This window comes from Streptomyces sp. R818 (assembly GCF_056172735.1).
In genome coordinates, this window is the sequence record NZ_JAOCNE010000003.1 from 1,299,510 (window position 1) to 1,356,133 (window position 56,624).

A 56,624-nucleotide genomic window follows, 5' to 3' on the forward strand; every position below is an offset into this window, starting at 1 on the left:
GCATCAGCTACGCCCGCCTGAAGCAGGGCGAGGCGTTGCACTGGCCGTGCCCGGAGACGGACCACCCGGGCACCCCCCGCCTCTTCGAGAACACCTTCGCGACAGAGGACGGGCGAGCCCGCTTCACCCCGGTGACGCACCGCCCGTCGGCGGAGGAGCCGGACACGGACTACCCCCTCTACCTCACGACGGGCAGGGTGGTGGCGCAGTACCAGTCCGGAGCACAGACACGCCGCGTGCCGGAGCTGAACAAGGCGGCTCCCTCCCCGTACGTGGAACTGCACCCCCGCCTGGCAGCACGCCTGGGCATCACGGAAGGCGCCGAGGTCACGGTCGTCTCCCGCCGGGGCGAGGCGCGAGCACCGGCCCGCATCTCCTCGACCATCCGTCCGGACACGGTCTTCATGCCGTTCCACTGGCCGGGCAAGGGCAGGGCGAACACCCTCACCAACCCGGCGCTGGACCCGACGTCACGGATGCCGGAGTTCAAGGTGTGCGCGGTGCGCCTGACAAGGGGCGACTGAAGCCACCACCGGCGATCAGAAACGTACGAGACGGGAGGGGCCGACCGGGGTATGTCCGCGCGCAGCACCCTCGCACGCGGTAGCGGCGACCGACGCAACCGGCGATGCCCTCAAGATGGCGAGCACGGACATACCCCGGGCGGCCCCGTACCCGTGGACGCACCTGTCGGATCGCATCGGAAAGCCGCTGACGGATCCTCAGACGGCCACCCTCCATTCAGGCGTACCCAGCATGCGAAGGTGACGCCCTGCCACTTACCTCGTCCTTGCAGGGGCGCACCCGACGCCCACGAAGGAGCGAGGACGATGCGCACAGGCCGACCCCTGGCAGCCGCCGCGTTCGCCATGACGGCAGCCGCGTTCACGGCAGCACCCGCCACCGCGTCGCCGGGCGGCCTGGAGGTGTACCCGGCGACGGCGGCCCCCGGCACCACGGTCACCGTCGGCACGACAGCGTGCGGCGCACAGGGCACGGCGGCCGCGGACGCGGGTGCGGTGGGCCCGGGCCCGTTCACGCTGGCCCCGGACAGGACGGCGGGCCGGGCGACGGCACGGTTCGAGGTGCCGGCGTCGGCGCAGCCGGGCACGTACGAGATCACGGCCCGCTGCTCGGGCGGCACGGAGGTGACCGGGGACCTGATCGTGTCGATAGCGCAACAGGCGGCGGCAGCGGAAGCACAGATGCCCCGAGGCCACGTGCCGACGGGCGTGGGCGGCGCGCTGGGCCCCGACCCGGTGCAGACGACCGCGGGCGTGGCGGCGCTGGCCGTGGCGGCGGCGGGCGGTACGTGGCTGCTGCACCGCAGGACGAGGGACGGCAGGCTCTGAGACCAGTGCGGTTCAAGCCGGTCAACACGGCGAACGCGGCCGTGGGGGTGGTGACGCTGCTGGCCCTGGCCACGGGCGCATGGCTCCTGGCAGGCGGCGCGACGGGCCACCCGCCACCCCAGCCGGCCCCGGATCAGGCGGGCGCGACAGCACCCGGGACCGAGCATGCCGCGGAGGCGAGACCGATCCGGAGGTCACCCCCGGCCCGCATCCGCATCGGCTCCCTGGACGTGGACGCCCCGTTGATGCCGCTGGGCCTGTCCCCGAGCGGCAGCCTGGAGGTCCCGCCCCCGCAGAGGAAGAACGTGGCGGGCTGGTACGAGGCGGGCACGACCCCGGGCGAGCGGGGCACGGCGGTGGTGGCGGGCCATGTGGACAACGCGGAGGGCCCGGCGGTCTTCTACGGCCTGGGCGCGCTGAAGCGCGGCAGGACGGTGGAGATCGACCGGCGGGACGGTTCGGTGGCGGTGTTCAGGGTGGACGCGGTGCGGATGTACGCGGCGAAGGACTTCCCGGACGAGAAGGTGTACGGCCCGGCGGACCGCGCGGAGCTACGGGTGATCACGTGCGGAGGCCCGTATTCGCCGCGTACGGGCTACGTGGGCAACGTCGTGGTGTTCGCGCACCTGACGGGCGACCGCTGACCCGCCGGGTTCAGGCGACCCACTGCTCGTAGGCCATTTTGACGACCAGCGCGCACACGACGCTGAGCAGGACGACGCGCACGAACCCGGCGCCCCGCTTCAGCGCGGTCCGGGCCCCGATCATCCCCCCGGCCAGGTTGAAGACGGCCATGAGCCCGGCGAGCTGCCAGAAGACAGTGCCCTTGTAGGCGAACATGGCCAGCGCGCCCCCGTTCGTGCACACATTGACGATCTTGGCGGTGGCGGAGGCCACGACAAGGTCCAGGTGGAGCAGTGCCGTCAGGGCAAGAACGAGAAAAGTCCCGGTCCCGGGCCCGATGAGCCCGTCGTAGAACCCGATCCCGAGCCCGGCGAACCCGATGGCGGCGAGGACCCGCCGGGCGGGCAGCGGCTCGGCGGAGGGTGCGGTGCCGAAGGAGGGCCGGAAGAGGACGAAGGCACCGACGCACACGAGGACGACCATGACGACGGGCTTGAGGACGTCGGTGCTGAGCCCGGCGGCGAGCAGCGCGCCCAGGGTGGACCCGGCGAGGGCGGCGACGCCGATACGGGCGGCGAGGCGCAGGTCGACGGGGGCTTTACGGGCGTATGTGATGGCGGCGCCGGTGGTGCCGACGATGGAGACGGCTTTGTTGGTGCCGAGGGCGTAGGGCCCGGCGCCCGCGGTGTTGGGAAGGCCGAGCAGGAGAGCGGGAAGCAGAAGAAGTCCACCGCCCCCCACCACGGCGTCGACCCACCCGGCCGCGAGGGCGGCGAGGCAGAGGACGACGAGAGTGGCCAGGGATATGTCAGGCATGCACATGACCCTACGAGCACAGAAGACACACCTGACACGGCACACCCTCACACCGCCCGCGGCCCTTCGCTGAGCCCACCGTTCCCCCAGGGAAACGGACGGGACGCCACGGAGAAACACCGGCCCCGCAGGCTGTGAGGCATGAAGCGCGTCGTGGTCATAGGCACCGGCCTGGCCGGCATCCGAGTCGCCGCCCGTCTGGGCGAGGACGCGGTGCTGATCGGGGAGGAGCCGCACGCCCCGTACAACAGGGTGCTGCTCGCGGAGGTCCTGGCGGGCAGCTACGGCCCGGAGGTCATCGAGCTGCCGGCGCCCCCGGGAAAGAGGCTCCGCACGAGAGCGATGCGCGTGGACCGGGAGGCCCGCGTGGTGCAGTGCGAGAACGGCGCGGAGGTGCCGTACGACGGCCTGGTCCTGGCGACGGGCGCGAACCCGGTGCTGCCCCCGCTCCGCGGCCTGTTCGAGCCGGGCGCGACGGAGCTGCCCGGCGGGGTGCACGCGTTCCGCACGATGGACGACTGCGTGGAGCTGTCGGAGGCGGTACGGGAGGGCACGAGGGCGGTGGTGATCGGCGGCGGCCTGCTGGGCGTGTCGGCGGCGAGGTCACTGGCGCGCAGAGGAGCCCAAGTGGTCCTCGTGCAACAGGCGGAACGCCTGATGGAACGCCACCTGGACCCGAAGTCGTCCGCGCTGGTCGCACGCCACCTGACCTCGCTCGGCGTGGAGATCCACACGGAGTGCAGGGTCAAGGCGGTACGAACGACGAGCGGCATGGTGACCCACGTAGAACTGCACGACGGCTACGTAATGGCCACGGACGTCACGGTCCTGGCCTGCGGCGCCCGCCCCAGAACGGGTCTGGCGCGAGCGGCGGGCCTGGAGGTGCGCCGCGGCGTGGTCGTGGACGACGAGCTGCGCACGAGTGACCCGCGCATCCACGCCGTGGGCGACTGCGCGGAGCACGCGCACAAGGTCTACGGCCTGGCGACCCCGGCGCTGGAACAGGCCGACGCGCTGGCGAACGCGCTGACCGGGACCGGCACCCCGAGAACGTACACAGGCACCCGAACCCTGACCCGCCTGACGCTCCCGCACGCGGCGGACCCCCTGGACCTGGCCGCGTTCGGCGAGACGGAACCGCTGCCCGGCGACGACGTGGTGCAGCTGACGGACGCGACGCGGGGCACGTACCGCAGGGTCGTCGTCCGCGGCGACCGCCTGGTCGGCGGGGTCCTGGTCGGGGCGCTCGGCGGCGTGGGCGCACTGGCGCACGCCTGGGAATCGAACGAAGCGCTGCCCGCCGACGACGGCGCGCCGCTGCTGCACCTGCTCACCAACGACGGAGGCCTCTGACATGACGACGTCAAAGCCCGCGCCCACGCCCGAGGCCAAGGCCACGCCCACGCTGGTCCTGATCGGCCACGGCATGGTGGGCCAGCGCTTCCTGGAGGCGGCGGCGGAGCGCGGCCTGACGAGGACGCACCGGGTGGTCGTCCTGTGCGAGGAGCCGCGACCGGCCTACGACCGGGTCCATCTGACCTCGTACTTCTCGGGAACGACGCCCGAGGAACTGTCGATGACGGACCCGGAGTTCATCGAGAAGAACGCCATCGAACTGCACGTGGGCGACCCGGCGCTGACGGTGGACAGGACGACGCGCACGGTGACGGCCCGCTCGGGCCTGACGGTGCGGTACGACACACTCGTCCTGGCGACGGGCTCGTACCCCTTCGTCCCCCCGGTCCCGGGCAAGGACGCGACGGGCTGCTTCGTCTACCGCACGATCGAGGACCTGTACGCGATCGAGGAGTACGCGAAGAACCACGCGACGGTCGGCGCGGTGGTGGGCGGCGGCCTGCTCGGCCTGGAGGCGGCGGGCGCGCTCCAGGGCCTGGGACTGACGACGCACATCGTGGAGTTCGCGCCGCGTCTGATGCCGGTGCAGGTGGACGAGGGCGGCGGCGCGGCGCTGCTGCGCACGATCACGGACATGGGTCTGACGGTGCACACGGGAGTGGGCACGCAGGAGATCCTGTCGGACGGAGCACGTGCGGACGGAGCACCCGCGGACGGCGCCCCCGCGGGCGGCGCCGTACGAGCGATGAAACTGTCGGACGGCGCGGAACTGGAGACAGACCTGGTCGTCTTCTCGGCAGGCGTCCGCCCTCGCGACCAACTGGCCCGCGACATGGCCCTGGAGGTCGGCGAGCGCGGCGGCATCAAGGTGGACGAGGAGTGCCGCACGAGCGACCCGGCGGTGTTCGCGATCGGCGAGTGCGCGCTGGCGTCGGACGGCAGGGTCTACGGCCTTGTGGCGCCGGGCTACGAGATGGCGCTGACGGCGGCGGCGGCGATAGCCCGCGCGGGAACGGATGACGACGCGGCCCCGACGACGTTCACCGGCGCGGACCTCTCCACGAAGCTGAAGCTGCTCGGCGTGGACGTGGCGTCGTTCGGCGACGCGCACGGCGCGACCGAGGGCTGCCTGGACGTCGTCTACTCGGATTCGCGTTCGGGCACGTACAAGAAGCTGGTGATGGGCGCGGAGGGCGAGCTGCTCGGCGGCGTCCTCGTGGGCGACGCGGAGGCGTACGGGACGCTGCGCGCGCTGACCGGCACGGTGCCGCCGCTGCCGCCGGAGCAACTGGTTTTGCCGGCGGGCGCGGGCGCCCCGGCACAGCTCGGCCCGGAGGCGCTGCCCGCCGAGGCCGTCATCTGCTCGTGCCACAACGTGACGAAGGGCGAGATCTGCGAGCACACGACGCTGCCGGAGGTGAAGAAGTGCACGAAGGCGGGAACGGGCTGCGGAAGCTGCGTCAAGCTGATCACGCAACTCCTCCCGAAGTCCGGTGACACGGGCCTGTGCGGCTGCTTCGGGCACACGCGCCAGGAGCTGTACGAGATCGTGCGCGTGAAGCGCATCACCACCTTCACCAGGCTCCTGGACGAGCACGGACGTGCGGAGGCGCGCGGCGGCGAGGGCTGCGAGGTGTGCAAGCCGACAGTGGGTTCGATCATCGCCTCCCTCGCCCCGTCGATCGGCGCGGACGGCTACGTCCTGGAGGGCGAGCAGTCGGCGCTGCAGGACACGAACGACCACTTCCTCGCCAACCTGCAGAAGAACGGCTCGTACTCGGTGGTGCCGCGCATCCCGGGTGGCGAGATCACCCCGGAGAAGCTCATCGTCATAGGTGAGGTGGCCCGCGACTTCCACCTGTACACGAAGATCACGGGCGGCCAGCGCATCGACCTCTTCGGCGCGCGGGTGGACCAACTCCCGTCGATCTGGGCCCGGTTGGTGGACGCGGGCTTCGAGTCGGGCCACGCGTACGGCAAGTCGCTGCGCACGGTGAAGTCGTGCGTGGGACAGACGTGGTGCAGGTACGGCGTGCAGGACTCGGTGCGGATGGCGATCGACCTGGAGCTGCGCTACCGCGGTCTGCGGGCGCCGCACAAGCTGAAGTCGGCGGTGTCGGGGTGCGCCCGCGAGTGCGCGGAGGCCCAGTCGAAGGACTTCGGCGTCATCGCCACGGCCAACGGCTGGAACCTGTACGTGGGCGGCAACGGCGGCATGACCCCGCGCCACGCCGACCTCCTCGCACAGGACCTGAGCGACGCGGAGCTGGTCCGCCTGATCGACCGCTTCCTGATGTTCTACATCCGCACCGGCGACCGTCTGGAGCGGACGGCGGCGTGGCTGGACCGCATCGACGGCGGCCTGGACCACGTACGGGACGTCGTCGTGCACGACTCGCTCGGTATCTGCGACGAGCTGGAGGCGCTGATGGCCGCGCATGTGGCGCACTACCGCGACGAGTGGTCGGAGACGATCGAGGACCCGGAGCGCCTGGCCCGGTTCGTGTCGTTCGTGAACGCGCCCGGCACCCCCGACCCGACGGTCCGCTTCGTGCCGGAGCGCGACCAGATCAAGCCCGAACTGCCCCTGATCCCGATGCCCTCCCTGGAAGGACTGGCCGTCCGATGACGACATTCGCCCCGGAGCAGACCACGCTGCTCGTCCAGCTCGACGTATGCGACGGCTGGTTCACGGTCTGCGCCCTGGACCGCCTGACCCCCGGCCGAGGCGTCGCCGCCCTGCTCCCGGACGGCACCCAGGCCGCCGTCTTCCTGGACCGCGCGGGCCGGGTGTACGCGGTGGACAACACGGACCCGTTCACGGGGGCGGCGGTGCTGTCGCGCGGGCTGCTCGGCTCGGCGCAGGGCCGCCCGTTCGTGGCGTCGCCGCTGCTGAAGCAGCGCTTCGACCTGGAGACGGGCCGCTGCCTCGACGACGAGACGGTGACGCTCCGGACGCACACCGTACGCACCGCCTGACGCGGGCCCGTCACCCCTGACGCGGGCCCGTCACCCCTGACGCGGGCCCGTCACCCCTGGCGCGGGCCCGTCACGCCTGCCCCGGGCCCCGTCACCCCTGGAGGGCGCCGAACCGCACCCCGGTCAGCTGCTCGGACGCGGCCCACAACCGCTCCCCCGCCACGTCGTGCCGCGTCCACGACGCCCGCCACGACGGGGCGGGCGCCCCGCGCCACATGAGGACGCGCGGCCCGTAGAAGTCGTCGGGGCGGACGCCGGGCGCGGTCGCCGCGTACAGCGTGGGCAGCGCTCCCGCCGCGGCGGACTGCCCGAAGAACCGGTTGCCGATCTCGTAGAACCGCTGGACGCCTTTGCGGCCCCGCAGGAGCGCGCCGCGCGTCGTCAGGGAGGTGGTGGCGTACCCGGGGTGCGCGGCGGCGGCGACGAGGGGGACGCCCGTGGCGGCGGCGCGCCGGGCCAGTTCGTGGACGAAGAGCAGGTTGGCGGTCTTGGAGCGGGCGTAGGCCACCCAGGGCCGGTAGCGCCGTTCGTTGTTGAGGTCGACGATGTCGATGTTGGCGAGGGTGTGCGCCATGCTGGCGACGGTCACGACGCGGGCGGCGGGCGCGGCGAGCAGGCTCGGCAGGAGCAGCCCGGTCAGCGCGAAGTGGCCGAGGTGGTTGACCCCGAACTGGGTCTCGAACCCGTCGGCGGTGCGGTCGAAGGGCAGCGCCATGATCCCGGCGTTGTTGACGAGGAGATCGAGGGGCACCCCCTGCCATCCGGCGGCGAACTCACGCACGGAGCCGAGGCTGCCGAGATCGAGCGAGGCGAACTCGACCACGGCATGCGGCAGTTCGGCCCGTATGCGGTCGAGAGCGGCGGCGGCCCGTCCCGCGTCACGGCAGGCGAGCACGGTACGGGCGCCGGCGCGGGCCAGTTCGAGGGCGGTGGCGTAGCCGATGCCGCTGTTGGCACCGGTGACGACGGCGGTGCGGCCGCGCAGATCGGGTATGTCGCCGACGCTCCAGCCGCTCATGGTGGCTCCCCTTGATCGCGCGGGCATGTGGCTGTCACAGCTTGGACCAGCCCGCGTCGCACCGAAAGAGCGGCACCCCCCGCACAGGGGTGCCGCTCTCTCGTCTCGCGCCGGAGCCGCCGCCGATCGGTGAGGGTCGGGGACCGACGACGGCTCCGGGGTACCGGGGTGTGCTACGGCATGGGTGTCAGCGGTGATCGCTCCCCGCGGAGCTGGACGCCGCGCGCCCCGCCTCGAGCCGGGCCACCGGAATCCGGAACGGCGAGCAGGACACGTAGTCGAGCCCCACCTCGTGGAAGAAGTGCACGGACTCCGGGTCACCGCCGTGCTCACCGCAGACGCCGAGCTTGAGGTCGGGCCGTGTGGCCCGCCCCGCCTCGGCGGCGCTGCGCACCAGCGAGCCGACGCCGTCCTTGTCGATCGTCTCGAACGGCGACACCCCGAAGATGCCCTTCTCCAGGTACGCGGTGAAGAAGGAGGCCTCGACGTCGTCGCGGCTGAAGCCCCACACGGTCTGGGTGAGGTCGTTCGTGCCGAAGGAGAAGAACTGCGCGGCCTCGGCGATCTGCCCGGCGGTGAGGGCGGCGCGGGGCAGCTCGATCATGGTGCCGATGGCGAGCTTGAGCCGGACGCCGCTCTGCGCCTCCACCTCGGCGATGACGCGGTCGGCCTCCTCGCGGACGATCTCCAGCTCCTGGACGGTGCCGACGAGCGGGATCATGACCTCGGCGCGCGGGTCGCCCTTGGCGGCCTTGCGGGCGGCGGCGGCCTCGGCGATGGCCCGTACCTGCATGGCGAAGAGACCGGGGATGACGAGCCCGAGCCGCACACCACGCAGACCCAGCATCGGGTTCTGCTCGTGCAGCCGGTGCACGGCCTGGAGCAGCCGCAGATCGTTCTCGTTGTTGTCCTGGCGGGACTCGGCGAGGGCGACGCGCACCGACAGCTCGGTGATGTCGGGCAGGAACTCGTGCAGCGGCGGGTCGAGGAGGCGGATGGTGACGGGGAGCCCGTCCATCGCCTCGAACAGCTCGACGAAGTCCTGCTTCTGGAGCGGCAGGAGCTGCTTGAGGGACTCCTCGCGCTCGGTGTCCGTGTCGGCGAGGATCAGCTTCTCGACCATCTCGCGCCGCTCACCGAGGAACATGTGCTCGGTGCGGCACAGGCCGATGCCCTGGGCACCGAACCGGCGGGCGCGCAGCGCGTCCTCGGCGTTGTCGGCGTTGGCGCGTACGCGCAGGCGGCGTACGCGGTCGGCGTAGGCCATGACGCGGTGCACGGCGCCGACCAGCTCGTCGGCGTCGTCGGCACCGGCGTGCATACGCCCCTCGAAGTACTCCACGACGGGAGACGGGACGACGGGCACCTCACCGAGGTACACCTTGCCGGTGGAGCCGTCGATGGAGACGACGTCACCCTCCTCGACGACGACGTTCCCGGCGGTGAGCCGCCGCCGCTTGGTGTCGACCTCCAGATCCTCGGCGCCGCAGACACAGGTCTTGCCCATGCCGCGCGCGACGACGGCCGCGTGCGAGGTCTTGCCGCCGCGCGAGGTGAGGATGCCCTCGGCGGCGATCATGCCGTCGAGGTCGTCGGGGTTGGTCTCGCGGCGGATCAGGATGACCTTCTCGCCGGAGCGCGACCACTTGATGGCGGTGTACGAGTCGAAGACGGCCTTGCCGACAGCGGCTCCCGGCGACGCGGCGATGCCGCGCCCGAGCTGCTCGGCCTTGGCCTCCTCGTCGAAGCGGGGAAACATCAACTGGGCGAGCTGGGCGCCCGTGACGCGCTGCAGGGCCTCGGCCTCGTCGATGAGCCCCTGGTCGACGAGCTGGGTCGCGATCCGGAAGGCCGCGCCCGCCGTCCGCTTGCCGACCCGGGTCTGCAGCATCCACAACTGCCCGCGCTCGATGGTGAACTCGATGTCGCAGAGATCCTTGTAGTGGTTCTCCAGGGTCTCCATGATCTGCATGAGCTGGTCGTAGGACTTCTTGTCGATCTGCTCAAGATCGGCGAGCGGCACCGTGTTGCGGATACCGGCGACGACGTCCTCGCCCTGCGCGTTCTGCAGGTAGTCGCCGTAGACGCCCTGGTGGCCCGAGGCGGGGTCGCGGGTGAAGGCGACGCCGGTGCCGGAGTCGGGGCCGAGGTTGCCGAAGACCATGGAGCAGACGTTGACGGCGGTGCCGAGGTCGCCGGGGATGCGCTCCTGGCGGCGGTAGAGCTTGGCGCGGTCGGTGTTCCACGAGTCGAAGACCGCGTGGATCGCGAGGTCCATCTGCTCGCGCGGGTCCTGCGGGAAGTCGCGCCCGGCCTCAGCTTTGACGATCTTCTTGAAGCGAGTGACCAGCTTCTTCAGATCGGCGGCGTCGAGATCGGTGTCGACCGCGACCTTCTTCGCGCGCTTGGCCTTCTCGAGCTCCTCCTCGAACAGCTCGCCGTCGACGTCGAGGACGGTCTTGCCGAACATCTGGATGAGGCGGCGGTAGGAGTCCCAGGCGAAGCGCTCGTCGCCGGCCTGCTTGGCGAGGCCCTGCACGGACTTGTCGGAGAGACCGATGTTGAGGACGGTGTCCATCATGCCGGGCATGGAGAACTTGGCGCCCGAACGGACCGAGACGAGCAGGGGGTCGTCGGCCTGCCCGAGCTTCTTCCCCATCCTCTGTTCGAGCGCGCCGAGGTGAGCCCCGACCTCGTCACGGAGTGCCACCGGCTCGGCGCCGCTCTCGAGGTAGACCTTGCAGGCCTCGGTGGTGATCGTGAAGCCCGGCGGGACGGGAAGTCCCAGGTTGGTCATCTCGGCGAGGTTGGCACCCTTGCCGCCGAGAAGGTCCTTGAGGTCCTTGTTCCCCTCGGTGAAGTCGTAGACGAACTTCACGCCTTGCGCGGTGCCCTGATCGGTTACCTGAGGATCTTTGTTTTCCGACACGGGTCTCGACTCCTCGAGGCTCGGTGGCTGCCCTGACGGCGAGGAACATACCCAGATCCAAGGCACCTGGGTACGTCCACTTTGCCGTCATGGGGCCGTAACCACCCGTCCGCCAGGAGATCGAAAGTGACTGGACGGTACGGGGATGAGGGCGACCGCGTTCAACTCATGAAGCGAGTTCGTCTAGGACTGGCAAAATATGCTCACATGAGCGGGCGGTGCTCTCATGTGCGTTCAATGCGTGAATGATCGAGCGATGGCACTGAGTGCCACGTCTTGAGAAGGTGCAACCGCGCTGGCCGCGCTCGTTTGAGCGTCAGGGTGATCAGAGGTGGCGAGAATCACGCGCTGGTTCGGGGCGATTGGGCGGGCGGGTGTCACCATGCGGACACCCTCCGGGGGTGGGGCGGGGTTTCGGGGACGCCGCGTCTGCGTGGTCCGGTGTCCGTGCGACCGCGAGCACGTCGTGGCTGATCGCGCCGTTCCCCGCGCCCCTGGCGGGGTAGCGGCTGCCCCTCTTGTGCGTTGCCGGGTGCGGCCGCCGTCGTGGTTGCTCGCGCCGTTCCCCGCGCCCCTGCGATGCGCACTTCGTGCGCTATCTCCGGGGCACGACGCCGGGAAAGGCGCGGCGTAGCCGCATGCCTTCAGGGGCGCGGGGAACGGCGCGACCAGCCACAACGAAGGGCGCACCCGGCGACGAGACCCACCGGGGCAGACGCTCGGTCGTAGGGGCGCGGGCGGCTCGCCGGGGCGCGCTCGGTTAAGGAGGGGGTCAGCCGCCGGAGGTGTCGAGTTCCGCGTCCTCGGAGAGGCCCGCGCAGTCGTACGGGTCGCGGAGCCACCCGTCCGGAAGGACAACCCGGTTGTTGCCGGACGTGCGCCCCCGGGGCCCATCCGCCCCCGCCGGCCAGTCCTGCTCCAGGTCGAGCTCATCAAGCCCGGCACGGAGTTCCGCCAACGACGACGTGACAGCCAACCGCTTCCGCATCTCGGACCCGACCGAGAACCCCTTCAGATACCAGGCAACATGCTTGCGGAAGTCGATGACCCCGCGCGCCTCGTCCCCGATCCACTCCCCGAGCAGGGTCGCGTGCCGCACCATCGCATCGGCGACGACCCGCAGCGTCGGCCGCACCCGCTCGTCCCGCCCCTCGAACGCCGCCACGAGATCGGCGAAGAGCCAGGGCCGCCCGAGACAGCCCCGCCCGACGACCACCCCGTCGCACCCGGTCTCGCGCACCATGCGCAACGCGTCGTCCGCCGACCAGATGTCCCCGTTGCCGAGAACGGGGATCTCGGGGACGTGCTCCTTGAGCCGCGCGATGGCGTCCCAGTCGGCGGTGCCGCCGTAGTGCTGGGCGGCGGTGCGCCCGTGCAGGGCGATCGCCGTCACACCCTCCTCGACGGCGATACGGCCCGCGTCGAGAAACGTGATGTGGTCGTCGTCGATGCCCTTGCGCATCTTCATGGTGACGGGGAGGTCGCCCGCCCCGGTCACGGCCTCGCGCAGGATCGCGCGCAACAGCGGCCGCTTGTACGGAAGGGCGGAGCCGCCGCCCTTGCGCGTCACCTTCGGGACGGGGCAGCCGAAGTTGAGGTCGATGTGGTCGGCGAGGTCCTCCTCCGCGATCATGCGGACGGCCTTGCCGACGGTGGCCGGGTCGACCCCGTACAGCTGGATCGAGCGGGGCTTCTCGCTCGCGTCGAAGTGGATCAGCTGCATGGTCTTCTCGTTGCGCTCGACCAGCGCCCGAGTCGTGATCATCTCGCTGACGAACAGGCCCTTGCCGCCGGAGAACTCCCTGCACAGGGTGCGGAAGGGTGCGTTCGTGATCCCGGCCATGGGCGCGAGCACCACGGGCGGGACGACGGTGTGCGGTCCGATGGCGAGGGGGGTGGTCGTAGCGGTCATGCCCCCTATTGTCGCGTACGCCGAACGGGGCTCCGCACGGATTACCCTGCGCCCATGACCGCCGACACACCCGCCGCGCAGCCCGCCCCGGACCAGGAGAGCGCCCAGGAGGGCACCCGCACGCTGGACACCCGCAGCCTGCGCGCGCTCGCCCACCCGCTCCGCATCAAGATCATGGATTCGCTGCGCGGCGACGGCCCGGCGACCTCGGCGGTGCTCGCCGCCCGCTTCGGCGAGAGCACGGGCACCCTGAGCTGGCATCTGCGCCACCTCGCGGAGAACGGGTTCATCGAGGAGGACGAGGGGCGCGGTACGCGGCGCGAGCGCTGGTGGAAGGCGGTGCACAAGACGCATGTGCTGCCGACGTCGAAGCTGCGCAAGGACCCGGAGGCCCGCGCCTCGCTGGACGTCTACCTGGGGCAGATGGTCCAGGACATGGCGGACCAGGTCTCCATGTATCTCTCCGAGGACTGGGGAGAGGAGTGGGAGGGCGCCTCGCTGCTCGGCAACTGGAACGACCTGCGCCTGACGCCCGCCGCCCTCACCTCCCTGCGCGAGGAGCTGATGGCGCTGGTCGCCCGCTATGCCGAGACGCCGGACGAGCCGGGCGCCCTGCCGGTGACGGCCCAGATCCAGGTCTTCCCGCGCCGCGAGCGCGACTGAGCACACCGAGGCCCAAGGCAGAGAACTCTCTGCAGAGAACAGTTGGCAGAGAACTGTTGGCAGAGAGTTCTCTGCAAGCTACGCTCGTTCACATGCCCGCCCTGCTGCGCCGCCACCCCGACTTCCGCCGCCTCTGGATCGCCTCCACCACCGGCCGCACCGGCGCCTCCGTCTCCTCGGTGGCGCTGCCGCTGACCGCGCTCACGCTGCTCGACGCCTCCGCGTTCCGGGTGTCGCTGCTGACGGCCGCCGCCTGGCTGCCGTGGCTGGTGGTCGGGCTCGTCGCGGGCGCGTGGGTGGACCGGCTGCCGCGCCGGCCGCTGATGCTGGTGTGCGACGCGCTGTCCTTCACCGCGATCGCCGCGATCCCCGCAGCGGCCTGGCTCGGCGTCCTCACGTACGCGCAACTGCTGGTCACCGCGCTGGTCACCGGTACGGCCACCGTCTTCTTCCAGACCTCGTACGAGGTGCTGCTCCCCCGGCTCGTCGACGGCGCGGACCGTGCCGAGGCCAACTCCACGCTGCACGCCGGCGAGCAGGCCGGGCAGCTCGCCGGGTACAGCGGCGGCGGCGCGCTCGTCACGCTGCTCGGTGCGGCGGGCGCGATGTGCGCGCAGGCGGCGGCGTTCGTGGTCTCGTTCCTCGCGGTGCTCGGCCTGCGCCACCGCGAGCGGCCCGCCGCGCGGCCGGTGACCGGGGACCCGAACCTGTACCGGGAGATCCGGGAGGGGCTGTCGTTCACCTTCCGCGACGGCTACATCCGGGCGTTCGTGCTGTGCGGCGCCGCCGCCAACCTCTCGCTGATGGCCTACCAGTCGATCCTGGTCGCCTTCCTGGTCCGCGAGGTCCATCTCACCGGGGGCACCATCGGTCTCCTCCTCGGCGTGAGCGGACTCGGCGGCATCGCGGGCGCGTTCGCCGCGCGGCGGCTCGGGACGCGTTTCGGCACGGCCCGTTCGGTGTACGCGCTGACGCTCGGCACCCCCTGCCTGGCACTGCTGATGCCGCTCGCCTCGCACTCGCCGCTCGGGATCGTCCTGTTCGCCGCCGGCCACATCACCGTCGTCTTCTCCGTCGTCGCCGAGAACACGCTGACCGCGACGTTCCAGCAGGACTACACCCCGGCCGCGCTCTACGGCCGCTCCCGTACCGCGTCCTCGTTCGTCAACTACGGCACGATCCCGCTCGGCGCGCTGCTCGGCGGCGTCCTCGCCGAGACCCTCGGGCTGCGCCCCGCGATGTGGGCGGCCGTCGCGCTGCTCCCGCTGTGCGGCCTGATCCTGCTGACGTCACCGATGCGCCACCACCGCGACCTGCCGACGACAACGGCCCCTGTCACCGTCACGGCCGACCCCTCCCGCCCCGTCGAGTCAGCGCGTCACTGACGCGGCGGCCAGGCGCTCCAGACGCTCCTCCGTCGCGTCGTCCGCCGGGACGTACGCGACGACGCGGTGGGCGTCCGCGTCCGGGGCCAGCCACATGTGCCGGTGCTCCAGGCTGAGCAGGCCGATCGCGGGGTCCACGTGCTCGTAGCGCTTGACGTGGGAGACCATCGGGGCGACGTCCCGCCGCTCCCACAGTGCGCGGAACTCCGGTGAGACGGCGAGGAGTTCGTCGACGGGCGCCTTCCGGGCCGGGTCGGCGACGTGTTCCGCCATGGCCTTGCGGTACTTGGCGATCAGCTCGGGGAGCATCACGTCGCGGTCGAGGAACCGTACGGGCCGGTGGTCGTGCATGAACATCATCCACAGGGCGTTGCGGTGGTGCGGGGCGAGTTCGGCGGGGTCGCCGAAGACGTCGACGTAGGCGCGGTTGTGGGCGAGGACGTCGTAGCGCGCGTTCTTCACCTCGGCCGGGTACGGCTCCAGGCGCCGCAGCATGCGCAGGACCGTGGGCGTGACGACCGGGGACGGCGTCTCGGCGCGCGGGTCGGCCGTCCCGGCGAGGGCGAAGGCGTGGGCGCGTTCGGTGGGGTCCATGAGCAGGGCGCGGGCGACGGCGTCGAGGACACCGGCGGAGACGTTGATGGCGCGGCCCTGCTCCAGCCACGTGTACCAGGTGATGCCGACCGAGGCGAGGTGCGCGACCTCCTCGCGGCGCAGCCCCGGGGTGCGGCGGCGCGCGGTCGTCGGCAGTCCGGCCTGTTCCGGGGTGACGCGCTCGCGGCGGCTGCGCAGGAAGGCGGCGAGCTCGGCGCGGCGCTCCCGGGCGCCCGGCCCCCTCCCCGTTCCGCTGCTCATGCCCCCAGCATGCCCCCGCCCGCAACCTGGTGCCAGGTACTGCCTGTAACACGATGAGGAGACTCTGGTACCCGGCTGAGCGCGGGACGACGCTGAGCGCATGACCTCACATGCCCGCCCCGGCCCCGCTCCGGTTACCGTCAATTACATGCCCCACGCATCGAATGACCTGTCGCATCGCAGGCGGATGCTCGTCCTGGCGATCTGCTGCATGAGCCTGCTGATCGTCAGCCTCGACAACACCGTCCTGAACGTCGCCCTGCCCGCCATGGCCAAGGACTTCGACGCCACGCTCTCGGGCATGCAGTGGACGATCGACGCCTACACGCTGGTCCTCGCCGCGCTGCTGATGCTGGCCGGTTCGACCGCCGACCGGATCGGGCGGCGCAAGGTCTTCATGACCGGGCTCATCGTGTTCACGGCCGCGTCGGTGGCCTGCTCCCTCGCGCCGAACCTGGAGTCCCTGGTGGCGTTCCGGATGGTGCAGGCGGTCGGCGGCTCGATGCTGAACCCCGTCGCGATGTCGATCATCACGAACACCTTCACCGACCCGCGCGAGCGGGCCCGCGCCATCGGTGTGTGGGGCGGTGTCGTCGGCATCTCGATGGCCGCGGGACCGCTGGTCGGCGGCCTGCTGGTGGACTCGGTCGGCTGGCGTTCGATCTTCTGGATCAATCTCCCCGTCGGCCTCGCCGCGCTCCTGCTGACCTTCCGCTACGTCCCCGAGTCCCGCGCCCCGAAGGCCCGCCGCCCGGACCCGGTCGGCCAGGTCCTGATCATCGCGCTGCTCGGCTCACTCACGTACGCGATCATCGAGGCGCCCTCGGCGGGCTGGACCTCGGCCCGGACCCTCGCCTGCGCGGCGGTCGCGGTCGCCGCGCTCATCGGCATCCTGCTCTACGAGCCGCGCCGCGCCGAACCCCTCATCGACCTGCGCTTCTTCCACTCGGCACCGTTCAGCGGGGCGACGGCCATCGCGGTCAGCGCGTTCGCGGCGCTCGGCGGCTTTCTGTTCCTGTCGACCCTCTACCTCCAGGACGTACGCGGTCTGGACGCGCTCCACGCGGGCCTGTGGATGCTGCCGATGGCGGCGATGACCTTCCTGTGCGCGCCCCTGTCCGGGCGGCTCGTCGGCAATCGCGGCCCGCGCCTGCCGCTGCTGATCGCGGGGGTGTCGATGACGGTGAGCGGCGTGCTCTTCGCGGCGTTCGACGCGGAGACCTCCAACACCACGCTCTTCATCGGCTATGTCCTGTTCGGCCTGGGCTTCGGCTTCGTGAACGCACCCATCACCAACACCGCCGTCTCCGGGATGCCGCGCGCGCAGGCCGGTGTCGCGGCGGCCGTCGCCTCCACCAGCCGGCAGATCGGCCAGACGCTCGGCGTCGCCGTGATCGGCGCGGTCCTCGCGTCGGGCGTCGCCGGATCCTCGTACGCGCGCAGCTTCGTCGAGGCGGGGCGGGCCTGCTGGTGGATCATCGCCGGGTGCGGCCTCGCCGTACTGCTGCTCGGCGTGCTGACCAGCGGACGCTGGGCGCGCGGGACGGCGCGGCGCACGGCCGAGCGTCTGGAGGAGCCGGAGGACGCGGAGGCGGCACGTGCGGCGGCCGGTTCATAGGGCGCCGCTGAGCACCAGTTCCTGGAGCCGGCCGAGCCGCTCGCGCGACACGTCGTCCGCCGCCGTGTACGTCACCAGGCGCGCCCCGGTGTCGCGGCTCAGCCACAGATCGGTGTGCACGACACGGACGAGACCGACGTGCGGGTTGAGGAACTCCTTGACGTTGCTGGGCTGCGACCGCATCACCTCGTGCCGCTCCCAGACCTCCCGGAACTCGGCGGACTCGTCGAGCAGCCGCTTCAGGACCAGCTTCCAGGCGGGCTCGGCGAGGTGGGCCGCCATGCCCGCGCGGAACTTGGCCGCCATCAGCCGCAGCACCTCGTCGCGCTGGACGATGGCGGAGCGCCACGGCTCGTGCGTGAAGGCCAGGAACATCATGTTGCGGTCCTCGGCCGGGACCGCGTCCAGGTCGCAGAGCAACTGCCCGTAGGTGCGGTTGTAGGCGAGGATGTCGTACCGGCTGTTCTGCACACAGGCCGGCATCGGCTCCAACTTGGCCAGCATTTCCCGCAGTTCGGGGGTGAGCGTGGGGCAGATCGCCGCCGGGGTCGGGTCGATCGCGCCGGCCAGGCCGAACAGGTGGGCGCGTTCGCTCCCGTCGAGCCGCAGGGTGCGGGCGAGCGCGTCGAGGACCTGCGCGGAGACCTGGATGTCGCGGCCCTGCTCCAGCCACGTGTACCAGGTGACGCCGACCGCCGAGAGCTGCGCGACCTCCTCGCGGCGCAGCCCCGGGGTGCGGCGGCGCCTGCCGCGCGGCAGCCCGACCTCCTCGGGCGCGATGCGCTCGCGGCGGCTGCGCAGGAACCCGGCCAGCTCATGGCGGCGGATCTCGGCGGGCCGCGCCTCCGGCGTCAGGGTGGTCATGGGACCAGTCCCGTCATCGTGGTCATGGGACCAGCCTGCACCGGTCCGCGGCCCGCCGCCAAGCTGTTGACGGGTAGAGGTTCTACCAGGATAAGAAGACTCTGGTACCAGCCTGAGCACCGGCGGACGCTCGATGCCATGACCACCCAGACGCAGTCCCCGCCGGTCGCCCGCACCGTGGCACCCGGCCACTCGCTCGGCGGCCCGGGTCTGTTCACCGTGCTGCTCGGCGCCGCCCTGCCCCTCATCGACTTCTTCATCGTCAACGTCGCCCTGCCCACCATGGCCCGCGACCTGTCCGCGAGCGAACCGGTCCTCGAACTCGTCGTCGCCGGGTACGGCATCGCGTACGCCGTGCTGCTCGTCCTGGGCGGCAGGCTCGGCGACCAGCTCGGCCGCCGCCGGATGTTCGTCGGCGGGATGGCCGCGTTCGGCCTCACCTCCCTGGCCTGCGGCCTCGCCCCCACCGCCGGAACCCTCGTGGCGGCGCGGATCGCGCAGGGCGCGGCGTCGGCGGCGATGCTCCCGCAGGTGCTCGCCACCATCCAGGCGACGACGGCGGGCCCGCGCCGCGCCAAGGCCATGAGCATGTACGGGGCGACGGCCGGCCTGTCGATGGTCGCGGGCCAGGTCCTCGGCGGCGTCCTCGTCTCGGCGGACCTGTTCGGCTCCGGCTGGCGCTCGGTCTTCCTGGTGAACGTGCCGGTCGTGGTCGTGGCCCTCGTCCTGGCGCTGCGCACCGTCCCCGAGACCCGCTCAGCGCGCCCCGAACGCGTCGACGTCCCCGGCACACTCCTCCTCGCCCTCGCCCTGATCGCGCTCCTCGCCCCGCTGACCGAGGGCCGCGCGGCGGGCTGGCCCCTGTGGACGTGGCTCTCCCTCGCCGCGTTCCCGCTCCTCGCGTACCTCTTCTACGAGGTCGAGCGCCGGGCCGACCGGACGGGCGGCGCCCCGCTGATCCCGCCGTCCCTCTTCGCGCTCCTGTCCCTGCGCCGGGGCCTCGCCCTGGTGGTCCCCTTCTCCATCGGCTTCAGCGGCTTCATGTTCGTGATCGCGGTCGCGCTCCAGCAGGGCGAACGGCTCGACGCGACCTCGGCCGGGCTGGCCCTGGCCCCGATGGCGGCGGTGTTCTTCGCGACCTCGCTCGCCGGGCCACGCCTGGTGGCCCGCTGGGGCACGCGGGTCGTCACGGCGGGCGGCCTGGTCCAGGCGGCCGGGGTGGCGCTGATCGCGCTGGCCGCGCACGAGACGTGGCCGCACTTCGGCGTCCTCGCCCTCCTGCCGGGGGCGGCGCTCGCGGGCGCGGGCCAGGCGCTCCAGCTCCCGATCCTCTTCCGGATCATCCTCTCCGAGGTCCCGGCGGCGCGGGCGGGCGTCGGCGGCGGCGTGATGACGACGATCCAGCAGGCGTCCCTGGCCCTCGGCGTGGCCACGCTCGGCACGCTGTTCCTCTCCCTGATCCCGTCGCTCGGGATGCGGGACGCGCTGGTCACGACGTTGCTGGTGCAGCTCGGGGCGGTGGCGCTGACGGTGGGGCTGAGCCTGCGGCTGCCGCGCAAGGTGGCCTGACGACACGGGCCGGTGACACCACTAGGGATGACAGGTGACAGATATTGAAATCTGTCACCTGTCATGCCATGGTGGAGGCATGAACCTCCCCACCGAAACTCAGCGCACCCTCGGCACCACCGGCCCCCGCGTCTCCGCCCTCGGCCTCGGCTGCATGGGCATGTCCGCGCTCTACGGCGAAGCCGACCGCACGGAGTCGATCGCCACCATCCACGCCGCGCTCGACGCGGGCGTCACCCTCCTCGACACCGGTGACTTCTACGCGATGGGCCACAACGAGATGCTGATCGGCGAGGCGCTGCGCACAGCCCCCGCCGCGGCCCGCGAATCGGCCCTGACCAGCGTGAAGTTCGGCGCCCTGCGCGACCCGGACGGCGGCTGGAGCGGCTACGACGGGCGCCCGGCGGCGGTGAAGAACTTCGCCGCGTACAGCCTCCAGCGCCTCGGCGTCGACCACATCGACGTGTACCGGATCGCCCGCCTCGACCCGGACGTGCCGATCGAGGAGACCGTCGGCGCCATCGCCGAACTGGTCGAGCAGGGCCACGTCCGCCACATCGGCCTCTCCGAGGTGGGCGCGGAGACGATCCGCCGGGCCGCCGCGACCGCCCCGGTCTCCGACCTCCAGATCGAGTACTCGCTGATCTCGCGCTCGACCGAGGAGTCGATCCTGCCGACCGTCAGCGAACTCGGCATCGGCATCACCGCGTACGGGGTGCTCTCCCGCGGCCTGATCTCCGGCCACTTCACCCAGGACCGCACCCTCGCCGCGAACGACTTCCGCGGCATGAGCCCCCGCTTCCAGGGCGACAACCTGCGCCACAACCTCGGCCTCGTCGAGCAGCTCCGCAAGATCGCCGAGCAGAAGGGCGTCAGCGTCGCGCAAATCGCCATCGCCTGGGTCCTGGCCCAGGGCGCCCGGCACAAGGCCGACATCGTGCCGCTGGTCGGCGCCCGCACGCGGACCCGCCTGACCGAGGCGCTCGGTGCGGTGGACGTCACCCTCGACGCCGCCGACCTCGCCGCGATCGAGCGGGCCGTGCCCGCCGACGCCGCGGCCGGCGAGCGCTACCCGGCGGCCCAGATGGCACACCTCGACAGCGAACGCCGCTGACCCGCCCGGTACGGTCACGTACATGGCACCGACCGAGACCCTGACCCCCGAGCGCATCCTCGCCGCGACCGAGGAAGTGCTGCGCCGCCACGGCGCCGCGAAGGCGACCGTGGTCGACGTGGCCCGCGCGCTCGGCGTCAGCCACGGCTCGGTCTACCGCCACTTCCGGACCAAGGCCGAGCTGCGCGGCGCGGTCACCCGGCGCTGGCTGGAGCGCACGACCGGCGTTCTGGCCGAGGTCGTCGCGGGCGACGAGGCGCCCCCGGCCAAACTGCGGCACTGGCTGGCGGCGCTGTTCGAGGCCAAGCAGCACAAGGCGGGCGACGACCCCGAGCTGTTCGCCACGTACACGGTCCTGACGACCGAGAACAGCGACGTGGTCGACGAACACCTCGACGAGCTGCTCACCCAGATCGGCGCGATCCTCCAAGAGGGCGTCGAACGGGGCGACTTCGAGGCCCCGGACATCCCGGTGACGGCCCGCGCGGTCCTGGAGGCCACAGCCCACTTCCACGACCCGGTCCACGCCCCGGAGTGGTCAAAGCCGGACAGCCAGGCGGCGTTCGAGGCGGTCGTGGCGCTGGTACTGCGCGGCATCGCAGCATTCTGAGCCCCTGCGGCGCTTGAGCAGCGGGACCCACTTTCAAGCCCCTGCGGCGATTGAGCAGCGGGGTCCGGGGCGGAGCCCCGTGACCAGCACAAAGGCCCCGGCCCGCCGAATACCGGCGAACCAGGGCCTGAACAACGTACGACCGCGTCAGCAGCCGATCAGCCGCGACGCAAGGTACCCCTCGATCTGGTCGAGAGACACCCGCTCCTGCTTCATGGTGTCGCGCTCCCGCACCGTCACCGCGTTGTCCTCAAGCGTGTCGAAGTCGACGGTGACACAGAACGGCGTACCGATCTCGTCCTGACGACGGTAGCGGCGCCCGATGGCCCCGGCGTCATCGAAGTCGATGTTCCAGTGCTGACGCAGCGCCTGCGCGAGCCCCTTCGCCTTCGGCGACAGCTCCGGGTTGCGCGACAGCGGCAGCACGGCGACCTTCACCGGCGCGATACGCGGGTCGAACCGCATGACCGTGCGCTTCTCCATCTTGCCCTTGGCGTTGGGCGCCTCGTCCTCGAAGTACGAGTCGAGCATGAAGGCGAGCATGGTGCGGCCGACACCGGCCGCGGGCTCGATGACGTACGGCGTGTAGCGCTCGCCCTTCTCCTGGTCGAAGTAGGAGAGGTCCTGGCCGGACGCCTTGGAGTGCGCGGAGAGGTCGTAGTCCGTGCGGTTGGCGACGCCCTCCAGCTCACCCCACTCGCTGCCGCCGAAGCGGAAGCGGTACTCGATGTCGGCGGTGCGCTTCGAGTAGTGGGAGAGCTTCTCCTTCGGGTGCTCGAACCAGCGCATGTTCTCCTCGCGCAGGCCCAGGCCGGTGTACCAGTTCCAGCGCTGCTCCATCCAGTACTCCTGCCACTGCTCGTCCTCGCCCGGCTTGACGAAGAACTCCATCTCCATCTGCTCGAACTCGCGGGTGCGGAAGATGAAGTTGCCGGGCGTGATCTCGTTGCGGAAGGACTTGCCCATCTGGGCGATGCCGAACGGGGGCTTGCGCCGCGAAGTCGTCTGCACCTGGCTGAAGTTGGTGAAGATGCCCTGCGCGGTCTCGGGGCGCAGGTAGGCGACGGAGCCGCTGTCCTGGGTCGGGCCGAGGTGCGTGGAGAGCAGCCCGGAGAACTGCTTGGGCTCGGTGAACGTGCCCTTGTTGCCGCAGTTCGGGCAGGTGAGGTCGGCGAGGCCGTTCTCGGGCGCGCGGCCCTTCTTCTCCTCGTACGCCTCCTCCAGGTGGTCCGCGCGGTAGCGCTTGTGGCAGGAGGTGCACTCGGTGAGCGGGTCGGTGAAGGTGGCGACGTGGCCCGACGCCTGCCAGACCTCGGTGGCCAGGATCACCGACGAGTCGATACCGACGACGTCCTCGCGCGAGGTGACCATGTAGCGCCACCACTGGCGCTTGAGGTTCTCCTTCAGCTCCACACCCAGCGGACCGTAGTCCCAGGCGGCGCGCTGACCACCGTAGATCTCGCTGCAGGGGTAGACGAAGCCACGGCGCTTGCTGAGGCTGACGATGGTGTCGATCTTGTCGGCGGCCACGGTGCTCTCTTCATTACGACGACGATGAGCGCGCTGGATACGCGCTCCGGGAGCGAATGCCTCAGGTTACCGGCGGGCCCACCCCTGCGACCAAATCGGTTCGGGGGTACAGAGCGGGACCTTGCGTGACGAAGTCGTTGTTGACAATCGTTTCCAGTTTTGTTGAAAATGACTGTCATGAACGTACGCATGGCCCGTCGCCCCCGCCGCCGCCTCATATCCACCGCCGCCGTCACCGCCACCACGGCGCTCGGCCTGGTCGGCCTCTCCGCCTGCTCCTCCTCGGACGCGGCGGACGGCAAGGGCGGCGGGAACGGCGGCAGGCTCGACGTCGTCGCGTCGTTCTATCCGATGCAGTACCTCGCCGAGCAGATCGGCGGCGACCACGTCTCCGTGCGCAACCTGACCGAGCCCGGCCAGGAGCCGCACGACCTGGAGGTCAGCGCCAAGCAGCGCGCCCAGCTGGAGGAGTCCGACGTCGCGGTCTACCTCAAGGGCCTGCAGCCCTCCGTCGACGAGGCCATCGACCAGTCGGGGATCTCCACCAAGGTCGACGCGGCCTCCCTGACGAGCCTGGAGAAGCACGGCAGCGAGGTCGGCGGCCACGCCGAGGAGCACGCCGACGAGCACGAGGACCACGATCACGACCACGGCGGCGAAGAGGGCACCGACCCGCACATCTGGCTCGACCCGGTGAAGTACACCGAGGTCGCCGAGGGGGTCGGCAAGGCTCTTCAGAAGGCCGACCCGGACCACGCGGGGGAATACAAGAAGAACACCGCGACGCTGGTGAAGAAGCTGGACGCGCTGAACACCAAGTTCAAGGACGGCCTGAAGAACACCGACTCCAAGGTCTTCATCACCACCCACGCCGCCTTCGGCTACCTCGCCGAGCGCTACGGCCTCACCGAGGAGGCCATCAGCGGCCTCGACCCGGAGAGCGAGCCCAGCGCCGCCCGCGTGAAGGGCCTGCAGAAGATGGCGAAGGCCGACGGGGTCACCACCGTCTTCTACGAGACCCTCGTCAGTGACAAGACGGCGAAGACCCTGGCGGGCGACGCGAAGTTGAAGACTGATGTACTCGACCCCATCGAGGGCATCACCGAGAAGTCCAAGGGCGACGACTACCTCCAGGTCATGGAGGCGAACCTCGCCGCACTCCAAAAGGCGCTCGGCGCCAAGTGACGTACGCGGTACAAAAATCGAAGGGCGGCAGTGAGATGACCGAACCCGTCATCACCCTGCGCAAGGTGACGGCCGAGCTGGGCTCGCGCCCCGTGCTGCGCGGCATCGACCTGACCGTGGGCCGCGGCGAGGTCGTCGCCCTGCTCGGCGCCAACGGCTCCGGCAAGTCGACCGCCGTGCGCTCGGTCATCGGCCAGGTGCCGGTCACGAGCGGCGAGATCGAGCTGTTCGGCACCCCGCGCCGCCGCTTCAAGCAGTGGGCCCGCGTCGGCTACGTGCCGCAGCGCACCACCGCCGCGGGCGGCGTGCCCGCCACGGTCGCGGAGATCGTCGCCTCCGGGCGGCTCTCCCGCTCCCGCTTCGGCATCCTGCGCGCCGCCGACAAGGACGCGGTGCGCCGCGCCCTCGACCTCGTCGGCCTCGCCGACCGCGCCAAGGACTCGGTCAACGCGCTCTCCGGCGGCCAGCACCAGCGCGTGCTCATCGCCCGCGCCCTCGCCGCCGAACCCGAGCTGCTGATCATGGACGAGCCGATGGCGGGCGTCGACCTCGCCAGCCAGGAGATCCTCGCCGCGACCCTGCGCGAGCAGGTCGCGGCGGGCGCCTCCGTCCTCCTCGTCCTGCATGAACTCGGCCCCCTTGAGCCGCTGATCGACCGCGCGGTGGTGCTCCGCGACGGCTGCGTCCTGCACGACGGGCCGCCCCCGAAGGCCGTCGGCCAGCACGCGCTGCCCGGCCACGACCACGTCCACCCGCACGCCGCCGTGGACGCCGAACCCCTCCGCACGGGACTGCTGAGCTGATGGAAATCCTGAGCTACGACTTCATGCAGCGGGCGCTGCTCGCCGCCGTCCTCGTCGGCATCACCGCGCCGGCCATCGGCATCTACCTGGTCCAGCGCCGCCAGGCCCTCATGGGCGACGGCATCGGCCATGTGGCGATGACCGGCGTCGGCCTCGGCTTCCTGCTCTCCGCGTCCCCGGTCTGGATGGCGACGGCGGTCTCCGTCCTCGGCGCCGTCGTCATGGAGCTGATCCGCTGGTACGGGAAGACCCGCGGCGACATCGCGCTCGCCATGCTCTTCTACGGGGGCATGGCAGGCGGCGTCATGTTCACCAGCCTGGCTCCCGGCGGCTCGACGGCCAACCTCACCTCGTACCTCTTCGGCTCGCTCTCCACCGTCTCCTCCGAGGACGTCACCGCGATCTGCCTGCTCGCGGCGTTCGTGGTCCTGGTCACGGTCGGCCTGCGCCGCCAGCTCTTCGCGGTGAGCCAGGACGAGGAGTTCGCGCGTGTCACCGGGCTGCCCGTGCGCGCCCTGAACCTGCTGACCGCCGTCACCGCGGCGGTCACGGTCACGGTGGCGATGCGCGTCGTGGGCCTGCTCCTGGTGTCGGCCCTGATGGTCGTCCCGGTCGCGGCGGCGCAGCAGCTGACCCGCAGCTTCAAGGCGACCTTCGTCATCGCCGTGGCGATCGGCGTCGCCGTCACCCTGGGCGGCACGGCGACCTCCTACTACCAGGACGTGCCGCCCGGCGCGACGATCGTGCTCCTGACCATCGGCGTCTTCATCGTCCTGACGCTGCTCGCCACTCCGCTGGCCAGGCGCAGGGCGCGGGCGGCGATGGCCCAGATGCCGGGCGATCCGGCGGAGTGCGCGATCCCCGGGCAGGCCCCCGCCAAGGTCTGACCCGGGCCCGTCGCCGCCTGGCACAATGGCGGCGGTACGTACGTGGCAGGGATGTGAGGAGAAACCCGTGGCAGCCCCGGTTCGAGGCAGGTCGACCCGCCAGCGCGCGGCCGTGGCGGCAGCGCTCGACGAGGTGGACGAGTTCCGCAGCGCGCAGGAGCTGCACGACGTCCTCAAGCACAAGGGTGACTCCGTCGGGCTGACCACGGTGTATCGCACGCTGCAGTCGCTCGCGGACGCGGGTGAGGTGGATGTGCTGCGCACGTCCGAGGGCGAGGCGGTGTACCGGCGGTGCTCCACGGGTGACCATCATCATCACCTGGTGTGCCGGGTGTGCGGCAAGGCCGTTGAGGTCGAGGGGCCGGCTGTCGAGTCCTGGGCGGAGACGATCGCCTCTGAGCACGGGTATGTGAACGTGGCGCACACGGTGGAGATCTTCGGCACCTGTGCGGATTGCGCCGCCGCGGTGTGACTTCGTCGCCGGGTGCGCCTTGCGTCGTGGCTGGTCGCGCAGTTCCCCGCGCCCCTGAAGGCTTGCGGCTCCGCCGCGCCTTCCCCTGGAGCGTGCGGCTTCGCCGCAGCTCCCTGAAGACGCGTGTCACGCGCGCCTCTCAGAGAGGCATGCGCACTCGCCTCCCTGAGATGGCGCACGCAGTGCGCATCTCAGGGGCGCGGGGAACTGCGCGAGCAACCACGATGGCGCGGTGGTCGACGACGTGCCCAGGGGCGCGGGGAACTGCGCGACCAGCCCCCGCCGGCCCGCGGACGAAACCGGATCTCGTCAGGCCTTGCCCTCAAGCTGCAGCAGGACCTCATTCGGGGTGGCCCCGCCGAAGCGCCGGTCCCGGGACGCGTACTCCACGCACGCCCGCCACAGATCCCGCCGGTCGAAGTCCGGCCACAACACGTCCTGGAAGACCATCTCCGCGTACGCGCTCTGCCAGAGCAGATAGTTGGACGTGCGCTGCTCACCGCTGGGCCGCAGGAAGAGGTCGACGTCCGGCATGTCGGGGTAGTACAGGTACTTCGCGAACGTCTTCTCGCTGATCTTCGACGGATCGAGCCGGCCCGCCTTCACGTCCTCGGCGAGAGCCAACGCCGCGTCGGCGATCTCGGCCCGCCCGCCGTAGTTCATGCAGAAGTACAGCGTGAGCTTGTCGTTGTCCTTGGTCTGCTCCTGGGAGATCTCCAGCTCGCTGGCGACCGACTTCCACAGCTTGGGCATCCGCCCGACCCACCGCACCCGGATCCCGAGCTCGTCGAGCTGGTCGCGGGTCTTGCGGATGAAGTCCCGGTTGAAGTTCATGAGGAAGCGGACCTCGTCGGGCGACCGCTTCCAGTTCTCGGTGGAGAACGCGTAGAGCGAGATCGCGCCGACGCCCAGCTCGACGCCGCCCTGGAGGACGTCGAGGACGCGCTCGGCCCCGACCTTGTGGCCCTCGGTGCGCGGAAGCCCGCGCTCCTTCGCCCACCGCCCGTTGCCGTCCATGACGATGGCGACGTGTTGCGGCACCAGCTCGCCCGGGATCTTCGGCGGCCGCGCGCCCGACGGGTGCGGTTCGGGCGTGACGTACTCCCGGCGGGACCGTCCGAGGATTCCGCGACGTGCCATGTTTCCGGCCTCTCCCCTAGCTCAATAGCTCAGTAGCTCGATGTGCAGCTCGATCACAAATGCGCCAGCGCGTGCGCTAGCCCTTCTCCACGTAGCGCAGGGACCGCAGTCCGCGCTCCAGGTGCCAGTGCAGATAGGCGGAGACCAGTCCGCTGCCCTCCCGCACGAACCGCGGCTCGCTCGCGTCGGCCGTCGCCCAGTCCCCGGTAAGGAGTGCGCCGAGCAGGGCGAGGGCCTGCGGAGAGGGTACGACGCTGCCGGGCACCCGGCAGTCGACACAGACGGAGCCGCCCGCGCCGACGGAGAAGAACCGGTTGGGCCCGGGCAGCCCGCACTTGGCGCAGTCGCCGAAGGTGGGCGCGTACCCGTTGACCGCGAGGGAGCGGAGCAGGAACGCGTCGAGGACGAGGTGCGGCTCGTGCTCACCGCGGGCGAGGGTGCGCAGGGCGCCGACGAGCAGCAGGTACTGCTGGACGGCCGGTTCGCCCTCGTGGTCGGTGAACCGTTCCGCCGTCTCCAGCATCGCGGTGCCCGCGGTGTAGCGGGCGTAGTCGGTGACGATGCCGCCGCCGTACGCGGCGATGGTCTCGCTCTGCGTGCACAGCGGCAGGCCGCGGCCGATCAGTTCGCTGCCGCGCGCGAAGAACTGCACGTCGACGTGGGAGAACGGTTCGAGCCGCGCCCCGAACTTGGACTTGGTGCGGCGTACGCCGCGGGCCACCGCGCGGACCCGGCCGTGGCCGCGCGTGAGGAGGGTGATGATGCGGTCGGCCTCGCCGAGTTTCTGCGTCCGCAGGACGATCCCGTCGTCCCTGAAGAGACTCATCGCGCACCCCGGGGGGCGGCGGCGGCGTCTTCGCGGAGCGGGTTCATGCCCTCCATTCTGCCTTGCCCGGGCCCCTGCCCGGCGCCCGGTCAGGGGACCTCGCCCCGGCTCCTTCTGTTCGCGTACGCCGTGGCCGCGCGGAGCCGCTCCGTGGTGGTGGCCTCCCGCACCATGTCGGGCGCGCAGTCCCATTCCCGGCCGCCGCCGAACGGTCGCAGCTGCACGTACGGGCCCTCGTGCCCCATCACCCGTCCCACCCGGCCGGTGCTCATGTCGACCGCGTACGAACCGATCGCTGGCTTCATTCGGGTGGCGCTCCTGTCCCGTAGTGCGTCCTGCCGCGCGGGCTGCGGCGGCCACGGCGACCAGGGGGCGCGCCGCGCGTCAACCGGACAACGCCACGGTTCCTCCGATGGACACGGGGCAGCCGGGGCGACCTGCGACCGGCACTCCGTTCGCCTCATCCTCGGCCCGGCGGGCACAGGCCGCCGACGGTCGCTTCGAGGCGGCGGCGCCTGCCCGCGGCCACCATGTGCAGGACGGTCCCGGCGCCGCCGAGCGTGAGGGCGACGAGGAGTCCGGCCCCGGCGGCGGCGAGCAGCAGCGGGCCCGGCCCCTCGGTGACTTCCGTGACGAGGGCGCGCCGCAGCGCCTCACCCCTGCCCGGGGACGGCGTCCCGCGCAGCACCTCGGCGGCGCGGCGCGCGAGCGGGAGCACCGTCGCGAGGGCGGCGAGGTGCAGCACCAGGGAGGCTGCGAGCAGGCGGCGGGCTCTGCGCCGGGTGGCCCGGATGTCGTGGAGAAGGCTGTCGCGTTCGTGCCGGATCTGGTCGACGTAGAGGGCGTAGAGCTCGTACGCGCTGTGCTGGGGCGGCGCCGCGGCGGTCGAGGGCAGGGCCGTGACGGTCTGGAGCGAGGCGTTGCGGGCGGCCTCGTCCTGCTCGTAGCGGGCCTCGACGGTGCCGCCGAACTCGACGACGTCGCCGTGGCTGAGCGGGCGGGCCGCGGTGACGGGGGCGCCGTTGACGCGGGTGCCGTTGCGGGAGCGCAGGTCCTCGACGACGACCCGGCCCTCGACGGGCGTGAGGACCGCGTGCCGCCCGCTGACACACGGGTCGTCGAGACGCAGCCCGCACGCGTCGGCCCGGCCGACCAGGACCGGGCCGCCGGAGACGTCGACGACCGCGCCGCGCAGGGGGTCCGGCCCGAGAAGGGTCAGACGGTGGGCACCGCCGCTCGGAGTACTCATGGTCGGCGCCTCCCCGTCGGCACTGCTGCTCCTCTGCGCCCAGGACGTGGCGGTGGCGGGCCCCGGTTTCGGGGAGTCGACACGGGGCCGCGTTCTGTCGGGCGCCGCTACCGTCCGGTGACGAAGGGCCGGGAGGCCGCGGCGAGCGGCCGGTCACTCGGGTCCGAGGTCCGCGTCCACCCGGTGGTCGCGGGGGTGCTGGTCCGCGCGGGGGTCGGCGCCCGCTCCGGTGAGGGGGTCGGCCTGCTGGCACAGGACGAGCGCCACGTCGTCCAGGAGCGGTGCTCCGGTGTGCGCGGTCACCGCCTCGTACAGGGCGTTGAGCGCGTCGCTGGGCAGAACCGCCGAGAGCGGCTCCGCGCACCGTTCGAGGAGCGGGAACTCCGTGCCGTCGGCGTCCCGCGCCTCGGTCAGGCCGTCGGTGTAGAACAGGATCCGGTCGCCGGGCTGCAGCCAGCACCGGCGGCTCGCGGGCCGGGCCCCGAGCCCCAGCGGCAGCGCGGGCTCGGCCGGATGGAGCAGCTTGGGCGAGGAGCCCGTACGCAGCGGTGGCGGATGGCCGCAGTTGACCAGGCGGACCTCGCCTGGGGCGAACTCGGCGAACAGGGCGGTGACGAAGCTCTCCGGGCCCAGCTCCGCGGCGAGCAGGACGTCGAGGCGCGCGGCGATGTCGGTGAGGTCGGGGGTGACGTAGGCAAGGTCGCGGAAGCCCCCGAGGACGGAGGCGGCGGTCTGCACGGCGTCGAGGTCGTGTCCTCGGACGTCGCCTATGAAAACCCGTGTTCCATAGGGGGTGTTGACGATCTCGAAGACGTCGCCGCCGACCGTCGCGGGTTCGAGGGGGCAGTGGTGGCGGGTGCAGACGTCGATCTCGCCGACGAGCGCGGCCATCGGGCGCATCAGCGCGCCCTGAGCGACCTGCGCCACCTCGGTCGCGTGCCGGAGCGCGGCGGTGCGCGCCGCTTTCTCCCCGGCGATCCGGACGGCCACGGCGCCGCCCGCGAGGAGGACCAGGTACTCCGCTATGAACGGCGGCGTGCCCGTCAGATGCCGTACGGCGCCGGTGGACAGGGCGAGGGCCGCGCTCCATCCGACGACGGTGAGCGTGCCGCGCACACCGAGCCGGGAACAGGCGAGGACCGGCCCGAGCAGCAGCGCCGTCACCGCGGGCCGCCACCCGGACTGGAGTCCGCCGAGGACGGCGAGCAGGAGGCTGACACCCGCGGGCAGCACCAGGTCGCCCGCCCTCGCCCAGCGCATCCGCCTACTTCCCCGCACCGTCATGCGGGAGCCTCCCGCCTGCTTCGACCCGCTCCGCCCCGCCGCGCTGAGCGGCCCACTCTGGCCGAACGCCCGCTCGGCTGCGCGTCGTTGACCGCTACGCACGGCCGGGTGACCGCAATCGATCCCCGCCGCCCCCTTCTGACCAGGTGTGCGGGGCGGGTGCGTGGGCCGCGCTCAACTTCTGTCATCCGGCGGCGTGCTTCCCGGGGCGGAGCAGACTGTCCCGCGACGCCGCGCGAGCGCGCGGCGGACGAGAGCGGGAGGGCGGTGCGGGTGGAGAACTTCCCCGCTGAGACGACGAGCTTCATCGGCCGCGACCGGGAACTCGACCTGCTCGACGAGGCGGTGGCCCGACGCCGTCTCGTCACCCTCACCGGGGTCGGTGGCGTCGGCAAGTCCCGGCTCGGGCTGCGGGCCGCCCGCCGCGCGGCCCCGCTCTTCGCCGACGGCGTGCGCCTGGTCCCGCTGTCCCCGCTGCGCGAACCCTCGCTGCTCGGCCATGTCCTGTTCGAGGAGCTGGGCCTGGTCGACCAGTCGGCCAGGGACCCCGAGGACCTCATCGCCGAATGGCTCGCCCCGCGCCATCTGCTGCTCGTCCTGGACACGTGTGAGCATCTGACCGGGGAGTGCGCGCGCCTGGTGCGCAGGCTGCTCGACGCGGCCCCCGGGCTGCACATCCTGGTGACGAGCAGGGAGCCGCTCGGCGCGCCCGGCGAGTGGCGCCTGGAGGTGGAGCCGCTGCCGGTGCCGCCCGTGGCCGGGGCGGTGGGGACCGCGGGCGGTGACGCCGTCGCCCTGTTCGCGGACCGGGCGGCCGCCGCCGTCGACGGTTTCCGGCTCGGCCCGGCGGAGCGGGAGTCGGCTCTCGCCGTGTGCCGCCGCCTCGACGGGATCCCGCTGGCCATCGAACTCGCCGCGGCCCAGTTGCCAGGGCTCTCCCTGCGCCGGCTCGACGAGCGGCTGCTGCACCGGTTCGACACCCTGGTCGTGCCGGCCGCGCCGGGCTCCCCGGCCGCGCCCCGGCACCGTACGCTGCGCACCACGATCGGCTGGAGCCACGAACTGTGCGCGCCGCTGGAGCGGCTGCTGTGGGCTCGGCTGTCCGTCTTCGCGGCGGGTTTCGACCTGGCCGACGCCCAGGCGGTCACCGCGGGCGGTCCGCTGTCCGCCGACGCCGTGCCCGGCCTCGTCGACAAGCTGGTGGCCAAGTCCCTCGTGCGTCCGGTCGCGGGCACGGCGGAACCGGTCCGCTACCGGCTGCTCGACACCGTACGGGAGTACGGGGAGCACTGGCTGCGTGAGCTGGGCGAGGAGGCGGTGGTGCGCCGGGCCCATCTGGAGCGCTACCGCGACCTCGCGGTGCGGGCCGACCGCGAATGGCTGACCGAACGGCAGACCGCGTGGGGCGGGCGCATCACCGCCGAGCACGCCAACATCCGCGCGGCCCTCGACTTCGCGCTCCGCGACGGCGCTCGCCGTACCGCACTGGAGGTGGCCGGTGCCCTGTGGTTCTTCTGGTTCGCGTGCGGGTTCGGCCGCGAGGGCTGCCACTACCTGGACCGGGCGCTGTCCGGGGCCCCGGAGCCGGGGCCCGGCTACGCCAAGGCCCTGTGGGCCCGCGCCCTCGTGGCCGTGGGGCAGGGCGGTCTGGAGACGGCGGCGCGGTGCGGCGACGCGTTCCGCGCGGTGACCGCGGCGTCGGCCGATCCGACCGCGCGGGTGGCGGCGGACTATCTCGCGGGGACGATCCTCACCCAGCGGGGCGAGCACGAGCGGGCGCTCGTCGTCTTCGACGCGACCGCGTCCGAGACCCGCCAGGGCGCCTACGAGGCCGCGTGCTTCCTGCACCGGCTCTCCTCCTCGTTCTCCCGGGTGTACCTCGGTGACCTGCGTCCGGCGAAGAGCATCGCGTACGGCGTCTCCATCGAGCTGGCCGCGCGGGGCGAGTGCTGGGGGCGGGCGTACGGCGACTACTTGCAGGCGCTGGCCGAACTGGGGCTGGAGAACTGGACCGAGGCCGCCGGGCACGCCCGCGCGAGTCTGCGGGGCAAGGCCGAGCTGCACGACACGCTGGGGGTCGCCCTCGCCGTCGATGTGCTGGCCGCCGCGACCGTGGCCGGCGGGCAGGGCGAGGCGGGGGCCCGGCTGCTCGGCTCGGCGCAGCGCCTGTGGCAGGCCTTCGGCCGTCCGCAGATGGGCAACCCGGCGCTGATCGCGGTCCGTGTGAACGCGGAGCAGTGCAGCCGCGCCGCGCTCGGCTCGGCCGCGTACACGAAGGCGTACGAGGGCGGTCTGCACGACGAGACCGTGGACGGGATCGTCTACAGCCTCGACACCGGCATCGGCTCGTAGGTCCCGCCCGGCGGGCGGGGTTTCACCCGACGCCGCGGGTCTCCTGCTCCGCCCGCTTCCCGATGCCGCGGAAATGGGTGGCCATGGCGTGCTGCGCGGCGGCCGCGTCCCCTGCGCGCAGGGCCGTCACGATGGCGCGGTGGCGGTCGACGGTGACCTCGGGCGCCGGGTCGCCGGCCCATTCGCGGACCCCGGCGACCCGGTCGAAGACGTTCCAGAACGCGCCGAGGAGCTGCGGTATCAGCTCGTTGCCGAGCGAGCGGTAGAGCGTCTCGTGGAACTCGCGGTCCAGGTCGGCGAAGGGTTCCCCGGCCTCGCCCGCCTCGCTCATCCTCCGTACGAGCGCGTCGAGCCGGTCCAGGGTGGCGGCGTCGGGCGGGGCGGTCGCGATGCGGCGGACGAGCCCTTCCTCCAGGATCTCGCGGACCTGGAGGATCTCGGCGAGGGCGTGCGCGTCGTCGGCGGGCCGCAGCAGGGTGCGGAAGGTGAGGCCGTCGGCGAGCGGGGTCAGCGACGCCTGCCCGACGTACGTGCCGTAGCCGTGTCGTATCTCGACGATGTCCAGCGCCTGGAGGGCCTTGAGCGCTTCGCGCACGGAGTTCCTGCTGACGCCGAGCGAGTCCATCAACTCGGCTTCGGTGGGCAGGAGTTCGCCGGGCCGCAGCCCGGCGTCGAGGATCTGCTGCGTCACCGCGCGCTGCACCTGCCGGCTGACGCGGCGGTGGCGGACGGCCGGATTCGTGGGCTCCTCTGACATGCGCCGCATCGTAGGCGCCTCGGACATCCCACGTCCCACGTCCGGGCGAAAGTCCTTGCGCGATCTCTTGACCGTCACTCCCGGTCCTCTTATGGTCACGTCGCTGCCCAAGACGTAGGACGTTGGATCTCCGGGTCACTGACGCCACCACAGCCACGTTGCGAGTCATTGGAGGCACCATGAGCGACCACGGCGCGACCGGCCGCCGTTCCTTCCTCAAGTACACCGGCGCGCTGGGCGCGGCGGCCGCCGTCTCCGCGTCCCTGTCGGCCTGTTCCTCCGGACCGAAGTCGACGAACGACACGGGTGACGACGGCGGGAGCGGCTCCACCTCCCTGACGGCGGTCATCGGCTACGGCAACGACGGCAGCTGGGACCCGACGCAGACGGCGTCCGCGTTCGCGATGGCGGGCAACCACCACATCTACGAGGGGCTCGTCGACACCGACCCGATCACCCGGGCCCCGTACGCGGCGCTCGCGACGGAGGTCCCGGACGCGGCGCAGCTCAAGGGCACGAGCTGGAGATTCACCCTGCGCCAGGGCGCCACGTGGCACGACGGGAAGCCGGTCACCGCCGACGACGTGGTCTTCGTCTTCGACCGCATCCTCGATCCGAAGACGCAGACGCTCGCCAAGGGGTTCTTCGAGAGCTGGCTGAAGGAGGTGCGGAAGACGGGGGACGCGTCGGTCGAGCTGGTCCTCAGGTTCCCGTTCCCCGAGGGCGTCGCCCGGCTGACCCTCGCCAAGATCATGCCGAAGCACGTCTTCTCGCTCCCCGGCGCGTGGGACGACGCGATGAAGGGCAAGGCCGTCGGCTCGGGCCCGTACCGGCAGACCTCGCACCAGCCGAAGACGAACACCACCTTCGCCGCGTTCGACGACTACAACGGCCCGCGCAAGCCCGCCTTCAAGAAGATGAACTGGCTGACCATCGTGGACGCCGCACCGCGCGTCGCGAAGATCTCCGGCGGCAGCGCGGACGCGCAGATCTCCGACAACATCCCCTACGCCAACATCCAGCGCCTCGAACAGGACGGGCTCACCGTCGAGGGCGGCGCCGGGATGAACAACCTGTTCCTCATGTTCAACACCGCGCACAAGCCGTTCGACGACGTACGGGTGCGGCAGGCGCTGCACTACGCGATCGACAAGAAGAAGATGATCGAGGTCGCGCTCAAGGGCCACGGCAAGGCGGCGCGCTCCTTCCTCAACGAGGGCAACCCGACCTTCCGCCCCGCGAGGACCGTGTACGCATACGACCCCGAGAAGGCGAAGAAGCTGCTGCGGGAGGCCGGGGTCAGCGGCCTGACCGTCAACCTCATGGCCGTCAACGTCTCCTGGATCGTCGACTGCCTGCCGACCGTCAAGGCGTCCTGGGACGCGATCGGCGTCAAGACCACGCTCGACCCGCAGGAGACCACCGCCGTCTTCACCAAGATGGACCAGAAGAAGGACTACCAGGTCGTGGCGGCGGCCTCGAACCCGAACCAGTTCGGCCTCGACGCGGACCTGATCATGCGCTACAACTACGGCCCCGAGAACCTGTGGATGGGGTACGCGCGCTGGGCCGACGACCCCACCGCCAAGCGGCTCTTCCGGCAGATGGACCAGGCCACCCGGGAACCCGACGCCGACCGCAAGAAGACGATGATCCAGGACTACCTCGACACCGTCGCCGCGCAGGCCGTCATCTACCCCGTCGTGCACAACGAGCTGATGACCGCGTGGGACGCCCACAAGATCACCGGCGTGCAGGCGCAACCGTACCCCGGCATCAACGTCCTCAAGGTGCACCCCGCGTAAGCGCTTCGCGCAAGACCATGACCGCTAGAGGAGTTGCTGCCCGTGGCAGTGATCGCCAGAATTCTCGCCCGGCGGCTCGTGCTGCTCGTGCCGCTGCTGCTCGGCATCGTCCTGTTCGTGTTCCTCGTGATGCGCTTCGCCGACATCGACCCGGCGTCCGCGTACTTCCAGGGCGCCAACCCGACACCGGAGCAGCTGCACGACTTCCGCGAGCGCAACGGGCTTCTCGACCCGCTCCCCCTGCGCTACCTGCACTTCGTCGGGGACCTGCTCCAGGGCGACATGGGCATCAGCGTGCTGACCCGGCAGCCGGTCGTGGAGCAGGTGACGACGGCGCTGCCGCTCACCCTGCAACTGACCTTCCTCGGCCTGGGCATCGCCGTGATTGTGTCCCTGGTGCTCGGCATCAGCGCCGCCATCCACCGCGACCGGGCCTGGGACCAGATCGTCCGCGTCGTCTCGCTGACCGGCGTCGCGGCGCCCGGCTTCTGGCTGGCGCTGCTCATGATCCAGTACCTGGCGGTCGACCTGGGCTGGTTCCCGACCGGCGGCTACATCAACCCGGCCGACTCCTTCACCGGCTGGCTGAAGTGCATGACGCTGCCCGCGCTCGCCCTGTCCCTCCCCGTCGCCGCGCAGCTCACCCGCATCGTGCGGACGGCGGTCGTGGAGGAGCTGGACAAGGACTACGTGCGCACGGCCGTCGGCAGCGGGCTCCCGCCGGTCGTCGTGGTCGGCCGCAACGTACTGCGCAACGCCCTGATCAACCCGCTCACCGTGCTCGGTCTGCGCGTGGGCTATCTGCTGGGCGGGGCGGTGGTCGTCGAGACGATCTTCTCGCTGCCCGGAATGGGAAAGCTGATGATCGACGCGGTGAAGAACGGTGACCCGGCGGTGGTCCAGGGGGTCGTGCTGACCACGGCCGTCGGGTTCGTCGTCATCAATCTGGTGATCGACGTGCTGTACCTGCTCGTCAACCCGCGCCTGCGGGCGGCGTCATGACCGGCGCCCTCGGCGTGTTCACGAAGGTACGCAGACTGCGCCGCCTGCCCGTCCTGTCGCGCATCGCCCTCGGCGTCATCACCGTCGTCGTCCTCATGGCCGTGTTCGCGCCGCTGCTCGCACCGCACGACCCGCTCGACCAGCAGCCGCAGGTCGACGGCGTCGGGCACCCCTCCGCGCAGCACTGGATGGGCCAGGACAGCCTCGGCCGCGACATTCTCAGCCGGCTGATGTACGGGGCGCGCTGGTCCCTCGCGATCGGGCTCGGGGCGACGCTGCTCGCGCTGCTCGTCGGCGCGGTGCTCGGCGCGGCCGCCGCGACCTCCACCAAGGCGGCGGACGAGACGGTCATGCGCTGCCTCGACGTCGTCATGGCGTTCCCCGGGATCGCCCTCGCGGCCGTCCTCGTAGCCGTGTTCGGCGGCGGCATCCCGGTCCTGATCTGCGCGCTCGCGTTCCTCTTCACGCCACCGATCGCGCGGGTCGTGCGCGCCAACGTCCTGGACCAGTACGGCGAGGACTACGTCACCGCCGAACGGGTCATCGGGGCCCGCACCTGGCACATCGTGCTCAAGCACGTCGCCATCAACTGCGCGGCCCCGATCCTCGTCTTCTGCACCGTGCAGGTCGCGGAGGCCATCGTCTTCGAGGCGTCGCTGTCCTTCATCGGCGCGGGCGTCCGGCCGCCGGACCCGTCGTGGGGCAGCGTCATCGCCGACGGCAAGAACATGGTCCTGATCGGCGGCTGGTGGGCGACCGTCTTCCCGGGCCTGTTGATGCTGGTCACGGTCCTCTCCCTGAACGTCCTCAGCGAAGGCGTCTCGGATGCGTGGGCGGCCCCGGCCGCGCGCGACGTCCCCACGGCCAAGGAGCCCGATCGCCTGGAGACGGCGGCGCCCGGCACCGGCAAGGTCCTGGAACTCCCCGGCCTGACGGAGGCGGCGGCCCGCCTGCGCTCCCGGGCCCGCCCCTGCCCGACGCGGCCCCCGTCCTCTCCGTACGGGACCTCGCCATCGGGTTCGACGGCCGGCACGGCGGGGTCGACATCGTCGACGGCATCGGCTTCGACGTGCGGCCCGGCGAGGTCCTCGGCCTGGTCGGCGAGTCCGGCTGCGGCAAGTCGCTCACCGCGCTGACCGTGATGGGCCTGCACCCCGCGGGCGCCCGGATCCGCGGCCACGTCACCTTCGACGGCCGCGAACTCGTCGGCCTCCCGACGGGCGCCCGGCGCCGCCTCCTCGGCCACGACATGGCGATGATCTACCAGGACGCGCTGTCGTCCCTCAACCCGGCGATGACGGTCCGGGCCCAGCTCAAACAGGTCGTCCGGCGCGGAGGCCGCCGCTCCCCCGCCGAACTCCTCGACCTCGTCGGGCTCGACCCGGGCCGCACCCTGCGCAGCTACCCGCACGAACTCTCCGGCGGCCAGCGCCAGCGCGTCCTCATCGCCATGGCGCTCTCCCGCGACCCGAAGCTGATCATCGCCGACGAGCCGACGACGGCTCTCGACGTGACGGTGCAGGCCCAGGTCATCGAGTTGCTGCTGCGGCTCCGCGCCGAACTCGGGTTCGCGCTCGTCCTCGTCTCGCACGACCTCGCGCTGATCGCCGACGTCACCGACCGCGTCGTCGTCATGTACGGCGGCCAGATCGTGGAGACGGGCGTGACGGCGGACCTGGTCGAGGCCCCGCACCACCACTACACGCGCGGCCTCCTCGGCTCGGTCCTCTCCCTGGAGGCGTCGGCGGCCCGCCTGACCCAGATCAGGGGCGTGGTCCCGTCCCCGGCGGACTTCCCCCCGGGCTGCCGCTTCACGGACCGCTGCCCGCTGGCGTCGGCGGTGTGCCGAACGCAGACCCCTGCGCTACAGGGCGCCCGCACCCACCTCACGGCCTGCCACCATCCGGCCTTGAGGGGCGCGGGGAACCGCGCGACCAGCCACGACGAGCCGGTGGCCGCCGACGCCTCCTCCGTCCCCACGGCGCGCCGTGCGACCTCCACGAACACGGAGCCGGAATGAAGCCCCCCATCGTCGAACTGACAGACGTGCACGTCGTGCACAAGGCCCGCTCCGGCGGCCTCTTCCGCCGCGACCACGTCCACGCTCTCACGGCCGCCGACCTGGCCATCGCCCCCGGCGAAACACTGGGCGTCGTGGGCGAATCGGGCTGCGGCAAGTCGACCCTGGCCAAGGTCCTGGTCGGCGTCCAGCGCCCCACGTCAGGCACAGTGACGTACAAGGGCGACGACCTCTGGACCATGCCCCCCGCCGGACGCCGCGCAGCGCTCGGCACAGGCGTGGGCATGATCTTCCAGGACCCGTCGACGGCCCTGAACCGCCGTCTGACCGTACGCCAGATCGTCCGCGACCCGATGGACGTGCACCGCCGCGGCACCCCGCCCGAGCGCGAGGACCGCGTACGGGAGCTGCTGTCCCTGGTGGGCCTGCCGAAGGCCCTGGCGGACGTGCTCCCCGGCCAGCTCTCCGGCGGCCAGCGCCAACGCGTCGCCATCGCCCGGGCCCTCGCCCTGGAGCCGGATCTGGTGGTCGCCGACGAACCGACCAGCGCCCTCGACGTCTCCGTCCGCGCCCAGATCCTCAACCTCCTCCTCGACCTCAAGGAGCGACTGGGCCTCGCCCTGGTCTTCGTCTCGCACGACATCCAGACGGTGCGCAGGATGAGCGACCGGGTCATCACCATGTACCTGGGCCGCATCGTGGAGGAGACCCCGGCCGCCGACGTCCTCGACCGCTCCCGCCACCCCTACACCCGCGCCCTCTTCTCGGCCACGCCGGGCCTCCTCGACCCGATCGACCCGATCCCCCTGACGGGCCCGGTCCCCTCGGCCACGCACCCACCGTCCGGCTGCCCGTTCCGGACGCGCTGCTGGCGGGCGGATGTGACGTGCGCGACGACAATGCCTGGGCCGGCGGGGGCTGGTGGGCATGTGTTCCGGTGCCATCACCCGGTGGACGCGGAACAGTCGACGCACGATCTGGTGCACGAGGTGTAGCGGGGCTCGGCACCGCTGCCGGGCGCGCCACCGTCGTGGCTGGTCGCGCAGTTCCCCGCGCCCCTAGGCACGTCCAGCTCCTCCGCGCTTGAGCAGCAGGCCACATAAGCCCCGCCTTTGTACGAGAGGCAGCGGGGGCCGGGGCGGAGCCCCGGGGCTTGGCACCATCGCCGGGTGCGCCACCGTCGTGGCCGGGCGCGCAGTTCCCCGCGCCCCCACGTCAGCTGGGGGTGCGGGCCGCCACCGTCAGCAGGCGGCTGACCTCGTCGACACACATGGTCAGGGCGGCGCCCACCGTCCCCAGGACATCCCGCTCCGCACCCGAGTAGGGTCCGTCCGCCAGGGCGATCCGGGCACCCTGCAGAAGGATCGATTCGCGGCCGGCCGGGGCGAGGTGCTGGGCGAGCGGGTCGAGGGCCTCGTGGAGCTCTATGGCGAGCCCGGCACCGGGCCCGCAGTGCTCGGGCAGCCGCCCGGCGTCCGTGACCAACCCCTCCACGAGCGCGGCCAGTTGCACCTCGGAGCAGTCCTCGAAGCCGGCCGTGCGCAGGACCCCGACGGCACACTCGAGCGCGGGACGCGACGTCGCGCCGCCCGCCGCGAGCACCGCCAGGACCACCGTGTGCACCGCGTCGCGCAGCATCCCGGAAAAGCGGTGCGTGGTCGGATGATCGAGCGCGTCCGTGCCGAACCGGCCCTCGCAGGCCGCGCACTGGACGACGGGCCCGGTCTCCCCCCGCGGCACCACCGGCACGCCGAGCACGGTGAAGCGGCGACGCCCCGTGCACCGCTCGTAGTTGCGGTCGCCACCGCAGCCGGGGCAGAAGAACTCCCCGTCCCCCACGGTGGTCCATGTGGTGTGCACGCCCAGAACCCGCGAGTTCCCGGTTCGTCGCATACGTTCCCAAATCGGCGTCACGTCGCACACCTCCCTGACGGCGCCGCAACATCGCGGCGTTGGCGTGATGTTAGCCACATTGCCCGCGCGGCGTCAGTACCTTGGTCACGCCGAGGTCACGAAGGAGCCGCCCACTGGCCGAGACATGACGCGGCCCCGCACACCCACAAAAGGTGTACGGGGCCGCGAAAGCGCAGCTCAGCCGGGTCAGCGGGCGGAGCGGTTGACCGCGGAGACGACCGCCTTCAGCGACGCACGTGTCGTATTCGCGTCGATCCCGATGCCCCACAGAACCTTGTCGCCGATGGCGACCTCGATGTACGAGGCGGCGACGGCGGACGCACCCTCGCTCATCGTGTGCTCCTGGTAGTCCAGCAGGCGGGCGTCGATGCCGATGCCCTGCAGCGCGTGGAAGAACGCGGAGATCGGACCGTTGCCGGTGCCGACCAGGACCTGCTCGACGCCGTCGACCTCGGCCTCGACGGTCAGCGTGTCGACGCCGTCGGTGTCCGTGGTCGTCTGCCCGGCCTTGACCTGGATGCGGCCCCACGGGTTGTTCGGGTTCGGCAGGTACTCGTCCTGGAAGGCGTTCCAGATGTCCTTGGGCGTGACCTCGCCGCCCTCGGCGTCCGTCTTGACCTGGATGACCTTGGAGAACTCGACCTGCATACGGCGCGGCAGGTCCAGGCTGTGGTCGTTCTTCAGGACGTAGGCGATACCGCCCTTGCCGGACTGCGAGTTGACCCGGATGACGGCCTCGTAGGAGCGGCCGACGTCCTTGGGGTCGATCGGCAGGTACGGGACGGCCCACTCGATGTCGTCGACGGTCTTGCCGGCCTTCGCGGCGCGCTGCTCCATCGCCTCGAAGCCCTTCTTGATGGCGTCCTGGTGGGAGCCGGAGAAGGCGGTGTAGACCAGGTCGCCCGCGTAGGGGTGGCGCGGGTGGACCTCCATCTGGGTGCAGTACTCGGCGGTGCGGCGGATCTCGTCGATCTCCGAGAAGTCGATCTGCGGGTCGACACCCTGCGAGAACAGGTTCATGCCCAGCGTCACCAGGTCGACGTTGCCGGTGCGCTCGCCCTGGCCGAACAGGCAGCCCTCGATGCGGTCGGCGCCGGCCATCAGGGCCAGCTCGGCGGCGGCGACGGCGGTGCCGCGGTCGTTGTGCGGGTGCACGGACAGGCAGACGTACTCGCGGCGCGTCAGGTTCCTCGACATCCACTCGAAGCGGTCCGCGTGCGTGGAGGGGGTCGACCGCTCCACCGTGGCGGGCAGGTTCAGGATGATCTCGCGGTCCGGGCCCGGCTGCCACTCGTCGCAGACGGCCTCGCAGACCTCCAGGGCGAAGTCCAGCTCGGTGTCGGTGAAGATCTCCGGGCTGTACTGGTAGCCGAAGACCGTCTCGGGGCCGAGCAGCTTCTCCGCGTACTCCATGACCAGCCGCGTGCCGTCGACGGCGATCTGCTTGACGGCGTCCTTGGAGCCGCGGAAGACGACCTCGCGCCAGACCGGCGCCGTCGCGTTGTACAGGTGGACCGTGGCGCGCTTGGCGCCGACCAGGGACTCGACGGTCCGCGCGATCAGCTCCTCGCGGGCCTGGGTCAGTACGGAGATCGTGACGTCGTCCGGGATGGCGTCCGGGTCCTCGATGATCGACCGGACGAAATCGAAGTCGGTCTGCCCGGAGGAGGGGAAGCCGACCTCGATCTCCTTGTAGCCCATCCGGACCAGCAGGTCGAACATCTCGCGCTTACGGGCGGGCGACATGGGGTCGATCAGCGCCTGGTTGCCGTCGCGCAGGTCGGTGGAGAGCCAGCGGGGCGCCTTCGTGATCCGGTTGTCCGGCCAGGTGCGGGCGGCGATGTCCACCTGCTCGTACTGACCGTACTTGTGGACCGGCATGGAGGTGGGGCGCTGGAAGTTCGGCATAATGCGTGGGCTCCTCGAAGGTGGCCTTGTAAGGCGGCCGACGGCGCAACGCCGAACTCCGCGGGGAGGGGGTCGGCCTCGACTACAGGCCCTCGCCGCGGCAGCTAAGGAGAAGCAACCCGAAACGCATGATGCCCCGCACTCTAACCGAGACCCGCCGGACGCGAAGGCCCGTATCAGTATGCGGGACCGCTCATAGCCGAGACGGACGCGTTGTGACGGGCAAGGGGTGATCAATACCTCTATTTCGCTAATCATGGTGGCAGGTAGTGACAGCGGCATGACCCAGTGCCACATTGCTGCGCATGACCGCCAACCCAACGGGGAACCCGAAGGGGTTCGAGCCCGTTTTCTGCACGATCGTGCCGCCCCACCTCCAGGACCAGGTCGCCCAGTCCGACAACCGCGCGGTCGCCGCCGCGGCCCGCAAGAGCCTCGAACGTGACGCCTTCGAGCGCACCCGCCGCCGGATGACCACCGTCCTCGGCGCCCCGTCCGTGGCCCCGCCCGCCGCGGGCGCCCCCCAGACACCGCGCCGCACCCTCTACGACGCCCAGCACCGCACCGACCTGCCGGGCCGCAAGGTCCGCGGCGAGGGGGACCAGCCCGGCCAGGACGCGACCGTCAACCGCGCGTACGCGGGCCTCGGCGCGACCTTCGAGCTCTACCTCCAGAAGTACGGCCGCTTCTCCATCGACGGCGAGGGCCTGGCGCTCGACGCGACGGTCCACTACGACCAGGACTACAACAACGCGTTCTGGAACGGCGAGCAGATGGTGTTCGGCGACGGGGACGGGGAGATCTTCCTCGACTTCACCATCCCCATCGACGTCATCGGCCACGAGCTGACCCACGGCGTCACGCAGTACACGGCGAACCTGACGTACTTCGGCCAGCCCGGCGCGCTCAACGAGTCGATGTCGGACGTCTTCGGCTCCCTCATCAAGCAGTACTCGCTCGGCCAGACCGCCGCCGAGGCCGACTGGCTGATCGGCGCGGGCCTGCTCGCCCCGGACGTCACCGGCGTCGCCCTGCGCTCCATGAAGGCCCCCGGCACGGCCTACGACGACGACGTGCTCGGCAAGGACCCGCAACCCGCCGACATGGCCCACTACGTGCGCACGGGCCGGGACAACGGCGGCGTGCACATCAACTCCGGCATCCCCAACCACGCCTTCTACATCCTCGCCGAGACCCTCGGCGGCAACGCGTGGGAGCGGGCAGGACAGATCTGGTTCGACACGCTGACCGGCGGCGAGCTGAAGCAGGACGCCCTCTTCCCCGACTTCGCCAAGGCGACGGTGAAGAGCGCGCAGGCCCGCTACGGCGGCGGCGAGGAGTACCAGGCCGTCCTGAAGGCGTGGGAGCAGGTCGGCGTACCGACCCACTGACCTGTCGCGGCGGATTGGAGTAGACAGGGATCCATGCGTATCCATGTCTCACGCACGGGCGGCTTCGCCGGGATCGACCGCCACGCGGAGGTCGACACGGCCGGCCGCACCGACGCCCACGAGTGGCATGCCCTGGCCGAGAAGGCGCTGGCCGCGGGCCGGGGCACGCCGCCCATCGGGGTCCCCGACGGGTTCAGCTACACCCTCACCGTGGACGGGAAGACCGTGTACTGCGCGGACCCCCGGCTCACCGAGGAACAGCGCAAACTGATCACGCGGGTGCTCAAAGAAGGAGCGTAAGTCCCGTCCGCCGCACGGGCGTTGACTTGGTACTGACCGGTACGGATGATCGCGCCCATGGCAGCTACCGCAGGCGCGCTCCCGCCCTTCCCGCCCGGCTTCCAGTGGGGCGTGTCCACCTCAGCCCATCAGATCGAGGGCGCCGCCGACCGGCGTGCGCCCTCCATATGGGACCGGTTCTCCGCCGAGCCGGGCCGTATCAAGGACGGCTCGACGGCGGAGACGGCCTGCGACCACGTCGCCCGCTACCAGGAGGACGTGGCGCTCGTCCGCGACCTGGGCGTGGACGCCTACCGCTTCTCGATCTCCTGGCCGCGCGCTCTTTCGCCCGGCGGCCTCGACTTCTACGACCGCCTGGTCGACGCGTTGTGCGCGCAGGGCGTCCGCCCGGTGCCGACCCTCTTCCACTGGGACCTGCCGGTGAGCGTGGCCGAGGCGGGCGGCTGGCTGAACCGCTCGACGGCGACACGTTTCGCCGAGTACGTCACCACGGTCGCGGCCCGCCTCGGCGACCGCGTCGAGCAGTGGATCACGCTGAACGAGCCCGCCGAACACACCCTGCTCGGCCACGCCCTCGGCGAGCACGCGCCCGGCGAGAAGCTCCTCTTCGACGCGCTCCCGGTCGCCCACCACCAGCTCCTCGCGCACGGCCTGGCGGCGCGGGCGCTGCGCGCGGCGGGCGCCCGGTCGATCGGCATCGCCAACTCCCACGGCCCGACCTGGCCCGCCTCCGACGACCCGGCCGACACGGCGGCGGCCACCTTGTACGACACGATCCTGAACCGGCTCTTCGCGGACCCGCTGCTCCTCGGCACGTACCCGGAGGGCTTCGCGGAGCTGATGCCGGGCGACGACGTGGCGGCCGACCTGAAGCTGATCTCCGAGTACACGCTCGACTGGTACGGCATCAACTTCTACCAGCCGACGAAGGTGGGCGCCCCGGCCGAGAAGGAGGTGGAGTTCTCCGGGCTCACCCTCCCTGCCGAACTCCCCTTCTCCGTACGGGAGATCACGGGCCACCCGACGACGGACTTCGGCTGGCCGGTGGTCCCGGAGGCGCTCACGGCACTCCTCACCGACTTCCGCGCCCGCTACGGCGACCGCCTCCCGCCGGTGATCATCACCGAGAACGGCTGCGCGTACGAGGGCCTGGACGACCAGGAGCGGATCGCGTACCTGGACGGCCATCTCAGGGCGCTGCACCGGGCGCTGGAGGCGGGCGTGGACGTACGCGGCTACTTCGTCTGGTCGCTCCTCGACAACTGGGAGTGGGCGGAGGGCTACACCAAACGGTTCGGGCTCGTGCACGTCGACTTCGCGACCCAGGCGCGCACGCCGAAGGCGTCGTACGGCTGGCTGCGGGACGCGCTCCGCGCCCAGCGGGCATGACGTCCGCGGGCGGCGAGGCGCTGCGGGAGCCGGTCGACCGCGTCGGCCGCGGCTGGACGACGGCCCTCTCCCTCGCCAACGTCGCGATCTGGGTCGGCTGGTACGGCCCCCTGCAGATCCTGCTCGCCCAGCAGTCCGAGCACTTCGCGTACGGCGCGGGAATGTCGAAGGAGTCGCTGCTCGCATGGGTGACGGGCGCCGGCGCGGTGGTGTCCCTGGCGGCGAGCCCGCTGTTCGGCGCCCTGTCCGACCGCACGGTCGCACGCTACGGGCGGCGTACGCCGTGGATCGTGGCGGGCACGACGAGCGGCGCGCTCTCCCTGCTCCTCCTTGGCGGCGCGGACGCGGTGTGGGTGCTCTCCGCGGGCTGGTGCCTGGTGCAGCTGACGCTCAACGCGGCGTTCGCGGCGGTCACGGCGGCCGTCCCCGACCGGGTGCCGCGACTGCAGCGGGGCACGGTGAGCGGCTGGCTCGGGGCGGCGCAGCTCCTGGGCGCGGTCGTCGGCACGGGGCTCGCGACGGTGGCGGGCGGGGTGGGCGCCGGGTATGCGGCGTGCGCGGTGTTCACGGTGGCGGGCGTCGTGCCGTACGTGCTGCTCCACCGGGACCTGCGCCTGGACCCGGCCGACCGTCCGGCGTGGTCGTGGCGCGGTTTCGCGGCGGGGTTCCGGCTGAGCCCGCGCCGCCACCCCGATCTGGCCTGGGCGTGGCTGACCCGCTTCCTGATCAACCTCGGCAACGCGCTCGTCCTGCTCTACCTCTTCTACTACCTGCGCGACCGCCTCCACCACGACGACCCGGAGACCGGCGTGCTGATCCTCACCGCCGTGAACGGGGTGACGCTGCTCGCCACGGTCGTCGTCGCCGGTGTCCGGTCGGACCGGGCGGGCCGCCGCAAACCGTACGTGCTCTGGTCGGGCGTGCTGATCGCGGTGGCGACGGCGCTTCTCGCCGCCTGGCAGACCTGGCCCGGGGCGATCGTCGCGGCGGCCCTCCTCGGGGTCGGCTTCGGGGTCTTCACCTCGGTCGACTTCGCGCTGATGACGGACGTGCTGCCGGCCGCGCTCGACCGCGGCAAGGACCTCGGCGTCATCAACGTCGCCAACTCCCTTCCCCAGGTGGCCGCTCCGGCCGTGGCGGCGCCGCTGGTGAACCATCTCGGCGGCTACCGGACGCTGTACGCGGTGGCGGCCGCCGTCGGGCTGCTCGGGGCGCTCCTGGTCCGGAAAATTCGGTCGGTGGACTGAGGGGGTATGACGTAGCGTCCGCGCCCATGACCTCAGTTGACTCACCATCCGCCCTTCTCGGCCGCCTGGAGCGGTACTACGACGCCGTGCCGCGCTCCGCCGCCCGCGTCGAGGAGCACGGCTCGCTCACGCTCTTCGTCCGCGAGGGCCCCGGCTGGCCGTACTACGCGCGGCCCGCGCTCCGCACCGACGCGCCGCCACCGAACGCCGATGACGTACGCGAAGTGGTGGCCCGGCAGCGGGAGCTGGGGGTGCCCGAGGCGTTCGAATGGGTTGCGGAGACGACGCCCGGGATGCGGGCGGCCGTCGAGGAGGCCGGGCTGCGGGTCAGCGAGCATCCGCTGATGGCGCGGGACGCCTCCGCTCCGCTGCCCGCCCCGCACCCCCTCGTCCGGGTCCTCGACGCGCGGGACCCGTTCCTCGCCGCCGCGCTCGCGCTGCCGTACGTGGCGTTCGCGCAGCCCGGCACGGCGGTGGGCTCCGCCGGTGGTGCGGAGCTCTCGGCGATGGTCGCCGAGCGCGCCGGGGACGGCAGCGTCCCCGACCACCAGGAACGCATCCGTGCCGGCCGCCTCGTCCTCGCCGCCGCCGTCGAGGACGGGGTCGTCCTCTGCTCCGGCATGCACGTGCCCGTCGGCGACGTCACGGAGGTCGCGGGCGTCGGTACGTTGCCTGCGGCGCGGCGGCGGGGGTTCGGGCTCGCGGTGACGGCCGCGCTGGTCTCCGAGGCGGTGGCCTCCGGCGTCTCTACGGTCTTCCTGTCGGCCGGGGATGGTGATGTTGCCCGGGTTTATGCGCGGCTGGGTTTTCGGCCTGTGGGCACGGCGATGATCGCGTCCGCATCTGCCGACTGAGGTTCTCGGGCGTGTGCGCCGCCGTCGTGGCTGGGCGCGCAGTTCCCCGCGCCCCTAGGCATACCAAGCCCCTCCGGCGATTGAGGAGCGGGGGCCGGGGCGGAGCCCCGGGGCTTCAGACCGTTGCCGGGTGCTGCGCCATCGTGGCTGGCCGCGCAGTTCCCCGCGCCCCTGGGCAGTCGATCTCGTCCGGCGATGTGGCCACCAACCCTCGCTAGCGATCGAGCAGCTGGGCCAGTCAAGCCCCTCCGGCGATTGAGGAGCGGGGGCCGGGGCGGAGCCCCGGGGCTTCAGATCGTTGCCGGGTGCTGCGCCGTCGTGGCTGGGCGCGCAGTTCCCCGCGCCCCTGGCGGGGCCCCTCTACAGCGCGCCCATGTCCTGGGCCACCCAGACCGACGGGTAGAACGGGCGGTAACCCAGTTCCCGGCGGATGCGGGACGTGGAGAGCACCGCTCGCCAAGGGTCCGGGTCCACCTTCTCGTAGAGGTCCGCCGGGACCGGGAGGCCGTTCAGGGCGTACACATCCACCGTCGTCAGCGGAGCGTCGTCCGCGATGTTGTAGACGCCCTCGGCGCCGGGCGCGTACAGCAGCCGCTGCAGGCCCTGGGAGACATCCGCGTGGTGCCCCATGTGGAGGCGCTGCGTGGCGGGCCAGTGCGGAGCCCATTGCATCGCGTTGGCCAGATGCGGGTCACCGTCGCCGTAGACGAAGGGGAGCCGCCCGATGCGGAGGTCGGAGAGGCCGTCCAGCGCCACCAGCGCCCGCTCGGCCTCCCACTTGGACTCGGGGTAGGCGCCCCACATGGCCCCGCCCGGCACCGTCCCGTCCGACTCCACCAGGGGCCGCCCGCGCCCGGCCCCGTACACGAGCCCCGTGCTGACCTGCACGAACCTCCGCACGCCGGAGGCCACCGCCGCGCGGCCCAGTTCGATCGCCGCGTCCCGGTTGACCGCCCGTGCCTCCTCGTCCGGCACGCCACGGAACGCCGCGGCGACGTTGACGACCGCGTCGACCCCCGCCGTCGCCTTGCCGAGCGCCTCGGCGTCCCGCAGATCGCCGATCACCACCTGCGCCCCCAGCTCGGCGAACCGTTCCGCGCGGGACGCGTCCCGCACCAGGACCCGGACCTCGTCGCCGGGCGCCCCGCTCTGCAGCAGCCGGGGCACGAACCGCTTGCCGACCTGCCCTGTCGCACCTGTCACCAATGTCAGCATGGCCGCCTCCTCGTCGTCGTAGCCATCGCGGCCGTCGTAGCCGTGGACACCACCCTCGGCGCGGCAGCGCACACGCGGGAGAGACGCGCTTATCCAGGGACCGGCACGCCCTGGATAAGCCGGGCGGCCCGAGCGACCCTGGAGAGGTGAACCGTGGAGAACTCGCCGACTTCCTGCGCCGCGCCCGCACCCGCCTGACCCCGTCGGACGTGGGCCTGACGGCGGGCGCCCGGCGCCGTACGCCGGGTCTGCGCCGCGAGGAGGTGGCGCAGCTCGCGGGGATGTCCGTCGACTACTACACGCGGCTCGAACAGCGCCGCGGCTCACACCCCTCCCGCCAGATGCTGACCGCCCTCGCCCGCGCCCTGCGCCTGACGGCGGACGAACGCGACCACCTGTTCCACCTGGCGGGCGAGGAGCCGCCGCGCGCAGGCGTCTCCTCGGCGCACGTCCGGCCGGGCCTGCTGCTGATCCTCGACCGGCTGCACGACCTGCCGGCGCAGGTGCTGAGCGACTGGGGCGAGGTGCTCGCGCAGAACACGATGGCGGTGGCCCTGTCGGGCGAGCACACGGGCGAGAACCTGGTCCGCCGCTACTTCACGGACCCGGCGGTGCGCGCCATGATCCCGCCGGAGGACTACGCGACGCACGCCCGCGCCCACGTGGCGCACCTGCGGGCGGTCGTCGGCGCCCGCCCGGACGACCCGGGCCCGGCCGCGCTGGTGGCCGAACTCCGCGCGAGCGACGCGCACTTCGCCGAACTGTGGGAGTCCCACGTCGTGGCGGTGCGGCACGCGTCGACGAAGCGTTTCCTGCACCCGGTGGTCGGCACCCTCGACCTGGACTGCGAGGTGCTGCTGAGCGACGGCCACGACCAGCAGCTCGTCGTGCATTCGGCGCGCCCGGGCACGGACACGTACGAGCGCCTGGAGCTGCTGAGGGTGATCGGCCTCCAGGACCTCACCCCCACCCGTACGTCCGGCGGCTAGAAGCCGAGCTTGCGGAGCTGGCGCGGGTCGCGCTGCCAGTCCTTGGCGACCTTCACGTGCAGGTCGAGGAAGACGGGTGTGCCGAGCAGCGCCTCGATCTGCTTGCGGGACTTGATGCCGACCTTTTTCAGGCGCTCGCCCTTGGGGCCGATGATGATGCCCTTCTGGCTGGGCCGCTCGATGTAGACGAAGGCGTGGATGTCGAGGAGCGGCTTGTCGGCGGGCCGGTCCTCGCGCGGCAGCATCTCCTCGACGACGACGGCGATGGAGTGCGGCAGCTCGTCCCGGACGCCTTCGAGCGCGGCCTCGCGGATCAGCTCGGCGACCATGACCTGCTCGGGTTCGTCGGTGAGGTCGCCCTCGGGGTAGAGGGCGGGCCCCTCGGGGAGCAGCGGCACGAGCAGATCGGCGAGCAGGCCGACCTGCTGGTCGGCGACGGCCGAGACGGGGATGATCTCCGCCCACTCGAAGCCCAGCTCCTTGCCGAGCTGGTCGATGGCGATGAGCTGCTCGGCGAGGGCCTTGCTGTCGACGAGGTCGGTCTTGGTGACGACAGCGATCTTCGGCGTCTTCTTGATGGACGCGAGTTCCTTGGCGATGAACCGGTCGCCGGGCCCGATCTTCTCGTTGGCGGGCAGGCAGAAGCCGATGACGTCGACCTCGGCCCACGTGGTGCGCACGACGTCGTTGAGCCGCTCGCCCAGCAACGTACGCGGCTTGTGCAGGCCCGGGGTGTCCACGAGGATCAGCTGCGCGTCCTCGCGGTGCACGATGCCGCGCACGGTGTGCCGCGTGGTCTGCGGCTGGTCGGCGGTGATGGCCACCTTCTTGCCGACCAGAGCGTTCGTGAGGGTGGACTTGCCCGCGTTGGGACGGCCGACGAAGCAGGCGAAGCCGGCGCGATGGGCGGATCCGGCGGCGGGGGTGTGAACGCTCATGGCGCCCATTGTCCCTGATCCGGAACGCACACGAGCACCGAGAGGTCCCGGTAACCCCCCGGCAACACGAAACACGGCGGAAACGTCGGGGTACGGAATCGGAAACGCGGACCGGTGACGCTGAAGCGCATGCCTGCCACGAATTTCCCCCTCGCGGCTCCCGCCCTGGACACCGGCGACACCGCCTGGCTGCTCGCCGCCACGGCCCTGGTCCTCCTCATGACGCCCGGCCTCGCCCTCTTCTACGGCGGCATGGTCCGCGCGAAGAGCGTCCTCAACATGCTCATGATGAGCTTCGTCTCGATCGCGCTGGTGACGGTGGTCTGGCTGGTGGCGGGCTATTCGCTCGCCTTCGGCGACGACACGTTCGCGGGCCTGATCGGCGGCCTGGAGCACGCGGGCATGGCGGGCATCGGCCCGGGGTCCCTCACCGGCACGGTCCCCACCTTCCTCTTCACGACCTTCCAGCTGACGTTCGCGATCATCACGGCGGCGTTGATCAGCGGTGCCGTCGCGGACCGCACGAAGTTCGCCGCGTGGCTGGTCTTCGTCCCGGTGTGGGCGCTGCTCGTATACGTCCCGGTGGCGCACTGGGTGTGGGGCCCCGGCGGCTGGATCGGGCACCACCTCGGCACCCTCGACTTCGCGGGCGGCCTGGTGGTCGAGATCGCCTCGGGCGCGTCGGGCCTGGCCCTGTGCCTGGTGCTCGGCCCGCGCGCGGGCTTCAAGAAGGAAGCGATGCGCCCGCACAACCTCCCCATGGTGGTCATGGGCGCGGGCCTGCTCTGGTTCGGCTGGCTCGGCTTCAACGGCGGCTCGGCCCTCGGCGCGAACGGCCTGGCCGCCGCGTCCCTCTTCAACACGCTGATCGCGGGCTGCACGGGCCTGCTCGGCTGGCTGTTCGTGGAGCAGAAGAGGGACGGCCACCCGACGACGTTCGGCGCGGCGTCCGGCGCGGTGGCGGGCCTGGTGGCGATCACCCCGGCGTGCGGCGTGGTGGGAGTCGTGGGCGCGGCGGTCGTAGGACTCGCCGCCGGGGTCGTCTGCTCGTACGCGGTGGCCTGGAAGCTGAAGCTGCACTACGACGACTCGCTGGACGTGGTCGGCGTGCACTTCGTCGGCGGAGTGGTGGGCACGCTGCTGATCGGCCTGTTCGCGACCTCGGCGATGACGGGCTCGTCGGCGAAGGAGGGCCTGCTGTACGGCGGCGGAGTGGGCCAGCTGGGCAAACAGCTCTCGGCCATCGTGGTCGTGGCGGCGTACACGTTCCTGGTGACGTACGGGATCGGGAAGGCGCTCCACAAGCTGATGGGCTTCCGGGCGTCGGCCGAGGAGGAGCTGACGGGCCTGGACCAGACGGTGCACGCGGAGAGTGCGTACGATCACGGCGTCCTGGGCGCCACGGTCCACCCCGCGTCCGCCCCCGCCGCCCGAAAGGTCGCGCCATGAAGCTGATCACCGCGGTCGTCAAACCGTTCCGCCTGGACGAGGTCAAGACGGCGCTGCAGGAGCTGGGCGTGGACGGTCTGACGGTGACCGAGGCCAGCGGTTACGGGCGCCAGCGCGGCCACACCGAGGTGTACCGGGGCGCGGAGTACCAGGTCGACCTCGTACCGAAGGTGCGGATCGAGGTCGTGGTCGACGACGCGGACGCGGACCCGGCGATGGACGCGATCGTCCGCGCGGCCCGCACGGGCAAGATCGGCGACGGCAAGGTGTGGGCGGTACCGGTGGAGAGCGTGATCAGGGTCCGGACAGGCGAAAGGGGCCCAGACGCGGTCTGAGCCCCTCCGGCGTTCGTCCGTCTCAGAGGTTCTTGCCGCAGACGGGCCACGCGTTCTGGCCCTGGGCGTCGAGGACCTTCTCGGCGACGGAGATCTGCTCGGCCTTGGTGGCCTGGTCCGCGTTCGGGGCGTACTTGGTGCCGCCGTAGGCGGCCCAGGTGGACGACGTGAACTGCAGACCGCCGTGGAAGCCGTTGCCGGTGTTCGCTGCCCAGTTGCCGGTGGACTCGCACTGGGCGACGGCGTCCCAGTTGTGCGCGGGGGCGCTCGTCGCCGCGGAGGCCGAGCTCGTACCCGCGAGCACCATGGCACCGGCGGCACCGGCGAGAGCACCGGTGGCGGCGAGACGGCGGACGCGGGAGGTACGGGCAGCGGTGGTACGGGCGGAGAAAATCACGAGAAGCCTTTGTTCGGGGACGATGACGGCCGCGGCGCGCTCCCCGGATCCGAATCCAGATCCGGGGCCGCTGTCGAACGCTTTCCGCGCCGGGCGACCGCTCCACCATGACCCGCGCTCCACCCCCGCTCCCAGGGGTCACAGGCCCTGCGGAAAGGACCTCCGCCCTCTCTTCGGACCCGGCCCCGAGGAGGTCGAAAGCCCCCGGCCGAAAGTCCTTGACCCCCTCCACGGGGCCCTGGAACCCGGCCGCCACTCACCCTCACGTACGGGGACCGACGCCCCTGACCTGGGCCGATGTGACGGTCCCCACATCCATCAGCCGGCGTGAACGGTCTCCCGCACCGTCCCGTCGGCCCCCGCGAGGAAGACGGGCGTACCCGCGCCGCCGAGATCGCGCACGGCGGCCACGTCCTCCTCGGGCAGGGCATCGGCGCCGGAGACGACGGCGGCGGCCTCCAGGGACTGGGCGCCGGAGGCGACGGCCATGGCGACGGCGGTGCGCAGCGCGCTGAGCTTCAGGGAGTCGAGCGCGACGGTCCCGGCGACATACGTGCGCCCGGTCTCGTCGCGCACGGCGGCGCCCTCGGGCACACCGTTGCGGGCCCGCGCGGAACGGGCCAGGGTGACGATCTTGCGGTCCTCGGGGCCGAGGTCGGTGCTCTCAGTCATGGGGTGAGCATAAGGAGCAGCGCGCGGCCGGGGACGCTCAGGGCCGGTCGAGCCGCAGCCGCTCGGCGCGCGGCAGCCCGGCGACGACGAGATCGTAGGAGTCCTCGACGAACTCCCGCACCAACTGATCAGGAAGTCCGCCGACGGTCACGGTGTTCCAGTGCCGCTTGTTCATGTGCCAGCCGGGCACGACGACGCCCGCGTACTCCTCACGCAGCCGTACGGCGTCCTCGGGATCGCATTTGAGGTTGACGGCGAGAGGCTCCCCGTCGAGGGAGCTGAGCGCGAACATCTTCCCGAGCACCTTGAAGACGGAGATCTCGGGACTGAAGGGAAACTCCTCGACCGCCGCGTTGAACGACAGGCACAGGGCGCGCAGCTCCTCGGACGTCACTCCTCGCCCGCCTCCTTCTTGCCGTCCGCGGGGACGGGCTCCACGAGCACGGTGACGATCTTGTTCCGCCGCCCGGCGGCGGCCTCGGCGGTGAGCCGCAGCCGCCGCTCGTCGGGCAGGACGACAACGGACGAGGCACCGGCGATGGGCACACGGCCGAGCGCCTTGGCGAGCAGCCCGCCGACGGTCTCGACGTCCTCGTCGTCGTACTCCTCGATGCCGTACAGCTCGCCGAGGTCCCCGATGTCGAGCCGGGCGGTGACCCGGAAGCGGTCGTCGCCGAGCTCCTCGACGGGCGGCAGCTCACGGTCGTACTCGTCGGTGATCTCGCCGACGATCTCCTCGAGGATGTCCTCGATGGTCACGATCCCGGCGGTACCACCGTATTCATCGATGACGACGGCGACGTGATTGCGCAGCTGCTGCATCTCGCGCAACAGATCACCGGCGTTCTTGGTGTCCGGCACGAAGGTGGCGGGCCGCATGGCACTGGAGACGAGCTCGGCCTCGGAATCCCGGTTGATATGGGTCTTCCGAACAAGATCTTTGAGATAAACGATGCCGACGACGTCGTCCTCGCTCTCCCCCACCACCGGAATCCGGGAGAACCCGGACCGCAGAGCGAGGGTGAGAGCCTGCCGAATGGTCTTGTACCGCTCGATGACGACGAGATCGGTACGGGGCACCATGACCTCGCGCACGAGCGTGTCCCCGAGCTCGAAGACGGAGTGCACCATGCGGCGCTCCTCGTCCTCGATGAGGGACTCCTTCTCGGCGAGGTCGACCATGGCCCGCAGCTCGGCTTCGGAGGCGAAGGGCCCGCGCCGGAACCCCTTACCAGGAGTGAGGGCATTACCGATCAGGATGAGAAGCGGCGGAATGGGCCCCATGACCCGAGCGAGCGGCAGCAGCACATAAGCGGCAGCGGTGGCGGTATTGAGCGGATGCTGCCGCCCGATGGTCCGGGGCGAAACTCCGACCGCCACATAGGACACGAGCACCATCACACCGATGGCGACGAGCAGCGCCTGCCAGGTGACGGCGAACTCCTCAAGGCACGCATAAGTGACCAGAGCGGCGGCAGCCATCTCACAGGCAACGCGCACCAGCAATGCGACGTTCAGATACCGGGTCGGATCGGCGGCGACCTGGGCGAGTCTGGCGCTGCCGCGCCGCCCGGACCGTACGGCCTCCTCGGCGCGGAAACTGGAGGTGCGGGCGATACCGGCCTCGGCGCAGGCGGCGAGCCAGGCGACGACGACCAGGGCGACGGCGCCCGCGATCAGCGAAAGACTCATGACACGGTCGGCGCCGGGGACGGCCCGCTCAGCCCCTTCTCCGCACGCCAGCCGTCCACGATGGCGGCCTGAAGCCCGAACATCTCGGCCTTCTCGTCGGCTTCCTCATGGTCGTACCCGAGCAGATGCAGCACCCCATGCACAGTCAGAAGCTGAAGCTCCTCGTCCATGGAGTGCTGCGTAGGAGCTTCCGCCCCCTGCCGGGTAGCGACCTCAGGACACAACACGATGTCGCCGAGCAGCCCCTGCGGGGGCTCGTCGTCGTCCTTCATGGGCGGCCGCAGCTCGTCCATGGGGAAGGACATGACATCGGTCGGCCCCGGCAGGTCCATCCACTGGACGTGCAGCTGCTCCATGGCGTCCGCGTCCACGACGATCACCGAGAGCTCGGAGAGCGGGTGGATGCGCATCCGCGCGAGCGCGTAGCGGGCGATGTCGAGGATCGCCTGCTCGTCGACCTCGGTTCCGGACTCGTTGTTGACGTCGATCGACATGGGGCTCTCGAACTACTTTCCTTGGGTCCCTCTGGAAGAGCGGCCCTTGTGGGTGCCGTTCTCCGTACCGTTCGCGGTGTCGTACTTCTCGTACGCGTCGACGATACGGCCGACCAGCTTGTGCCGGACGACATCCTGGGACGACAACCGCGAGAAGTGCACGTCGTCGAGCCCTTCCAAAATGTCCTGCACCTGCCGCAACCCGCTCCTCGTCCCGCTCGGCAGGTCGACCTGGGTGACGTCACCGGTGATGACGATCTTCGAGTCGAACCCGAGCCGGGTGAGGAACATCTTCATCTGCTCGGGGCTGGTGTTCTGAGCCTCGTCGAGAATGATGAAGGCGTCGTTCAACGTACGACCACGCATGTAGGCGAGCGGCGCGACCTCGATGGTCCCGGCGGCCATCAGCCTCGGAATCGAATCGGGGTCGAGCATGTCGTGCAGGGCGTCGTACAGAGGCCGCA

The 56,624-nt window shown here is 71.5% G+C and carries 50 protein-coding genes and 2 pseudogenes (2 of these 52 cut by a window edge); 29 read left to right on the top strand and 23 right to left on the bottom strand.

Features of this window, described 5'->3' with window-relative positions; genetic code table 11:
- The 3 genes from N5I75_RS11065 to N5I75_RS11075 form a co-directional block, all read left to right on the top strand.
- Positions 1–524 carry the 3' end of a molybdopterin oxidoreductase family protein gene (locus tag N5I75_RS11065; protein WP_476676531.1) on the top strand. 1,570 nt of this gene lie to the left of the window's left edge, so 524 of the gene's 2,094 nt are visible here — the last part of the coding sequence; the start codon falls outside the window, past its left edge; it ends in the stop codon at positions 522–524.
- Between the two features lie 306 nt (positions 525–830).
- Positions 831–1,352: a hypothetical protein gene (locus N5I75_RS11070; RefSeq protein WP_476676532.1), complete on the top strand. Its 522-nt coding sequence runs from the start codon at positions 831–833 to the stop codon at positions 1,350–1,352.
- 5 nt (positions 1,353–1,357) lie between these two features.
- Positions 1,358–1,996, top strand: a complete 639-nt coding sequence (locus N5I75_RS11075) for a class F sortase (protein WP_476676533.1) — start codon at positions 1,358–1,360, stop codon at positions 1,994–1,996.
- Positions 1,997–2,006: 10 nt separating this feature from the next.
- Here N5I75_RS11075 and N5I75_RS11080 read toward each other — a convergent pair whose 3' ends face one another.
- On the bottom strand, positions 2,007–2,792 hold the full coding sequence (locus N5I75_RS11080) for a sulfite exporter TauE/SafE family protein (RefSeq protein ID WP_476676534.1): 786 nt from the start codon (positions 2,790–2,792) through the stop codon (positions 2,007–2,009).
- A gap of 141 nt (positions 2,793–2,933) precedes the next feature.
- On the opposite strand from N5I75_RS11080, the gene N5I75_RS11085 reads away from it, so the two are divergent.
- Genes N5I75_RS11085 through nirD form a run of 3 tightly spaced genes read left to right on the top strand, consistent with a single transcriptional unit; the run spans position 2,934 to position 7,127 of the window.
- The gene (locus tag N5I75_RS11085; RefSeq protein ID WP_476676535.1) at positions 2,934–4,145 is read left to right on the top strand and encodes an NAD(P)/FAD-dependent oxidoreductase; all 1,212 of its coding nucleotides are present in this window, start codon (positions 2,934–2,936) and stop codon (positions 4,143–4,145) included.
- 1 nt (position 4,146) lies between these two features.
- The gene (gene nirB, locus N5I75_RS11090; RefSeq protein WP_476676536.1) at positions 4,147–6,777 is read left to right on the top strand and encodes a nitrite reductase large subunit NirB; all 2,631 of its coding nucleotides are present in this window, start codon (positions 4,147–4,149) and stop codon (positions 6,775–6,777) included.
- Positions 6,774–7,127 carry a nitrite reductase small subunit NirD gene (nirD, locus tag N5I75_RS11095; protein WP_476676537.1) on the top strand — a complete coding sequence of 118 codons (354 nt, stop codon included), beginning with the start codon at positions 6,774–6,776 and terminating at the stop codon, positions 7,125–7,127. Before nirB ends, nirD begins: the two co-directional genes overlap by 4 nt.
- A gap of 91 nt (positions 7,128–7,218) precedes the next feature.
- Here nirD and N5I75_RS11100 read toward each other — a convergent pair whose 3' ends face one another.
- The 3 genes from N5I75_RS11100 to dusB all read right to left on the bottom strand — a co-directional run bounded on the left by N5I75_RS11100 (position 7,219) and on the right by dusB (position 12,986).
- The gene (locus tag N5I75_RS11100) at positions 7,219–8,145 is read right to left on the bottom strand and encodes an oxidoreductase (RefSeq protein WP_476676538.1); all 927 of its coding nucleotides are present in this window, start codon (positions 8,143–8,145) and stop codon (positions 7,219–7,221) included.
- A gap of 187 nt (positions 8,146–8,332) precedes the next feature.
- Entirely contained in the window at positions 8,333–11,074 is a 2,742-nt protein-coding gene (gene ppdK / locus N5I75_RS11105) for a pyruvate, phosphate dikinase (protein WP_476676539.1), read from the bottom strand.
- Positions 11,075–11,846: 772 nt separating this feature from the next.
- A complete protein-coding gene (gene dusB, locus N5I75_RS11110) occupies positions 11,847–12,986 on the bottom strand; it encodes a tRNA dihydrouridine synthase DusB (protein ID WP_476676540.1) in 1,140 nt (379 codons plus the stop codon).
- Between the two features lie 54 nt (positions 12,987–13,040).
- Between dusB and N5I75_RS11115 the strand changes: the two genes are divergently transcribed.
- On the top strand, positions 13,041–13,649 hold the full coding sequence (locus N5I75_RS11115) for a winged helix-turn-helix domain-containing protein (RefSeq protein ID WP_476676541.1): 609 nt from the start codon (positions 13,041–13,043) through the stop codon (positions 13,647–13,649).
- A gap of 92 nt (positions 13,650–13,741) precedes the next feature.
- Positions 13,742–15,034: an MFS transporter gene (locus N5I75_RS11120; protein WP_476676542.1), complete on the top strand. Its 1,293-nt coding sequence runs from the start codon at positions 13,742–13,744 to the stop codon at positions 15,032–15,034.
- Here the strand turns inward: N5I75_RS11120 and N5I75_RS11125 are convergent.
- On the bottom strand, positions 15,020–15,889 hold the full coding sequence (locus N5I75_RS11125) for a helix-turn-helix transcriptional regulator (protein ID WP_476676543.1): 870 nt from the start codon (positions 15,887–15,889) through the stop codon (positions 15,020–15,022). The two genes, N5I75_RS11120 and N5I75_RS11125, sit on opposite strands and share 15 nt — an antisense overlap.
- A 148-nt stretch (positions 15,890–16,037) precedes the next feature.
- Between N5I75_RS11125 and N5I75_RS11130 the strand changes: the two genes are divergently transcribed.
- Positions 16,038–17,507, top strand: a complete 1,470-nt coding sequence (locus tag N5I75_RS11130; RefSeq protein ID WP_476676544.1) for an MFS transporter — start codon at positions 16,038–16,040, stop codon at positions 17,505–17,507.
- Here the strand turns inward: N5I75_RS11130 and N5I75_RS11135 are convergent.
- Complete coding sequence (locus N5I75_RS11135) at positions 17,502–18,371, bottom strand: helix-turn-helix transcriptional regulator (protein WP_476676545.1); 870 nt, start codon at positions 18,369–18,371, stop codon at positions 17,502–17,504. The genes N5I75_RS11130 and N5I75_RS11135 overlap by 6 nt on opposite strands.
- Before the next feature lie 138 nt (positions 18,372–18,509).
- Between N5I75_RS11135 and N5I75_RS11140 the strand changes: the two genes are divergently transcribed.
- From N5I75_RS11140 to N5I75_RS11150, 3 genes are all read left to right on the top strand, one after another.
- Positions 18,510–19,940: an MFS transporter gene (locus N5I75_RS11140; protein WP_476676546.1), complete on the top strand. Its 1,431-nt coding sequence runs from the start codon at positions 18,510–18,512 to the stop codon at positions 19,938–19,940.
- A 79-nt stretch (positions 19,941–20,019) separates the two neighbouring features.
- Positions 20,020–21,054, top strand: coding sequence for an aldo/keto reductase (locus tag N5I75_RS11145; RefSeq protein WP_476676547.1), 1,035 nt, complete (start codon positions 20,020–20,022; stop codon positions 21,052–21,054).
- A gap of 22 nt (positions 21,055–21,076) precedes the next feature.
- Positions 21,077–21,664, top strand: coding sequence for a TetR/AcrR family transcriptional regulator (locus N5I75_RS11150; protein WP_476676548.1), 588 nt, complete (start codon positions 21,077–21,079; stop codon positions 21,662–21,664).
- A 147-nt stretch (positions 21,665–21,811) separates the two neighbouring features.
- On the opposite strand, the gene N5I75_RS11155 is transcribed toward N5I75_RS11150, so the two are convergent.
- Complete coding sequence (locus N5I75_RS11155; RefSeq protein WP_356492881.1) at positions 21,812–23,194, bottom strand: glycine--tRNA ligase; 1,383 nt, start codon at positions 23,192–23,194, stop codon at positions 21,812–21,814.
- 177 nt (positions 23,195–23,371) lie between these two features.
- Here N5I75_RS11155 and N5I75_RS11160 point away from each other — a divergent pair, with 177 nt between their 5' ends.
- From N5I75_RS11160 to N5I75_RS11175, 4 genes are read left to right on the top strand one after another with little or no spacing between them, the layout of a single operon-like run.
- Positions 23,372–24,379 (top strand): metal ABC transporter substrate-binding protein, encoded by a 1,008-nt coding sequence (locus tag N5I75_RS11160; RefSeq protein WP_476676549.1) that lies wholly within the window; start codon positions 23,372–23,374, stop codon positions 24,377–24,379.
- Between the two features lie 35 nt (positions 24,380–24,414).
- The gene (locus tag N5I75_RS11165) at positions 24,415–25,182 is read left to right on the top strand and encodes a metal ABC transporter ATP-binding protein (protein ID WP_476676550.1); all 768 of its coding nucleotides are present in this window, start codon (positions 24,415–24,417) and stop codon (positions 25,180–25,182) included.
- Entirely contained in the window at positions 25,182–26,069 is an 888-nt protein-coding gene (locus N5I75_RS11170; protein ID WP_476676551.1) for a metal ABC transporter permease, read from the top strand. The genes N5I75_RS11165 and N5I75_RS11170 overlap by 1 nt, the downstream gene beginning before the upstream one ends.
- Before the next feature lie 25 nt (positions 26,070–26,094).
- On the top strand, positions 26,095–26,541 hold the full coding sequence (locus tag N5I75_RS11175; protein WP_476676552.1) for a Fur family transcriptional regulator: 447 nt from the start codon (positions 26,095–26,097) through the stop codon (positions 26,539–26,541).
- Positions 26,542–26,850: 309 nt separating this feature from the next.
- Here the strand turns inward: N5I75_RS11175 and N5I75_RS11180 are convergent, their stop codons facing one another.
- The 5 genes from N5I75_RS11180 to N5I75_RS11200 all read right to left on the bottom strand — a co-directional run bounded on the left by N5I75_RS11180 (position 26,851) and on the right by N5I75_RS11200 (position 31,016).
- Complete coding sequence (locus tag N5I75_RS11180) at positions 26,851–27,681, bottom strand: isoprenyl transferase (protein ID WP_476676553.1); 831 nt, start codon at positions 27,679–27,681, stop codon at positions 26,851–26,853.
- A gap of 76 nt (positions 27,682–27,757) precedes the next feature.
- Entirely contained in the window at positions 27,758–28,507 is a 750-nt protein-coding gene (recO, locus tag N5I75_RS11185; protein WP_476676554.1) for a DNA repair protein RecO, read from the bottom strand.
- An 89-nt stretch (positions 28,508–28,596) separates the two neighbouring features.
- The gene (locus tag N5I75_RS11190; protein ID WP_356492875.1) at positions 28,597–28,812 is read right to left on the bottom strand and encodes a hypothetical protein; all 216 of its coding nucleotides are present in this window, start codon (positions 28,810–28,812) and stop codon (positions 28,597–28,599) included.
- A gap of 155 nt (positions 28,813–28,967) precedes the next feature.
- Positions 28,968–29,756 (bottom strand): FHA domain-containing protein, encoded by a 789-nt coding sequence (locus N5I75_RS11195; protein ID WP_476676555.1) that lies wholly within the window; start codon positions 29,754–29,756, stop codon positions 28,968–28,970.
- A 153-nt stretch (positions 29,757–29,909) separates the two neighbouring features.
- Positions 29,910–31,016, bottom strand: a complete 1,107-nt coding sequence (locus N5I75_RS11200) for a PP2C family protein-serine/threonine phosphatase (protein ID WP_476676556.1) — start codon at positions 31,014–31,016, stop codon at positions 29,910–29,912.
- Positions 31,017–31,313: 297 nt separating this feature from the next.
- On the opposite strand from N5I75_RS11200, the gene N5I75_RS11205 reads away from it, so the two are divergent.
- A complete protein-coding gene (locus tag N5I75_RS11205; RefSeq protein ID WP_476676557.1) occupies positions 31,314–33,392 on the top strand; it encodes an ATP-binding protein in 2,079 nt (692 codons plus the stop codon).
- 22 nt (positions 33,393–33,414) lie between these two features.
- Here N5I75_RS11205 and N5I75_RS11210 read toward each other — a convergent pair whose 3' ends face one another.
- Positions 33,415–34,158 carry a FadR/GntR family transcriptional regulator gene (locus N5I75_RS11210; protein WP_476676558.1) on the bottom strand — a complete coding sequence of 248 codons (744 nt, stop codon included), beginning with the start codon at positions 34,156–34,158 and terminating at the stop codon, positions 33,415–33,417.
- Positions 34,159–34,328: 170 nt separating this feature from the next.
- On the opposite strand from N5I75_RS11210, the gene N5I75_RS11215 reads away from it, so the two are divergent.
- The 4 genes and pseudogenes from N5I75_RS11215 to N5I75_RS11230 all read left to right on the top strand — a co-directional run bounded on the left by N5I75_RS11215 (position 34,329) and on the right by N5I75_RS11230 (position 39,971).
- Complete coding sequence (locus N5I75_RS11215) at positions 34,329–35,954, top strand: ABC transporter substrate-binding protein (protein WP_476676559.1); 1,626 nt, start codon at positions 34,329–34,331, stop codon at positions 35,952–35,954.
- A gap of 42 nt (positions 35,955–35,996) precedes the next feature.
- Entirely contained in the window at positions 35,997–36,956 is a 960-nt protein-coding gene (locus tag N5I75_RS11220; protein WP_476676560.1) for an ABC transporter permease, read from the top strand.
- Positions 36,953–38,976 (top strand): annotated as a pseudogene (locus N5I75_RS11225) (dipeptide/oligopeptide/nickel ABC transporter permease/ATP-binding protein). The gene N5I75_RS11220 and the pseudogene N5I75_RS11225 overlap by 4 nt, the downstream one beginning before the upstream one ends.
- Positions 38,973–39,971: an oligopeptide/dipeptide ABC transporter ATP-binding protein gene (locus N5I75_RS11230; RefSeq protein ID WP_476676561.1), complete on the top strand. Its 999-nt coding sequence runs from the start codon at positions 38,973–38,975 to the stop codon at positions 39,969–39,971. Before N5I75_RS11225 ends, N5I75_RS11230 begins: the two are co-directional and overlap by 4 nt.
- Before the next feature lie 220 nt (positions 39,972–40,191).
- On the opposite strand, the gene N5I75_RS11235 is transcribed toward N5I75_RS11230, so the two are convergent.
- Together N5I75_RS11235 and leuA are read right to left on the bottom strand one after the other, a co-directional pair.
- Positions 40,192–40,869 (bottom strand): tellurite resistance TerB family protein, encoded by a 678-nt coding sequence (locus N5I75_RS11235; protein WP_476676562.1) that lies wholly within the window; start codon positions 40,867–40,869, stop codon positions 40,192–40,194.
- Between the two features lie 207 nt (positions 40,870–41,076).
- On the bottom strand, positions 41,077–42,798 hold the full coding sequence (leuA, locus tag N5I75_RS11240; protein WP_476676563.1) for a 2-isopropylmalate synthase: 1,722 nt from the start codon (positions 42,796–42,798) through the stop codon (positions 41,077–41,079).
- A 305-nt stretch (positions 42,799–43,103) separates the two neighbouring features.
- Here leuA and N5I75_RS11245 point away from each other — a divergent pair, with 305 nt between their 5' ends.
- From N5I75_RS11245 to N5I75_RS11265, 5 genes are read left to right on the top strand one after another with little or no spacing between them, the layout of a single operon-like run.
- Positions 43,104–44,189, top strand: coding sequence for a M4 family metallopeptidase (locus N5I75_RS11245; RefSeq protein ID WP_476676564.1), 1,086 nt, complete (start codon positions 43,104–43,106; stop codon positions 44,187–44,189).
- A gap of 33 nt (positions 44,190–44,222) precedes the next feature.
- A complete protein-coding gene (locus N5I75_RS11250) occupies positions 44,223–44,489 on the top strand; it encodes a protealysin inhibitor emfourin (protein ID WP_476676565.1) in 267 nt (88 codons plus the stop codon).
- A 57-nt stretch (positions 44,490–44,546) separates the two neighbouring features.
- The gene (locus N5I75_RS11255) at positions 44,547–45,878 is read left to right on the top strand and encodes a GH1 family beta-glucosidase (protein ID WP_476676566.1); all 1,332 of its coding nucleotides are present in this window, start codon (positions 44,547–44,549) and stop codon (positions 45,876–45,878) included.
- Positions 45,875–47,125, top strand: a complete 1,251-nt coding sequence (locus N5I75_RS11260; protein WP_476676567.1) for an MFS transporter — start codon at positions 45,875–45,877, stop codon at positions 47,123–47,125. Before N5I75_RS11255 ends, N5I75_RS11260 begins: the two co-directional genes overlap by 4 nt.
- Positions 47,126–47,151: 26 nt before the next feature.
- Positions 47,152–47,979: a GNAT family N-acetyltransferase gene (locus N5I75_RS11265; RefSeq protein ID WP_476676568.1), complete on the top strand. Its 828-nt coding sequence runs from the start codon at positions 47,152–47,154 to the stop codon at positions 47,977–47,979.
- A 360-nt stretch (positions 47,980–48,339) separates the two neighbouring features.
- On the opposite strand, the gene N5I75_RS11270 is transcribed toward N5I75_RS11265, so the two are convergent.
- Positions 48,340–49,194, bottom strand: a complete 855-nt coding sequence (locus N5I75_RS11270; protein WP_476676569.1) for an NAD-dependent epimerase/dehydratase family protein — start codon at positions 49,192–49,194, stop codon at positions 48,340–48,342.
- 146 nt (positions 49,195–49,340) lie between these two features.
- On the opposite strand from N5I75_RS11270, the gene N5I75_RS11275 reads away from it, so the two are divergent.
- A complete protein-coding gene (locus N5I75_RS11275; RefSeq protein WP_476676570.1) occupies positions 49,341–50,183 on the top strand; it encodes a helix-turn-helix transcriptional regulator in 843 nt (280 codons plus the stop codon).
- On the opposite strand, the gene era is transcribed toward N5I75_RS11275, so the two are convergent.
- Complete coding sequence (era, locus tag N5I75_RS11280; protein WP_476676571.1) at positions 50,180–51,130, bottom strand: GTPase Era; 951 nt, start codon at positions 51,128–51,130, stop codon at positions 50,180–50,182. The genes N5I75_RS11275 and era overlap by 4 nt on opposite strands.
- A gap of 120 nt (positions 51,131–51,250) precedes the next feature.
- Here era and N5I75_RS11285 point away from each other — a divergent pair, with 120 nt between their 5' ends.
- Positions 51,251–52,570, top strand: a complete 1,320-nt coding sequence (locus tag N5I75_RS11285; RefSeq protein ID WP_476676572.1) for an ammonium transporter — start codon at positions 51,251–51,253, stop codon at positions 52,568–52,570.
- Positions 52,567–52,905, top strand: a complete 339-nt coding sequence (locus N5I75_RS11290) for a P-II family nitrogen regulator (protein WP_476676573.1) — start codon at positions 52,567–52,569, stop codon at positions 52,903–52,905. Before N5I75_RS11285 ends, N5I75_RS11290 begins: the two co-directional genes overlap by 4 nt.
- Positions 52,906–52,930: 25 nt before the next feature.
- On the opposite strand, the pseudogene N5I75_RS11295 reads toward N5I75_RS11290, so the two are convergent.
- From N5I75_RS11295 to N5I75_RS11320, 6 genes and pseudogenes are all read right to left on the bottom strand, one after another.
- A pseudogene (locus N5I75_RS11295) lies at positions 52,931–53,302 on the bottom strand (transglycosylase family protein); the annotation flags it as partial.
- Between the two features lie 318 nt (positions 53,303–53,620).
- A complete protein-coding gene (locus tag N5I75_RS11300) occupies positions 53,621–53,974 on the bottom strand; it encodes a cytidine deaminase (RefSeq protein WP_476676574.1) in 354 nt (117 codons plus the stop codon).
- Positions 53,975–54,011: 37 nt separating this feature from the next.
- The gene (locus tag N5I75_RS11305) at positions 54,012–54,368 is read right to left on the bottom strand and encodes an MmcQ/YjbR family DNA-binding protein (protein ID WP_476676575.1); all 357 of its coding nucleotides are present in this window, start codon (positions 54,366–54,368) and stop codon (positions 54,012–54,014) included.
- On the bottom strand, positions 54,365–55,666 hold the full coding sequence (locus N5I75_RS11310; protein ID WP_476676576.1) for a hemolysin family protein: 1,302 nt from the start codon (positions 55,664–55,666) through the stop codon (positions 54,365–54,367). The genes N5I75_RS11305 and N5I75_RS11310 overlap by 4 nt, the downstream gene beginning before the upstream one ends.
- Positions 55,663–56,160 carry an rRNA maturation RNase YbeY gene (gene ybeY, locus N5I75_RS11315; protein ID WP_394434254.1) on the bottom strand — a complete coding sequence of 166 codons (498 nt, stop codon included), beginning with the start codon at positions 56,158–56,160 and terminating at the stop codon, positions 55,663–55,665. Before ybeY ends, N5I75_RS11310 begins: the two co-directional genes overlap by 4 nt.
- Before the next feature lie 12 nt (positions 56,161–56,172).
- A protein-coding gene (locus tag N5I75_RS11320; RefSeq protein ID WP_476676577.1) for a PhoH family protein crosses the window boundary here: on the bottom strand, positions 56,173–56,624 show its end. Its footprint extends 595 nt past the window's final position; only the last 452 of its 1,047 coding nucleotides appear in the window; its start codon lies off the right edge, out of view; its stop codon occupies positions 56,173–56,175.

Bases quoted from the DNA above. Each gene is read 5' to 3' on its own strand.
- N5I75_RS11070 (WP_476676532.1), top strand. From the start codon at position 831: ATGCGCACAGGCCGACCCCTGGCAGCCGCCGCGTTCGCCATGACGGCA.
- N5I75_RS11080 (WP_476676534.1), bottom strand. From the start codon at position 2,792: ATGCCTGACATATCCCTGGCCACTCTCGTCGTCCTCTGCCTCGCCGCC.
- N5I75_RS11085 (WP_476676535.1), top strand. From the start codon at position 2,934: ATGAAGCGCGTCGTGGTCATAGGCACCGGCCTGGCCGGCATCCGAGTC.
- nirB (WP_476676536.1), top strand. From the start codon at position 4,147: ATGACGACGTCAAAGCCCGCGCCCACGCCCGAGGCCAAGGCCACGCCC.
- nirD (WP_476676537.1), top strand. From the start codon at position 6,774: ATGACGACATTCGCCCCGGAGCAGACCACGCTGCTCGTCCAGCTCGAC.
- N5I75_RS11100 (WP_476676538.1), bottom strand. From the start codon at position 8,145: ATGAGCGGCTGGAGCGTCGGCGACATACCCGATCTGCGCGGCCGCACC.
- dusB (WP_476676540.1), bottom strand. From the start codon at position 12,986: ATGACCGCTACGACCACCCCCCTCGCCATCGGACCGCACACCGTCGTC.
- N5I75_RS11115 (WP_476676541.1), top strand. From the start codon at position 13,041: ATGACCGCCGACACACCCGCCGCGCAGCCCGCCCCGGACCAGGAGAGC.
- N5I75_RS11120 (WP_476676542.1), top strand. From the start codon at position 13,742: ATGCCCGCCCTGCTGCGCCGCCACCCCGACTTCCGCCGCCTCTGGATC.
- N5I75_RS11125 (WP_476676543.1), bottom strand. From the start codon at position 15,889: ATGAGCAGCGGAACGGGGAGGGGGCCGGGCGCCCGGGAGCGCCGCGCC.
- N5I75_RS11130 (WP_476676544.1), top strand. From the start codon at position 16,038: ATGCCCCACGCATCGAATGACCTGTCGCATCGCAGGCGGATGCTCGTC.
- N5I75_RS11135 (WP_476676545.1), bottom strand. From the start codon at position 18,371: ATGACCACCCTGACGCCGGAGGCGCGGCCCGCCGAGATCCGCCGCCAT.
- N5I75_RS11140 (WP_476676546.1), top strand. From the start codon at position 18,510: ATGACCACCCAGACGCAGTCCCCGCCGGTCGCCCGCACCGTGGCACCC.
- N5I75_RS11145 (WP_476676547.1), top strand. From the start codon at position 20,020: ATGAACCTCCCCACCGAAACTCAGCGCACCCTCGGCACCACCGGCCCC.
- N5I75_RS11150 (WP_476676548.1), top strand. From the start codon at position 21,077: ATGGCACCGACCGAGACCCTGACCCCCGAGCGCATCCTCGCCGCGACC.
- N5I75_RS11160 (WP_476676549.1), top strand. From the start codon at position 23,372: ATGAACGTACGCATGGCCCGTCGCCCCCGCCGCCGCCTCATATCCACC.
- N5I75_RS11165 (WP_476676550.1), top strand. From the start codon at position 24,415: ATGACCGAACCCGTCATCACCCTGCGCAAGGTGACGGCCGAGCTGGGC.
- N5I75_RS11170 (WP_476676551.1), top strand. From the start codon at position 25,182: ATGGAAATCCTGAGCTACGACTTCATGCAGCGGGCGCTGCTCGCCGCC.
- N5I75_RS11175 (WP_476676552.1), top strand. From the start codon at position 26,095: ATGGCGGCGGTACGTACGTGGCAGGGATGTGAGGAGAAACCCGTGGCA.
- N5I75_RS11180 (WP_476676553.1), bottom strand. From the start codon at position 27,681: ATGGCACGTCGCGGAATCCTCGGACGGTCCCGCCGGGAGTACGTCACG.
- recO (WP_476676554.1), bottom strand. From the start codon at position 28,507: ATGAGTCTCTTCAGGGACGACGGGATCGTCCTGCGGACGCAGAAACTC.
- N5I75_RS11190 (WP_356492875.1), bottom strand. From the start codon at position 28,812: ATGAAGCCAGCGATCGGTTCGTACGCGGTCGACATGAGCACCGGCCGG.
- N5I75_RS11195 (WP_476676555.1), bottom strand. From the start codon at position 29,756: ATGAGTACTCCGAGCGGCGGTGCCCACCGTCTGACCCTTCTCGGGCCG.
- N5I75_RS11200 (WP_476676556.1), bottom strand. From the start codon at position 31,016: ATGCGCTGGGCGAGGGCGGGCGACCTGGTGCTGCCCGCGGGTGTCAGC.
- N5I75_RS11210 (WP_476676558.1), bottom strand. From the start codon at position 34,158: ATGCGGCGCATGTCAGAGGAGCCCACGAATCCGGCCGTCCGCCACCGC.
- N5I75_RS11215 (WP_476676559.1), top strand. From the start codon at position 34,329: ATGAGCGACCACGGCGCGACCGGCCGCCGTTCCTTCCTCAAGTACACC.
- N5I75_RS11230 (WP_476676561.1), top strand. From the start codon at position 38,973: ATGAAGCCCCCCATCGTCGAACTGACAGACGTGCACGTCGTGCACAAG.
- N5I75_RS11235 (WP_476676562.1), bottom strand. From the start codon at position 40,869: ATGCGACGAACCGGGAACTCGCGGGTTCTGGGCGTGCACACCACATGG.
- leuA (WP_476676563.1), bottom strand. From the start codon at position 42,798: ATGCCGAACTTCCAGCGCCCCACCTCCATGCCGGTCCACAAGTACGGT.
- N5I75_RS11245 (WP_476676564.1), top strand. From the start codon at position 43,104: ATGACCGCCAACCCAACGGGGAACCCGAAGGGGTTCGAGCCCGTTTTC.
- N5I75_RS11250 (WP_476676565.1), top strand. From the start codon at position 44,223: ATGCGTATCCATGTCTCACGCACGGGCGGCTTCGCCGGGATCGACCGC.
- N5I75_RS11255 (WP_476676566.1), top strand. From the start codon at position 44,547: ATGGCAGCTACCGCAGGCGCGCTCCCGCCCTTCCCGCCCGGCTTCCAG.
- N5I75_RS11260 (WP_476676567.1), top strand. From the start codon at position 45,875: ATGACGTCCGCGGGCGGCGAGGCGCTGCGGGAGCCGGTCGACCGCGTC.
- N5I75_RS11265 (WP_476676568.1), top strand. From the start codon at position 47,152: ATGACCTCAGTTGACTCACCATCCGCCCTTCTCGGCCGCCTGGAGCGG.
- N5I75_RS11270 (WP_476676569.1), bottom strand. From the start codon at position 49,194: ATGCTGACATTGGTGACAGGTGCGACAGGGCAGGTCGGCAAGCGGTTC.
- era (WP_476676571.1), bottom strand. From the start codon at position 51,130: ATGGGCGCCATGAGCGTTCACACCCCCGCCGCCGGATCCGCCCATCGC.
- N5I75_RS11285 (WP_476676572.1), top strand. From the start codon at position 51,251: ATGCCTGCCACGAATTTCCCCCTCGCGGCTCCCGCCCTGGACACCGGC.
- N5I75_RS11290 (WP_476676573.1), top strand. From the start codon at position 52,567: ATGAAGCTGATCACCGCGGTCGTCAAACCGTTCCGCCTGGACGAGGTC.
- N5I75_RS11300 (WP_476676574.1), bottom strand. From the start codon at position 53,974: ATGACTGAGAGCACCGACCTCGGCCCCGAGGACCGCAAGATCGTCACC.
- N5I75_RS11310 (WP_476676576.1), bottom strand. From the start codon at position 55,666: ATGAGTCTTTCGCTGATCGCGGGCGCCGTCGCCCTGGTCGTCGTCGCC.
- ybeY (WP_394434254.1), bottom strand. From the start codon at position 56,160: ATGTCGATCGACGTCAACAACGAGTCCGGAACCGAGGTCGACGAGCAG.